The sequence below is a fragment of the Candidatus Paceibacterota bacterium genome, assembly GCA_035438625.1.
In the GTDB taxonomy this organism is placed as follows: domain Bacteria; phylum Patescibacteriota; class Minisyncoccia; order Phycocordibacterales; family DAORIS01; genus DAORIS01.
In genome coordinates this window covers 55,902-108,211 of the sequence record DAORIS010000003.1, presented here as the reverse complement: position 1 = coordinate 108,211, position 52,310 = coordinate 55,902, and the positions used below count along the sequence as shown (strand labels likewise).

49 protein-coding genes, 6 tRNA genes and 1 pseudogene are annotated in these 52,310 nt (G+C 41.9%); 32 read left to right on the top strand and 24 right to left on the bottom strand.

Going from position 1 to position 52,310, the window contains the following annotated elements:
* Window positions 1-72: 72 nt before the first annotated feature.
* The 6 genes from PLF31_02020 to PLF31_01995 form a co-directional block, all read right to left on the bottom strand.
* Window positions 73-525: a PrgI family protein gene (locus tag PLF31_02020; GenBank protein HRH26223.1), complete on the bottom strand. Its 453-nt coding sequence runs from the start codon at window positions 523-525 to the stop codon at window positions 73-75.
* A 20-nt stretch (window positions 526-545) separates the two neighbouring features.
* Window positions 546-1,079, bottom strand: a complete 534-nt coding sequence (locus PLF31_02015; GenBank protein ID HRH26222.1) for a hypothetical protein — start codon at window positions 1,077-1,079, stop codon at window positions 546-548.
* Window positions 1,080-1,083: 4 nt separating this feature from the next.
* Window positions 1,084-3,258 carry a hypothetical protein gene (locus tag PLF31_02010; GenBank protein ID HRH26221.1) on the bottom strand — a complete coding sequence of 725 codons (2,175 nt, stop codon included), beginning with the start codon at window positions 3,256-3,258 and terminating at the stop codon, window positions 1,084-1,086.
* Window positions 3,236-4,843 carry a hypothetical protein gene (locus tag PLF31_02005; GenBank protein ID HRH26220.1) on the bottom strand — a complete coding sequence of 536 codons (1,608 nt, stop codon included), beginning with the start codon at window positions 4,841-4,843 and terminating at the stop codon, window positions 3,236-3,238. The genes PLF31_02010 and PLF31_02005 overlap by 23 nt, the downstream gene beginning before the upstream one ends.
* Window positions 4,844-4,909: 66 nt before the next feature.
* A complete protein-coding gene (locus PLF31_02000) occupies window positions 4,910-5,869 on the bottom strand; it encodes a hypothetical protein (GenBank protein HRH26219.1) in 960 nt (319 codons plus the stop codon).
* Between the two features lie 18 nt (window positions 5,870-5,887).
* Entirely contained in the window at window positions 5,888-6,637 is a 750-nt protein-coding gene (locus PLF31_01995) for a hypothetical protein (GenBank protein HRH26218.1), read from the bottom strand.
* A 25-nt stretch (window positions 6,638-6,662) separates the two neighbouring features.
* On the opposite strand from PLF31_01995, the gene PLF31_01990 reads away from it, so the two are divergent.
* Complete coding sequence (locus PLF31_01990) at window positions 6,663-7,031, top strand: hypothetical protein (protein HRH26217.1); 369 nt, start codon at window positions 6,663-6,665, stop codon at window positions 7,029-7,031.
* 2 nt (window positions 7,032-7,033) lie between these two features.
* Here the strand turns inward: PLF31_01990 and rsmA are convergent, their stop codons facing one another.
* The 3 genes from rsmA to PLF31_01975 are packed head-to-tail and all read right to left on the bottom strand — an operon-like array spanning window position 7,034 to window position 12,502.
* Window positions 7,034-7,846, bottom strand: a complete 813-nt coding sequence (gene rsmA, locus PLF31_01985; GenBank protein ID HRH26216.1) for a 16S rRNA (adenine(1518)-N(6)/adenine(1519)-N(6))-dimethyltransferase RsmA — start codon at window positions 7,844-7,846, stop codon at window positions 7,034-7,036.
* A 22-nt stretch (window positions 7,847-7,868) separates the two neighbouring features.
* Window positions 7,869-9,818 carry a UvrD-helicase domain-containing protein gene (locus PLF31_01980; protein ID HRH26215.1) on the bottom strand — a complete coding sequence of 650 codons (1,950 nt, stop codon included), beginning with the start codon at window positions 9,816-9,818 and terminating at the stop codon, window positions 7,869-7,871.
* Between the two features lie 35 nt (window positions 9,819-9,853).
* Window positions 9,854-12,502, bottom strand: a complete 2,649-nt coding sequence (locus tag PLF31_01975; protein HRH26214.1) for a hypothetical protein — start codon at window positions 12,500-12,502, stop codon at window positions 9,854-9,856.
* A gap of 132 nt (window positions 12,503-12,634) precedes the next feature.
* Here PLF31_01975 and PLF31_01970 point away from each other — a divergent pair, with 132 nt between their 5' ends.
* A complete protein-coding gene (locus PLF31_01970; GenBank protein HRH26213.1) occupies window positions 12,635-13,693 on the top strand; it encodes a peptidoglycan DD-metalloendopeptidase family protein in 1,059 nt (352 codons plus the stop codon).
* A 67-nt stretch (window positions 13,694-13,760) separates the two neighbouring features.
* On the opposite strand, the gene PLF31_01965 is transcribed toward PLF31_01970, so the two are convergent.
* From PLF31_01965 to rpsO, 4 genes and pseudogenes are all read right to left on the bottom strand, one after another.
* Window positions 13,761-14,126 carry a hypothetical protein gene (locus PLF31_01965; GenBank protein HRH26212.1) on the bottom strand — a complete coding sequence of 122 codons (366 nt, stop codon included), beginning with the start codon at window positions 14,124-14,126 and terminating at the stop codon, window positions 13,761-13,763.
* Between the two features lie 52 nt (window positions 14,127-14,178).
* Window positions 14,179-15,273, bottom strand: a complete 1,095-nt coding sequence (locus PLF31_01960; protein ID HRH26211.1) for a hypothetical protein — start codon at window positions 15,271-15,273, stop codon at window positions 14,179-14,181.
* Window positions 15,274-15,445: 172 nt separating this feature from the next.
* Window positions 15,446-15,946, bottom strand: a pseudogene (locus PLF31_01955) (NYN domain-containing protein).
* 9 nt (window positions 15,947-15,955) lie between these two features.
* A complete protein-coding gene (gene rpsO / locus PLF31_01950; protein HRH26210.1) occupies window positions 15,956-16,231 on the bottom strand; it encodes a 30S ribosomal protein S15 in 276 nt (91 codons plus the stop codon).
* Between the two features lie 85 nt (window positions 16,232-16,316).
* On the opposite strand from rpsO, the gene PLF31_01945 reads away from it, so the two are divergent.
* Together PLF31_01945 and PLF31_01940 are read left to right on the top strand one after the other, a co-directional pair.
* Window positions 16,317-17,288 carry a tyrosine-type recombinase/integrase gene (locus tag PLF31_01945; protein HRH26209.1) on the top strand — a complete coding sequence of 324 codons (972 nt, stop codon included), beginning with the start codon at window positions 16,317-16,319 and terminating at the stop codon, window positions 17,286-17,288.
* A gap of 26 nt (window positions 17,289-17,314) precedes the next feature.
* The gene (locus PLF31_01940) at window positions 17,315-18,112 is read left to right on the top strand and encodes an exodeoxyribonuclease III (GenBank protein ID HRH26208.1); all 798 of its coding nucleotides are present in this window, start codon (window positions 17,315-17,317) and stop codon (window positions 18,110-18,112) included.
* Between the two features lie 14 nt (window positions 18,113-18,126).
* Here PLF31_01940 and PLF31_01935 read toward each other — a convergent pair whose 3' ends face one another.
* Window positions 18,127-19,593: an HD domain-containing protein gene (locus PLF31_01935; GenBank protein ID HRH26207.1), complete on the bottom strand. Its 1,467-nt coding sequence runs from the start codon at window positions 19,591-19,593 to the stop codon at window positions 18,127-18,129.
* A 57-nt stretch (window positions 19,594-19,650) separates the two neighbouring features.
* On the opposite strand from PLF31_01935, the gene PLF31_01930 reads away from it, so the two are divergent.
* The 5 genes from PLF31_01930 to PLF31_01910 all read left to right on the top strand — a co-directional run bounded on the left by PLF31_01930 (window position 19,651) and on the right by PLF31_01910 (window position 21,404).
* Window positions 19,651-19,726 (top strand) — tRNA-Arg (locus tag PLF31_01930).
* Window positions 19,727-19,785: 59 nt separating this feature from the next.
* Window positions 19,786-19,859, top strand: a tRNA-Gly gene (locus PLF31_01925).
* A gap of 925 nt (window positions 19,860-20,784) precedes the next feature.
* A tRNA-Pro gene (locus PLF31_01920) sits at window positions 20,785-20,857 on the top strand.
* A gap of 143 nt (window positions 20,858-21,000) precedes the next feature.
* Window positions 21,001-21,318: an RNHCP domain-containing protein gene (locus PLF31_01915; protein ID HRH26206.1), complete on the top strand. Its 318-nt coding sequence runs from the start codon at window positions 21,001-21,003 to the stop codon at window positions 21,316-21,318.
* 15 nt (window positions 21,319-21,333) lie between these two features.
* Window positions 21,334-21,404 (top strand) — tRNA-Gly (locus PLF31_01910).
* A gap of 63 nt (window positions 21,405-21,467) precedes the next feature.
* Here the strand turns inward: PLF31_01910 and PLF31_01905 are convergent.
* The 3 genes from PLF31_01905 to clpP form a co-directional block, all read right to left on the bottom strand.
* Window positions 21,468-21,740, bottom strand: coding sequence for an HU family DNA-binding protein (locus PLF31_01905; protein HRH26205.1), 273 nt, complete (start codon window positions 21,738-21,740; stop codon window positions 21,468-21,470).
* A gap of 108 nt (window positions 21,741-21,848) precedes the next feature.
* The gene (gene rny / locus PLF31_01900) at window positions 21,849-23,378 is read right to left on the bottom strand and encodes a ribonuclease Y (protein HRH26204.1); all 1,530 of its coding nucleotides are present in this window, start codon (window positions 23,376-23,378) and stop codon (window positions 21,849-21,851) included.
* A 2-nt stretch (window positions 23,379-23,380) separates the two neighbouring features.
* A complete protein-coding gene (gene clpP, locus PLF31_01895; GenBank protein HRH26203.1) occupies window positions 23,381-23,962 on the bottom strand; it encodes an ATP-dependent Clp endopeptidase proteolytic subunit ClpP in 582 nt (193 codons plus the stop codon).
* A 95-nt stretch (window positions 23,963-24,057) separates the two neighbouring features.
* On the opposite strand from clpP, the gene PLF31_01890 reads away from it, so the two are divergent.
* Together PLF31_01890 and PLF31_01885 are read left to right on the top strand one after the other, a co-directional pair.
* Entirely contained in the window at window positions 24,058-24,756 is a 699-nt protein-coding gene (locus PLF31_01890) for an RsmE family RNA methyltransferase (GenBank protein HRH26202.1), read from the top strand.
* 182 nt (window positions 24,757-24,938) lie between these two features.
* A complete protein-coding gene (locus PLF31_01885) occupies window positions 24,939-25,631 on the top strand; it encodes a hypothetical protein (protein HRH26201.1) in 693 nt (230 codons plus the stop codon).
* A 71-nt stretch (window positions 25,632-25,702) separates the two neighbouring features.
* On the opposite strand, the gene PLF31_01880 is transcribed toward PLF31_01885, so the two are convergent.
* The 5 genes from PLF31_01880 to nusA all read right to left on the bottom strand — a co-directional run bounded on the left by PLF31_01880 (window position 25,703) and on the right by nusA (window position 29,281).
* Window positions 25,703-26,734 carry a trigger factor gene (locus PLF31_01880; GenBank protein HRH26200.1) on the bottom strand — a complete coding sequence of 344 codons (1,032 nt, stop codon included), beginning with the start codon at window positions 26,732-26,734 and terminating at the stop codon, window positions 25,703-25,705.
* 81 nt (window positions 26,735-26,815) lie between these two features.
* Window positions 26,816-26,998, bottom strand: coding sequence for a hypothetical protein (locus PLF31_01875; GenBank protein HRH26199.1), 183 nt, complete (start codon window positions 26,996-26,998; stop codon window positions 26,816-26,818).
* Between the two features lie 9 nt (window positions 26,999-27,007).
* Window positions 27,008-27,463: a hypothetical protein gene (locus PLF31_01870; GenBank protein HRH26198.1), complete on the bottom strand. Its 456-nt coding sequence runs from the start codon at window positions 27,461-27,463 to the stop codon at window positions 27,008-27,010.
* 38 nt (window positions 27,464-27,501) lie between these two features.
* Window positions 27,502-28,053, bottom strand: coding sequence for an inorganic diphosphatase (locus tag PLF31_01865; protein HRH26197.1), 552 nt, complete (start codon window positions 28,051-28,053; stop codon window positions 27,502-27,504).
* Between the two features lie 19 nt (window positions 28,054-28,072).
* Window positions 28,073-29,281 carry a transcription termination factor NusA gene (gene nusA / locus PLF31_01860; protein HRH26196.1) on the bottom strand — a complete coding sequence of 403 codons (1,209 nt, stop codon included), beginning with the start codon at window positions 29,279-29,281 and terminating at the stop codon, window positions 28,073-28,075.
* Between the two features lie 433 nt (window positions 29,282-29,714).
* Between nusA and PLF31_01855 the strand changes: the two genes are divergently transcribed.
* From PLF31_01855 to PLF31_01845, 3 genes are all read left to right on the top strand, one after another.
* The gene (locus tag PLF31_01855) at window positions 29,715-30,227 is read left to right on the top strand and encodes a ribonuclease H (protein HRH26195.1); all 513 of its coding nucleotides are present in this window, start codon (window positions 29,715-29,717) and stop codon (window positions 30,225-30,227) included.
* Between the two features lie 34 nt (window positions 30,228-30,261).
* Window positions 30,262-30,855, top strand: a complete 594-nt coding sequence (locus tag PLF31_01850) for a hypothetical protein (protein ID HRH26194.1) — start codon at window positions 30,262-30,264, stop codon at window positions 30,853-30,855.
* A gap of 244 nt (window positions 30,856-31,099) precedes the next feature.
* The gene (locus PLF31_01845; protein ID HRH26193.1) at window positions 31,100-32,383 is read left to right on the top strand and encodes a ComEC/Rec2 family competence protein; all 1,284 of its coding nucleotides are present in this window, start codon (window positions 31,100-31,102) and stop codon (window positions 32,381-32,383) included.
* On the opposite strand, the gene PLF31_01840 is transcribed toward PLF31_01845, so the two are convergent.
* Both PLF31_01840 and PLF31_01835 read right to left on the bottom strand, forming a co-directional pair.
* Window positions 32,373-32,981: a Fe-Mn family superoxide dismutase gene (locus PLF31_01840; GenBank protein HRH26192.1), complete on the bottom strand. Its 609-nt coding sequence runs from the start codon at window positions 32,979-32,981 to the stop codon at window positions 32,373-32,375. The two genes, PLF31_01845 and PLF31_01840, sit on opposite strands and share 11 nt — an antisense overlap.
* Before the next feature lie 93 nt (window positions 32,982-33,074).
* Window positions 33,075-33,317 (bottom strand): bL28 family ribosomal protein, encoded by a 243-nt coding sequence (locus tag PLF31_01835; protein ID HRH26191.1) that lies wholly within the window; start codon window positions 33,315-33,317, stop codon window positions 33,075-33,077.
* Between the two features lie 90 nt (window positions 33,318-33,407).
* Here PLF31_01835 and PLF31_01830 point away from each other — a divergent pair, with 90 nt between their 5' ends.
* The 18 genes from PLF31_01830 (at window position 33,408) to PLF31_01745 (ending at window position 52,308) form a co-directional block, all read left to right on the top strand.
* Window positions 33,408-34,049 (top strand): site-2 protease family protein, encoded by a 642-nt coding sequence (locus tag PLF31_01830; GenBank protein HRH26190.1) that lies wholly within the window; start codon window positions 33,408-33,410, stop codon window positions 34,047-34,049.
* Window positions 34,050-34,351: 302 nt separating this feature from the next.
* On the top strand, window positions 34,352-34,978 hold the full coding sequence (locus PLF31_01825) for a S24 family peptidase (protein ID HRH26189.1): 627 nt from the start codon (window positions 34,352-34,354) through the stop codon (window positions 34,976-34,978).
* Window positions 34,979-35,017: 39 nt separating this feature from the next.
* Window positions 35,018-36,295 carry a DNA polymerase IV gene (locus tag PLF31_01820; GenBank protein HRH26188.1) on the top strand — a complete coding sequence of 426 codons (1,278 nt, stop codon included), beginning with the start codon at window positions 35,018-35,020 and terminating at the stop codon, window positions 36,293-36,295.
* A gap of 409 nt (window positions 36,296-36,704) precedes the next feature.
* A tRNA-Thr gene (locus tag PLF31_01815) sits at window positions 36,705-36,775 on the top strand.
* A 17-nt stretch (window positions 36,776-36,792) separates the two neighbouring features.
* Window positions 36,793-37,713 (top strand): PCRF domain-containing protein, encoded by a 921-nt coding sequence (locus PLF31_01810; protein HRH26187.1) that lies wholly within the window; start codon window positions 36,793-36,795, stop codon window positions 37,711-37,713.
* Between the two features lie 404 nt (window positions 37,714-38,117).
* Window positions 38,118-38,798, top strand: a complete 681-nt coding sequence (gene ftsE / locus PLF31_01805; protein HRH26186.1) for a cell division ATP-binding protein FtsE — start codon at window positions 38,118-38,120, stop codon at window positions 38,796-38,798.
* 12 nt (window positions 38,799-38,810) lie between these two features.
* Complete coding sequence (locus tag PLF31_01800; protein HRH26185.1) at window positions 38,811-39,731, top strand: permease-like cell division protein FtsX; 921 nt, start codon at window positions 38,811-38,813, stop codon at window positions 39,729-39,731.
* A gap of 49 nt (window positions 39,732-39,780) precedes the next feature.
* Window positions 39,781-41,463, top strand: coding sequence for a CTP synthase (locus PLF31_01795; protein ID HRH26184.1), 1,683 nt, complete (start codon window positions 39,781-39,783; stop codon window positions 41,461-41,463).
* Window positions 41,464-41,922: 459 nt separating this feature from the next.
* The gene (locus PLF31_01790) at window positions 41,923-43,857 is read left to right on the top strand and encodes a peptidoglycan-binding domain-containing protein (protein HRH26183.1); all 1,935 of its coding nucleotides are present in this window, start codon (window positions 41,923-41,925) and stop codon (window positions 43,855-43,857) included.
* Between the two features lie 92 nt (window positions 43,858-43,949).
* A tRNA-Gln gene (locus PLF31_01785) sits at window positions 43,950-44,020 on the top strand.
* Between the two features lie 69 nt (window positions 44,021-44,089).
* Complete coding sequence (gene rsgA, locus PLF31_01780; protein ID HRH26182.1) at window positions 44,090-45,208, top strand: ribosome small subunit-dependent GTPase A; 1,119 nt, start codon at window positions 44,090-44,092, stop codon at window positions 45,206-45,208.
* A gap of 120 nt (window positions 45,209-45,328) precedes the next feature.
* Window positions 45,329-45,805: a hypothetical protein gene (locus tag PLF31_01775; GenBank protein ID HRH26181.1), complete on the top strand. Its 477-nt coding sequence runs from the start codon at window positions 45,329-45,331 to the stop codon at window positions 45,803-45,805.
* Between the two features lie 234 nt (window positions 45,806-46,039).
* Complete coding sequence (locus PLF31_01770; protein ID HRH26180.1) at window positions 46,040-46,834, top strand: PEP-CTERM sorting domain-containing protein; 795 nt, start codon at window positions 46,040-46,042, stop codon at window positions 46,832-46,834.
* A gap of 96 nt (window positions 46,835-46,930) precedes the next feature.
* Complete coding sequence (locus tag PLF31_01765) at window positions 46,931-47,170, top strand: DUF1653 domain-containing protein (GenBank protein ID HRH26179.1); 240 nt, start codon at window positions 46,931-46,933, stop codon at window positions 47,168-47,170.
* 82 nt (window positions 47,171-47,252) lie between these two features.
* Window positions 47,253-47,837 carry a hypothetical protein gene (locus tag PLF31_01760; protein HRH26178.1) on the top strand — a complete coding sequence of 195 codons (585 nt, stop codon included), beginning with the start codon at window positions 47,253-47,255 and terminating at the stop codon, window positions 47,835-47,837.
* 77 nt (window positions 47,838-47,914) lie between these two features.
* Window positions 47,915-49,384 carry an ABC-F family ATP-binding cassette domain-containing protein gene (locus PLF31_01755; GenBank protein ID HRH26177.1) on the top strand — a complete coding sequence of 490 codons (1,470 nt, stop codon included), beginning with the start codon at window positions 47,915-47,917 and terminating at the stop codon, window positions 49,382-49,384.
* A 16-nt stretch (window positions 49,385-49,400) separates the two neighbouring features.
* Window positions 49,401-50,795 (top strand): hypothetical protein, encoded by a 1,395-nt coding sequence (locus PLF31_01750; protein ID HRH26176.1) that lies wholly within the window; start codon window positions 49,401-49,403, stop codon window positions 50,793-50,795.
* 205 nt (window positions 50,796-51,000) lie between these two features.
* Window positions 51,001-52,308 carry a DEAD/DEAH box helicase gene (locus PLF31_01745; protein HRH26175.1) on the top strand — a complete coding sequence of 436 codons (1,308 nt, stop codon included), beginning with the start codon at window positions 51,001-51,003 and terminating at the stop codon, window positions 52,306-52,308.
* Window positions 52,309-52,310 lie beyond the last annotated feature (2 nt).

Genomic DNA, 52,310 nt, shown 5'->3' with positions numbered 1-52,310 from the left:
CTTGCGTAGCTGATGCGCTGATTGCCATACTTTATATATTATACTCTCTTCCTTCCCCTACCCCTACAGAAACTACATCGTGTTTGTCCTGCCACTCTGTTGAGTGATTGGATTTGCCGATTCTTTAATATCCAAACTTGCTGCTAACTCTTTCAACTTCCCTGACGAGAGTGTCGGTACGCGAACTTTTGGAGTTGAGTTCGCTGTGCGTAAATTTGGTTGTACAGCAACTTGTTCCCTTGGTGAGGTGTCTTTTTTCCACACGTATAGGCGACTTTTTGTATAAAAAGAGAAAGAAGATTCAAGGAAATCCAAGAAAGGACGATTATTGTATTTATAAAATGCGAGTGACGCAGCGAGTCCAGCCACCCCAATCATTGGGATTATTCCTAGGAAGAACCCTAGAAAGCGGTAAATGAGGTAACAAAGCCCTGCCCCACCAGCAATGTATAAGAACTGCTTAATGGTAAGCGGTCCGAATACCTTATCTTCAACTTCGATGAACTGTGGAACTTGAAATTGCATGTGCAATTATTGTACCAGAACTATTCAATTGGTTCGCGATATGGGTCAGCAGTAGAAGAGTATGTTTTCTTTGGTTGAGCAGGAATTGTCTGTGTTTGTGCTGGTTGTATAGGAGTATTTGTTGGTCGTGGTTTACTTGGACCTTGAAATGCGTTTGGGTTACTTGTCATTGCTGGCATTTGAGCAATTGGTGGAGGTGGGGCTACTGGTACACGTTCCTCGATTACTGTCTGTCTCTGCAATGTTGTCTGAGGAGTGATAATTTTCTGAAGCATAGGTAGTGCATTTGAAGCAGGAGTTTGAGTTTTTTGAGGTAACGCAATGTTTGTGTTTTGTGACATTACTTCATTCTCAATTCTACGTACAACCTCCATACTCTCCTCTGAATCAAGAGCTAGTTCGTCAATTAACCACTGACTGAATTGTTCAATGGTAATTTCCCGGTTCATATATTCAGTACATTTACCAAAAAACCACACCTTTTCTTCGGGATCCAATTCGAAATCATCGGCGAGGAGGTCTATGAAAATGTCTACCCAGGCTTCTTTGTTCATATATTTAATTTAACCAGTCACTCTTATTGTTTGCTAGGTAATCTCGGATGTCTTTCCTGTTGAGGCCAGTAGGGCTTGCTGTCCACTCAAGCATTCTTCGTAGGTCTTGGCGTTGTGTGTCATCTAGCTCTGTGTCCTTAGAAATTTCTGCAAGGTGTGCCGGTGTAATAAATAGTACAAATGGTGAGACATTCGCTGGTAGATCTACTGTTAGTGCACCTGACGGGTCTCTAAAGTCGGTCATTACATTAGTACCAAATGTTTTAAGAAGGTTTTTAGGTGAAATGTTCTTCCAATCCTTAGGTTTAAGGGCATACTTCTTGATTGCATCCTTAAAGCCGGCGTAATCTTTATTATCAACAGCTAGGCTGAGGAGGTTTTCAACTGAAGCAACCTTATTTTTCTGCTGCTCGTCTTTGTTGTCAGAGTCAGATCTAAGAATTTGTTCGGCGGCAGCTCTCTTTGCCTTACTTGTCCAACGCTTCTTTGCAACCTTGGCTGCGATTGTACGCTTTGAAGCGTTTGTTTCCTTCTTGATTGCCTTCTCACTGATTTCCACGCGCTCTCTGTTTTTATTAACAGCTTGTTCTGCGGCATATAGCTCAGCCGGAGTCGCACGTTTAGATGCCTTGAGCTGCTCAAGTTTTATTAAGCTGTCTTTCCACATCTCCTTATTTTGCTTGTGTGCAAGAGCAGTTTTTTCAGTTGGAAGAGCTTTTTCTTCAATTGTAGTTTTAGCAGCAGCAATAGCTTCCTTTTGCTGCTTTTCAGCATCTTTTTTCTGAACGTTGAATGTCTCTTTAAAGCTTTTTGAAATTGAGGTGCCAGCTGTTTTATCAAAAGATTCGACGGCTCTATTAGTCACTGCTCCGCCTGCGCTTGCAATTCCAGTTTTTGTTCCTTTAATTGCTGCTCCTGCCACACCTCCAACAAGTGGGATCCTTCTTGTTGTATTCTCTGCCCAATCAACTGGCTTCCCCGCTGCTCGAGCAACATATCCAGCACCTCGAGCTGTTTTTCTTGCGGCCCAATCTCGTGCAGAATTTGTGGCACTAAAGATCGCTTTTTGTGTTGAATCTGCACCTCGTTGAGCCCAGTCTAGTGATACCTTTATTGATCCGATAAGGGCGGCGATAAGAATTGCGTATTGAATAAACTCACCAATGTTCATTCCTATCAAATCCTGGATTGAGTCTGCTCCAGAGTTTGGGCCAATAATGAAATTAAATCCAGGGTTTCTAATGAAAAACAAAATACCAATCATGAACATGAAAAAGATTGGTGGAAATAGACACTGTCCAATAAGGCTTTTTGGCCAATTTTTCCCAAACGGAAGACTTGGTAGGGCTAAACTCAAGAAGTATAAAGGAGAGATAATGAGCAGATAGAAAATTACCAAAAGTCTGTAGATTAATAGGAAAGAAAATACAAAGAAGGTGCAAGCTGTTACAAGAATAATAATTACACCTGCAATTGTCTTGATGATTACAGTTTGTATTTCTGCTAGAGCAGATACAACTGTAGTGTCATTAGCCGCATTATTAAAGCTATATACCTTAACAACCTTTAAGTTTTCAAAGAGTGTTGTTGAAAAACTTTGTCCCTCCGGATTAACTAATTTATAAAATTGTAATGTAAATAAATTAGAAACATCAATTGCTGCCTTGGTAAAGAATAGACTAAAGTTAATTAATAGTGCTGCGATAATCACCATTCCCACACGTTTCTGCACCTCCCCACTTTTATTAAGGATCAACTGAATACCGAGATAAATCAGTATAAAAATAAAAGTCAGGTTGGCAATATTTCTAAAAAACACCCACGCCTCCTCAAGTCCTGTGTTGTTAGAAATGTATTTATGACTATCTACAATAGTAAGTTTAATTACTACGTCCATCAAAATTCCTGCGAAATATACTAACCATGCAACACCTGCAAGTAAGCCGTTTGAAACTATTTTGGCAATTGCCAAGAATACATTGTCCATCCCCGCCTCTAACTGACAGGCAATGTTGTACCAGTTACAATTATCCACTTTGGTTGGCTCTGGAGCTGCGGGAGCCGCCGGACCACTTGGAGGATTTTGTGCAAATGCATTAATAGGTAACAGTAAAACAAATCCTGTCATAAGTACTGCTAGCGATAAGATAATTTTCTTAATCATTTTCTTCTGGTGCATTTACAAATACTTCGACTAACGCCAAGATTCGTTCATTTGTCTCTGTTCTCTGTATTCGAATGTACTTTGCTCTCTGATTAACAGGAATTGAAAGTGGTGGGTTTGAAATATTTCCGTTTATCTGAATTGCTCGTACCTCAGGATTGTTCAATATACTATTAAAATCACCTGTAAACGGTTCATCTGAAATAAATAGATATGCATTGCCAATAGGATCTCCCCTTTCTGGTGTTGGCCATATATCAATTGTTCCAATATCGAATGACTCCCTCATCTCAACTTGCCAATATGGACGCACCTGCCTACCGCTAATTGCGTTGCTGTAGTCATCTCTACTTCCTGTTCTGCCGTCTATTGCCGCCTCAGCATTATTTTGGCTGTCATCATACGTTGGCATGTATGCCCTTCCGCCTGTCGCTAGATTCTGTCCCGCAGCATTTGCTGTTGATGTTGGTGAGGTTACACCAAGTTGGCCAGTTGTTGTTGCAATGCCTCCTGCTTGTGCGTTGTAACAATCATCCTGGTTGTCACTGTGACAATTTTCTCCTTCATCACCAAGGTCATCTGCAAAACTCCTGCCTGACGAACCACTTCCTGATGAACTTAAACCTCCTATTCCCTTACTAATGACTTGGTTAATCAATTGACCCATAAGTGCACCTACGATTTCATTAAATTCATCAGCAAGCTCTAGTTGTCGGATTGGGCTACCAAGAGTATCTGCAAGTACGTTTTCAATTGCTTTTCCAGGCATAACAATTTGGTTTAAGCCGTCCGCAGCTTTTTTAGTGATTGAGTTAAATCCAGCACCCCAATCTGCAACGGTTTGTTCTTGTCCGATTGCACTAACAAGTTTCTTAAGGAATTGTGATTCAATTTCATACCCAAGTCCAAAGCCGTTGTTGCTTGGAGTTTGTGTTACCTCAATCCATCGGTCCCAACCTCCAGCGCCGGAGAAATTACCATCTACGAATTCGTCAACGCTTTTTGTTAGACCAGAGACATTGTCGATGATATCGGTTACGGTACATTCGGGCTTATACGCCTCTCTACCCTGGAATGAGTATCGTAAATAGAATTTAAGTTTAAGATCGAATGCAAGATTAGGAGAACAGAAGAAGTCTAGTATTCCGGCTGTGTTTGGAAATACTGTCTTCATGAAATCAACAAACTGTTCGTTCGCAATGTCAGCAAAGAACTGTCCTGGGTTACTGATGAATGAAGGAGATCCTTGGAAGCCACTATTGATCCAGTTCACAATAGACTGTGTCATGCTGCTGATGACGAGTTTCGCAATGATGTAGAAGATTGCGTCCATGCAACCTTCCTTGTATGTTGCGCTTGCGTTAGACGCTTCACTTCCCCCAACGTACTGACTTTGTACAATGTCAGTAACCATGACCGCGCCAGCTGCGGCGGTTGACGCTGCAGCAGCAGCCTCGGCTCTTCCCTCTGCGCGAATACCAAGAATTGAGGCACATGCTGCAGCAAAACTTTGAGCCTCAGCTTTTTTTGCTGGGTATGCAGAAAATAAGGTAACAAAAAGGAGGACTGAAAGTAATAATCCTACTCCAAAGCGCTTCATGTGCATCAAATTTTATCATGAGCACGTATAGAATCAGTGCGAATTGTACACAAGAGGAAAAACAAACTAGATCGAAGCTCCGTTTTCAGTTAACTTTTTCTTAATTTGTGATAAAGCAAGTGAAAAGTCACTCGCAGTTTGGTAGTAGTTGGTCATGTTTGTCATTGCAACCAATGGATCTGTAAACACATCTTTAAATGCATTGATGTGGACGGTGATCTTTTCGTATCCATTAACGAGGTCTAAATGAGCCTGGGCAATTCCGTTTGGAATTGGAAGTGCGAGCATTTCTTGAATAAGTACAGCGTAGCGCGCAAGCAAGGGGTCAATGTCACGAAGTGCAGCGCTGTCATTGTTCTTTAGGGCTCTTTCGAGTATCAAAAGTTCATTATTTGTAATGTTTTCTTCATATTGCGAGGTTGTTTGTACAAATATGTCTCTATAGCGACGGTAATTCTCCTGAGTGTCTGGTACGACAATTAATTCGTTAAATTTGTGCACAATAGCTGGTTTTTGAGCCGCTTCAGCACTAGTTAGGAGTTGTTCGATCAGGTTTTGCTGTTCGATTGTGTCTATTGAGTTGTCAGTTTTCTTATACGCAGCATACCGTGCAAAGATTTCCTTTGAAAACTCATCTGTAAGGTTTAGATCTGTAGAGATGTTTAGGCTCGACTCAGTGCCAATTGGCGCAACATCTGTGCTGTCTGTTGGTCCTGCAATAGCTGGGTTTCTGCCTGCGAGCACCTCGTCTCCATCTGGTGTTCCGTCTTTATCTGAGTCAGGAACTAATGAATCTGAGCCCCATAACTCCTCTTCCCAATCTTTTAAACCATCACTGTCTGTGTCAGCTGATGAAATTCGATTTGCGAGCACTTGCACAGAGCTTACTTGCGCAGCTGCTCCCCCGTTATTTCGGAATACTTCAGGCTCTTTAGCTTGTTTATAGAAATATGCACCTGATATTGCTGCACCAGAGAGTACAACTGCAAGTCCAATGCTGTAATAGTTCTTTGAAACTGATTTCACACTACGTATTAAAGCAGTTTATCCAGTGATTTCCAAGAAAATGAACCCCGGATCCCCAGGACTAAGCTTTGCTTGTACTTTTTTAAGTAAATTACCAACTTCTACGACAGCTCGAGCGTTTGCGAGCACTGAGTTGTTGTACTCTATGAGTGCGTTTTGATCGTATGTTCCATTTTCAGCCGCTTTGCTGATGAGGGTTATGTTCTTACTAATCTCAATAAATGTATTGAGGAGTGCTGTGTGGCTTTTTTGTATGTCCTGTGGGACTGAAGAGACGGATTTAATCATATTTGCAGCCGTAGAATAAGCAGAAGCGTATTTTTCGATAGCTTTTCCTGTTCCTGAGTCAGGTGTTGAGGTTGCTGCTTGAATTAAATCCTCTCCAAACCCTTGTATTTCCTTTGAAATGTAGATAATCGCCTCACCTGCTTCGTTGGCATAGTCGGCAAATGTAAATGCGTCTGTATTTGTGGTTACGGTTGTGTTTGTTTGGGTTGGAGTTTGTGAGGGTGTGGGCTTAGTTTGTGTAGGTACCACAGAGGAATTGGTTGTTTGTTGAGGGTTATTGATGGTTCCAACTACTTGGATTTGCTTTTGAGACAATGAGTCGTAAAAGGAATATGGGTTAGGCTGGTTGCCGCTGTTTACTATTGTCTCGGTAACTGGTGGAGGAAGTGTGGTTGTGTTTTTTTGTTTAAACCAAAAGAAACCAAAGGCAAAAACTGCAAATGTAAGTGCTGCTAGGAATAGTAATAAGGCTTTTTTCACGATCTCATTATATTATGTACTGTATATGATGCCGACATGGCTTAAGTGTATCGCGATTCCCCTCTTACTCATTGCTCTTATTGGTGTGGGAATTGTTTTTGCTCCTGGCACCGCACACGCAATCTACCCATTTGATTTTGGCGGAAGAGTGGTGTGGGTATATTACTGCGTAAACGGTCTCTGGACAGCAGTCAGCGTCCCAACCCCTGGATTATTCTTTTATATTTGGGGTTTTAGTGGAATGAAAGCAGTTGGTCCACCGACACATGCGGGTCAGCAAGTACTTGGAAAATCCTACGGAGTAATGGTATGTCTAGTTCCGTGTGTTATTGGAGTGTGTCCAATCGGATATGGGTGGCTTGTCAGTCCTAACGCTGGTTCAAGCCCTTCGTAAACTTAGAATAATTTTTTAGTAATCGCAATCCAATCAGATACGTGCAGCTCCTCTGCCCTACTGTTTGTTGATATTCCTAGGTCTGTAAATATCTGCTCCACTTTTTCTTTTGGAGCAATGGAAGAAAGATTTGATGCGAGCTTTTTTCTTTTGTGTGCAAAACCTGCGGAGACTACGGTAAAGAAATTCACATCTTCCACATTCGCGTCATTGAAGTATGTTTTTGATATACCAGAAATTTCAATGATCGCTGAGTTAATATTTGGCGGAGGAACAAAAGCGCCAGGTGGAACTCTCCCAACTTTTTTTGGTTTTCCATACGCATGAACAGAGAGTGAAAGAATGCTGTGTTTAGAATCAATGAGACAAATTCGATCAGCAACTTCTTCTTGTACCAACATCAACATGTAATTTGGTTGGTTGGTTGATTCTAAAAATTGTTGGAAAATTGCGCCGGTGATGTAGTACGGGATGTTTGCAATCAGTGCGTACGGTTCTTTTGGTAACGTGCTTGAATTTTGTTCAAGTACATCTCCTTCTGTAATTGTTAGAAGTCCTGAAGCAATTTCTTTTTCAAAGCGTGTCTGAAGTGGAATGATGGCACGTGCATCCTTTTCAATTGCAAGCACTTTGATAGATTTCTTCTCTGCAATTCTAAGGAGACGCTCGGTTAAAACGCCTTCACCTGGCCCTATTTCCAGTATCACACGAGTGTTTTCGGGAAGCATGAGGGCAATCCTCTCTTCCATCTTGTAGAGCACACTTTCAGAGCGGAGGAAGTGCTGGCCGAGAGACTTTTTTGCAAATAGTTTCACGTTTGTCAGTTAAGCAGATCGCTTAATCAAAGTAAATGACACGCTCTCTTTTTCCTCCAGGATTTTTTCGTTCTTCGTATGTAATTAATGAATCATGAATGTCTGCCAAAAATGTTGATGGAACATTCACTTCTGTTTTTCCAAATATTGTTCGAACGCTTGTGTAAGAAAGATATAATTTTATGCGAGCACGAGTAAGTGCAACATAAAAGAGTCGGCGTTCTTCCTCTGCACGATCTTCTTGCACACTTCCTTCTTCACTTTTTTTAACTTGAGGAAACAATCCATCTTCAAGACCTGTCACAAACACAAATTGAAACTCCAGACCTTTTGATGCGTGTACTGTCATTAAACGAACACCTTCCTTTTTTTCTTGAAGCGCGTCTTGGTCAGAAAGAAGACTAGTATCTTCAAGAAATTTAATGATTCCTTCAGGACCGTGTTCGTCATATCGTGCACCAAGAGATACAAGTTCTTTGAGGTTTTGGATTTTCTCTTCGTTCTCGTCAGTTTTCTCTGCTTGGTATTCACCCAAAATACCGGAACGTGTAAGTGTGTATCCGACGAGCTCTCCAGGAAGCATGGTTATACTTTTTTCTTGGATGTCAGTGAGTATTTGAAAGAACGGTTCTGCTTTTTTAAATGTCGCAGGATCGAGTGATTCTCTTGGGGTGCTTAATATCTTTAACATCGTTACTTTTCCAATTCCACGTGCGGGTGAATTGATTACTCGCTTAATGTCGCTTATGCAGTCTGGATTTAATGCTGCTCGGATATACGCAAGAATGTCTTTAACTTCTTTTCGGTCATAAAATCGTGTTCCAAGAACAAAATGCGGCACGCTGTGTGCAAGAAATGCTTCTTCAAGTATTCGAGATTGGAAGTTTGCACGGTACAAGACAGCAATTTCAGATTCTTGAACACCTGATGTGATCAATTCCTTTGCCTTTAAAGCGATGAAATTAGCTTCGTCTGCTTCGTCGTATGCTCCATAGAGTGAAAGTAAGTCACCAGGTGCATTTTCAGTGAATAGGACCTTTTTACGGCGCTTCTTGTTCTTATCAATGACAGCGTTTGCTGCTTTAAGGATGTTTCCAGTGGATCGATAGTTCTGTTCGAGGAGAACTACGCGTGCTTCAGGGTAATCTCGTTCAAAATTAAGGATATTCGAGATATCTGCCCCTCTCCAGGTGTAGATTGTCTGGTCAGCGTCCCCCACTACACAGATGTTTCTGCTCTTTTCAGAGAGTAGTCGTCCGATTTTGTACTGTACTCGGTTAGTATCCTGGTACTCGTCAATATGAATATACTTATACTTCTCCTGGTATTTTGCTCGAATTTCTTCGTCTTCGAGTAACTTAGATGCTTTTAAGAGAAGATCGTCAAAATCCAGTGACTTTTCCTTAGCTAGAATGCCTTCGTATGCTTCCCACACCTTACCCACGATAGAAGAAATGAATTCACGAGGTCGGCTATCAAGAAAATATCGCACGGTTACGCCATTTCCCTTCTCTCTTGAGATCATTGAGAGCACTTTTGATGGTTCAAACTCTTTGGGGTTTATATTAACCAGCTCCATGGCCTGCTTAACAGCATTTTTAGAGTCACTTCTGTCAAAAATTGTGAAGTTTTTACTTGTACCGGCTTTTTCTGCGTTTTCACGAAGGAGTGTGGCGCCAAATACGTGGAATGTGCTTACAAACGGCTTTTCCATGAAAGAAATCGGCATATTTAACGCACGATCTTTTTCTAGAAGCGCTGTAATTCGCTCACGCATTTCTTGCGCGGCCTTGTTGGTGAATGTAATTGCAAGGATTGAACGAGGGTCAATTCCTTTTCTAATTAAATGGAGAATTCGGTATGTAAGCGTTTTTGTCTTCCCTGCTCCAGCTCCAGCAAGGATTAGTAACGGCCCACCAGCATGCTCTACCGCTTCGCGCTGTCGATCATTTAAATCAGAGAGATATTCCACCGAATGAATATATCATATCGGTGTCACGATTCAGTTTAAAAGAAAGGAATCGAAAGTGCTTGTTGCAAGATGAATTTACTTCTTTCTTTCGGAGGTAATTTTTTAGTACGTATTAGTTCGTGTATGTCTATTTGGTGAGCAAGTAATTCGTCTAGTCCGCTTAATTTAATAAATACTTGTTTTTCCTCATCAGTTAGCCGGGGGTTGCTAAGGGGATTTTTAAGTGTAGCGGGAAAATATTGTCTACCCATATATGACAAAGCATATTTTTTCCCAACCTCCCTTGCGAGTACCTCTCTTTTTGAGTACAGTTCCGAGTATTCTTTTAGTGCTTCAGAATACATGTCAGATCTTGTAACTTTAAGGGAATTAATCTCTGTTTGAAGTTTATTGATTCCTCCACTGAACGAATCAATATAATCTTTTGGATCAAAGGCCTTCTTGTTTCCAAGCTCACCCTTCTCCAGACTCAATTTTTTGTACTCCTTGTAGCTACTCGTCTTAAAAATTTTATGTAGAGTTGGAAAACCAAAAATCATCCGCGTATCCATACCTAATATACTTTCTTTGTTGAATGTAAAAAGTTTTTTAAGTGAAAAACCCATCGGGTTATACCAGCTATATCTGTGTTGGTACACACGATCGTACGGTTCCCTACCTCGCAACAGACCAATTTTGTGAGATTCTAGTGATATCGCCTTATCGATTTTTTCGGCGTTTGTTTGTGGGTTTGATGCAAGTTTTTCTTTTTCAGATTTAAACGTTGTGTCGGCAGCAGGTGTTGTCTTTTCCGTCTCTGAATTATTTTCCTTGTTGGGAGGGACTTGTTCTTTTGTTGTTTTACCCTCAGCCGTCTCTTTTGTTGATTCGACGTGTTCAGGTTCTAGTTCTCTGAATTCGCGCTCGCCTTCTTCGTTAATACCAATCTCCATATTTCCAAAGCCGCTTCCTCCTATAACAACGTCCGGCCTGTTCTCAACCTTCCCTGTCATTTGAACTGTTTTTTGTTCAACCTTCTTCTCGACTTTCGCTTCTTTTAGTGGAGTGCTTACAACGTTTTTGTTTTCAAATCCAGCACCGCCAAAAACTGATCCAAATATAGGAGTTGCGTCCTTTGGTGTTTTCTTTTCCTCACTCAATTTATTTCCTTGAATTTTCCTGAAAGCCTCGATGTTTTTTTTGTTGCCGTCAATATTTGCAGTGTTCTTATTGTTGTTCGTTTCTTCCGCCTTCTTATTGTCGGTACGTGATGCTTTTGATTTTCTAAAGGACTCAATGTTTTTCTTTGTGCCCTCACTTTGATCTATTGTTTGTGTAGTAGTGGTTTCTTTTACAATGCCAACCTCTTCCTTCTTTATTTTTTGAGCATCTAATTCTTCTTCTGAAAGTACAACTTGGTCATATTGTGCAAAACCATAGTCAGGTTCACCCGGCTTACTCATATTTACCCGTGATGAACGAGAACCTGATGCTCTTGAGCGTGCAGGAGTTCTTGGTGTCTTTTCAAGTCTCTTTTCCTTACTTTGTTCTGATTGTGTGCGATTGATCAATTCTTCTCTTGCAAGTGTGCTCGCTAGTTCTGAAGCATTATATTCTTCGTTTGTTACTCGGCTGAATGGGACAAGTATATTTTTACTATCTATTGGGGCGTTTTTAATTCCCTCTTTATTCTGTGCAACCTTAGTTCGCTTTGCTTCGTAGCTAGCAGCTAGCTGTGCGATTTGAGATGTTGTTTTCTTTGTCTTTTTTGGTTTTTCGGGTGTAGGTCCGGACTTTTTTTCTGGAGTTGTTTTTTTAATTTCAAGATCGGGGATTGTTTGTTCGGGCACAGCCTCAAGAGTTGGTTCAATTACTGCGTGAATGGTTGAGTTTAGTGCACGAGATTTTTTTACCTTCTTTGAAGTATTTGGTAATTCAGTGCCAGGAATTTTTTCTACAGGAACATCTTCGAGTGCTGTTTTATTTTTGGCTTCTGACTCTGATTCCTCACGTTTTATTTTTCTTGCGTGTCGCTTTGTTGATTTTGATTCATCGAAAATGTCATTGATTCCAGTATCAAGGCTTTGGTCTTTGTATGATGCTCTAAAATTTACTCCTGAAACCACTGCGTCGCCACGCGTAGTAAGTGCGTTTTCAAGTTCGTTGATAGCGTCTTGTTGTTGTTTCTCTGTTTCTAAATCTTTAGCCACAACTTCTTCGACAACACTGTCGTTTTCTTTATCTCTTTTTGCAATCTCATCTGCTTTATTTGGAGCTGGCTCAAAAACACCAGATGTTCCGCGAGAGCCACTTGCACGCTTTGCTCTACGATCACCACGAGCAGATTTTGTGAGTGATTCTGTGTAGGCAAGATTTTTTACCACTTCTTCAGCTTCGTTTTCCTCTCTTGTCACTTCCACACGTTCATTCATAAACTTCCGTCGAGTTTGTTGTAGATTTTCTTTTGCTTCTGCGATGTCACTTGCTGGAGCTGTATTTCCTCGTCCATCATGTATATTCTGTCTTCGAACAATTGTCTCAATATCGTCTTCTGTAAGGTTGTCCACTGGATGTGTATCGGCTTCTTGAGACTCAATATGAGCTATTTTTGCTTCCTTAACTCGTACTTTATGGGCAATTTCACTAATAGGCACCTCGTTTTTATCAGTTACAGCTGGTTCAGCCGGAGGTATTTCATGCTTCATGAAGTCTAATTGTCCAATCACATGTCCACAACGTCAAGTTGACTGAGGGGATAGCTCCGCTATGATTATCAGGACGGCACGCGTGAGTCCGGACAGTATCCACGGAAATACCGCTCAGCAAGGCCGTTTCTTTTGAAACGAACTGACTCTCAATACACCAATAAGTCTATCCTTAAGGAAGACGCACCCCCGCCCGCCAGATTGGCCCGCCGGGGTAATTTTTATGTAAAGCCACTTGCAATTATTGTGGTGGTCTTTGGTCTAATTCTTTTTGCTGAACAAGCTGACGCTTCCCTCTTCTCTACCATCTCAGGATTTTTTAATAGAACCCCGGCACAGGCCAAGCAAGACCCAGTTACCTCACAAAACATCGATCTTTTGGATCCTTCAACAAGTGAATTGGCATATGCTTCACCAGGTCAGATTGAAGAAAATGCTCTTGTTGCCTCGCCATTTACTCCTGAAAGTCAGTCTGCGGCGGCAATTGATACATATATAGTTAAAGAGGGTGACTCAATCTCTCAGATCGCGGCTAAATATAACGTTTCAGTTAACACCATTCTTTGGGCAAACAACCTAAACCGCTCTTCTGCCATTAAGGCTGGTCAAGAATTGGTTATTCTCCCAATCAACGGTATTACTCATATTGTTAAGAAGGGTGAAACGCTTGAGCAGATTGTTAAGAAGCATAAGGGTGATATCGCTGAGGTAATGCGATATAACGGCCTTTCATTCGACAGTATCCTTAAGGCTGGTGACACTGTTCTTATCCCTGATGGAGAACCAGAAGTGGTAAATACTCCAAAATCAACTCCCTCAAAGGTGGTATCAACTCTTAAGGACACTGCTGCATATTTCATGCGACCGCTTTCAGGTGGAACTCGAACTCGTGGAATACACGGAAATAACGGAGTGGACATTGGTGCTCCTGCGGGAACTCCGGTATACGCTGCTGCAGCCGGCTCTGTGGTTGTCAGTCGTGGTGATGGCTCATGGAATGGAGGATATGGAAACTATGTGGTTATTACACATAAGAACGGTACACAGACTCTCTATGCTCACCTTTCACGAACAGCGGTCTCGTCTGGATCGGTGGATAAGGGTGAAGTCATTGGATACGTTGGAAATACAGGTAAGTCTACCGGTAACCACTTACACTTTGAGGTTCGAGGAGGTAAAAATCCATTCTAAATTAAATAGTTGGCACAATAAAACCCGGCAATCGCCGGGTTTTATGTTTGGTTTTACTATTAAAACCTTAGTTATCCATGTGTTCCATGCAGGTATTAGCTGCTGGGTTTGCTTCGAGACGTTCCGATTCGATTGTTTTTCCGTCCATCTTACATACTCCGTAGGTGTTATTTTCAATACGATCAAGAGCTGCTGTAACTTCCTTGTACCGCTTCTCAATGTTTCCTAAAATTGCTTGGTTGTCCTGAAATGCTTCCATTTCATCAGCAACTTCGTTTTCGTCTGCTGCCATAACTTCCGTATCGGTATTTTTTGCGACCCAGTCTCCTGGGTGCTCAGCGTCTTGTTGACCAAGACGATCTAGTTGCTCTTTGAGGAGTTCTTGCTCCTTCACAAGGGCATTCTTAAACTTTTGTATATCGTGTTGGTTCATGTATCGATTGTATCATTTTTAACGATGATGCAAGCGGCATTGGCACATGAAATTACCTCGACAGCTTATCGGTCTTGATCAAGTTCAGGATGTCGCTAAAGGCCGATTCGTTTGTGGTGATAATGAGTGTTTGTTCATCGTAGAATGAATATAATACCTTTGAGTTTCCTTCTACATCTCGAATTAGGCGAACATCGCGGTTTTTAACCAAGGCATCTCTAAATTCTTTTGTAAGGGTTGGTGGAAGAATACTTTGTATTACTGGTGTTGATGCTGTTGAAGTTCCCATTGTTGTTGTGCCAACAGGTTCTACTGGAATTGAAGTTGTGGTGCCTTTTGAAATGATACCGTCAAAAATGTTTGCGAGTGATGGCTCGAATGTGAGCATGTTAGAGAATGCATTCTCGTAGAGTTCGATATTAAATATGATGAACGGCTCCTTTCGTTCGTGTTGAACAGTTCCGACCATGTACGAGTCTTTAATTAACGAGCGAAGTAGTGCAGGAGGGACATCCTCTGCAATTTCAAGGAGTAATTCATCTGCATCAATGATCTCTCCACTTCCCTTTTCTGTAATCTTAATATGTTCGATCGATCCAACTTCATGTTGTGCACCAAGTACTACGCCTGCAATTTTTTCTCGGAGCACACCTTTTTTCTCGCTTGTATCTTCAATTACCGTTTCATATTGACTCGCGTAGAGAGATTCAATTTGTGATGGCGGTAAGAAGTTCGCTTGTTTGTCTTTCAGTATAAGGAAGTATAGAACTGAACCAGTTCCAATTAATATAAAAAGTGCTGATAGTAAAAGCAGTAGGCTATTTTTTGAACCTGAGTCACGGAATACTTGTTTACGCTCCTCTACCTTTGCCCCAACTACAGTAGTTGCAGTTGCTGCCCTTCTTTTTTCTTCTGCTTGTTGTATTGAAAATGTTGATTGTTTTTGTCGCTCAATCAATTCCGCTGTATCTGACTCAAATGTGCGAAGTGTCTGCAAACTGTTTGCAGTAGCTTTGTGAAGTATTGCAGCTGAGTCAACAGCGGTTCCTTCAGGAGATTGTGGAATTACGTTATTAGAATCTAGTGCCTTAAGAGTATTTTTTGTGTACTCAATTCGGTCAATTCTTTTTCGTTCTTCTTCTGCCATACTCCATGTATGGTACCAGTAAATATGGCTACGGGAAATAGCGCGTTACAGTTTAGTATGAGAACTAGTTAGGATATTCTTCTCGAGACTCCTGACTTTCTCGTGGTGCCACTTCTGTTTCGTTTCTGTTTGGGCGTTGTGTTCCACGTCGTCCGCGTCCTCCACCAGCCCTGATGAGATATTTCTGAGGAGTTTCACAGAGATCGATAAAGTCATCAGCTGCTTCAATTAAACGTGCTGAAGATGATTTACCAAACGCTACTACTTCAACCTGACATCCTTCGTGGAGCTGTAGGTATTCCACAAGTGGTACGAAATCTCCATCTCCTGAGATGAGGATGATCGCATCCATCTTAGGTGCGAGTGCAATTGCATCAACTGCAAGTCCTACATCCCAATCTCCCTTCTTTGCACCTCCCATAAATATCTGGAGGTCTTTGGTCTTTGTTTCAATGCCGGTTTTGCTGAGTGCGTCAAAGAATGCACGTTCCTCACCTCCTTCTGTTGCAATTACATATGCAATAGCACGAATGAGCGCACGGTCTTGGACCGCTTCTTTTAATACTGCACCGAAATTTACCTTTGAGCGGTATAAGTTCTTCGCACTGTGATACAGATTCTGCGCATCGATGAAGACACCGACACGTTGTTCTTTATGTTTTATGATTGCCACCTGTATATCTTACGCGGTCTTCTTCTTGAGGCCAAGCTTTTTTGTCAACGCGTTGTAACGCTTTGTGCTTGTCTTCAAAAGATAATTGAGATGTGTTTGCCTATCAGCAACCATCTGCAAGAGTCCTCTTCGTGAGTGGACATCCTTCTTATTTTTCTTTAGGTGGGCAGTAAGCTCGTCAATCCGCTTAGAGATAAGACTTACTTGTACTTCTGGAGAGCCAGTATCCTTATCGTGGATGGCTGTTTCCTTGATCACCCTGTTTTTCTGGGTCTTTGTTAACATGTGGATAGTATAGCACAAATATGGTTATTTTGCAAGCTAATTCCTAGTACCCTCTCTTTATAGCCTAACTTGCTATACTTTATCTATGAAAAATGGCCAGAAATCGCCAATACACGAGCATTTTCAAGCCTTTTTAGCTTATTTGGAGATTGAAAAGGGCCGAAGCCTCCTTACGGTCAGGAACTATAAGCAGTATTTGACTGTTTTTATCGCTCAAACAAACATTACTGACCCAAAACACATTACTGAGCCTGTAATTCGGGAGTTTCGCATGTGGCTTAACCGACAACCTATACGTGAGGGTGCCACTCAGACGTTAAAACGTAAGACACAGAACCATTATTTGATCGCCATCAGGTCTTTTTTGAAATATTTAACAAAAAACCAGGTTGAAACGCTTCCGGCGGATAAAATTGAGTTAGCAAAAATCCCAGAGCGCACCATCGACATGATTTCTGGACAGGAACTCTATCGATTACTCGCTGCCCCACTTGAAGTGCTCAAAAAGAGCAAAGATAAGAACACAGAGGTTAAGGCACTTCGTGATCATGCTATTTTGCAATTATTCTTCTCTACCGGTCTTCGATTGTCAGAACTAACATCACTTAACCGCGACTTAGATATCTCCCGAGATGAGTTTTCTATTCGGGGAAAGGGTGAAAAGGTACGTGTTGTGTTCCTTTCTGAAGAGGCACGACAGGCAATTAAGGCGTATTTAGCTAAGCGAGCAGACATTGATGACGCGTTATTTGTGCAAATCGGCATGAATCGTAAGGAAACAGAGAGAAAACAGAAGGGATTGCGCATTACCCCTCGCTCAATTGAGCGTCTTGTGAAAGAATATGCAATCCGTGCTGGAATATCGAAAAAAGTGACACCGCACGTTATTCGACACAGTTTTGCCACTGACCTATTGCAAAATGGAGCTGACTTACGTTCAGTACAGATGTTACTCGGTCACGCTAACATCGCTACTACGCAAATTTACACACATATTACTGATAAACATTTGCGTGAGGTGCATAAACGTTTCCACAACAAACAATCAAATTCTTAATTACTAGTTTATTTTGTATTTAACCCATGCCTGCGAAGCGTCCGTTTTCAATTGTCACTTGGAATGTTAATGGTATTCGTGCAATGCACAAAAAAGGTGCGCTTACATGGTTATTTGCACAAGCACCTGATGTAATTTGTTTCCAGGAAGTAAAGGCAACTGCTGAGCAGATTCCGGAGGAGATAAAAATAGTGCCTGGATACCATGCATATTTCGCCTCTCCAACCCTAAAGAAGGGATACAGTGGTGTTGCGATTTATACAAAGCAGAAACCACTGAGTGTTCAGTATGGACTTGGTGTAGAAGAATTTGATGCAGAAGGACGACTCATTCAAGTTGAATTTGAGAATGCATATGTACTTAATGTGTACTTCCCTAACGGTGGCGGTGGGCCAGCACGTTTGCAATATAAGTTGGACTTTTATGATGCATTTCTTGCACACATCCAAAAATTAAAAAAGAAAAAGCATGTTGTCTTTTGTGGAGATGTAAACACAGCTCACACTGAAATTGATCTAGCTCGTCCAACACAGAACGAAGAAAACACTGGGTTCCTCCCTGTTGAACGTGCGTGGATAGATGAAGTTATTGATAGCGGATTTGTAGATGTGTTTCGTGATCGCTATCCTCGTGCAATTGGTACGTATACATACTGGGATCAGAAGAGTGCAGCACGAGTGCGGAATGTTGGATGGCGTATCGACTATTTCTTTTGTGATAAGGCGTTCATGCCGCAAATAAAAGACTGTCAGATTCTTGATGGAGTCGTTGGATCAGACCACTGCCCTGTCGAGCTTATCCTTGTCTGTGACAAGTCACTATAATTTCCTAACGTAAATTATTCAACGTGATACTTGTCTCTAATTTCTGAGACAGCTTCTTCCTCTTCTTGTTCACGTTTTCTCTTTCCTGCTAAACCTCTATTGCGAAGTTCTTCATCAGAGAGTGCAAGTAACTCTCGAGATTTTTCGAGAAGTATTTCCTTTGTATTTAATTTTGGATCTTCCAGTACTTCTTCCATAAGTGCATTCAGTATGAATCCAATCTTGGGTCCTGGAGCCACTGTAAGCTCGCTGATGAGGTCTTTACCATCAACTGCGAGCATTCCCACACTAATAGGATCTCGAAGTGCTTCTTCGATCATTGCTTCGTACTTACGAAGTCTGTACGGATTCTCTTTTGGTCTGCCAGTTCCAATGCGATCACACATGCGTACATTAACAAGATCCCAAATATGGTCCTTTCCTACATTTGCAACCATTCTTCGAACTGCTGAAAGTGTAATTTGTTCTGTATCAGAAAAGAACATGTGCCAACGAATAAGTTTAACTACTAGATCAACGGTGTCTTGAGGATACTTTAAACGAGTTAGAATCTTCTTTGTAATTTTTGCTCCTACTACTTCATGACCATAAAATGTCCACGTGTTCTTTGAGGTATCTCTTCGCCTTGTGGCAGGTTTACCAATGTCATGGAATAGTGCTGCTAATCGCACTTCCAAAACCAGCTCTTTATCAGCTGAGTGTTGCACTGTTTTTATCAAATGAGTCCACACATCATATGCATGTGCCTGTGTCTGCTCTACCCCGACTGACTCCAAGAGCTCAGGGACAACATACGACAAAACCTCTGTCCTTAACATTAAAGACAAGCCGTATTCAGGTTTAAAGGACATTAGTATCTTAGAAAACTCGTCTCTTACTCGCTCTGCTGAGATGGCCGATAGGAGATCTTTCTGCTCATTTATTGCCAATAGTGTCTCTTTCTCAATATCGAAATCTAGCTCTGCCGCAAAGCGTATTGCTCGTAGGATTCTAAGTGCATCCTCTCCAAACCTGTCGGTAGCACTTCCTACCGCCCGCACTGTCTTTGACTTAATGTCCTTAAGGCCATCGTGTGGATCGGTAAGAGTGTCTTTTATAGGATTCCATGCGATGGCGTTTATGGTGAAGTCACGTCTCTTAAGATCTTCTTCAAGGGACACGCCAAAGAATACTTCTGAAGGACGTCGTCCGTCTTTGTACTCACCTTCTCCACGGTACGGTGTGATTTGAATTATTTTTAGTGTCGAATCTTCTGACTCGGTTTTTACACTTACTGTTCCAAAGTTGTTGTCGTAAAAAGATTCTGGAAACAACGCTTGTATTTGTTCTGGAAGTGCATTTGTTGCAATATCCCAATCTTTAGGTGTTCTATTGATATGTAGATCACGAACACAACCTCCAACAAGAAAAGCCTCATGCCCCGCTTTCATGAGTATATAGAGCTTTTCTATGACTATTTGTGGTACGTCCGTAGAATTCATAGCTTTATTTATGCATATTTTTTGATTTTTCTCTAATTTGGTGTATATTTCCGCTATGCGCCTGTAGCTCAATGGATAGAGCACTTGGCTTCGGACCAAGGGGTTGTGGGTTCGAGTCCTGCCAGGCGCACCACCTTTTAGATTATGATAGCAGTACTCCCTATAGCTGGTGAGTGCATAAAAGGTATGTACGCGGGTATGGTTTAGTGGTAGAACACGTCCTTGCCAAGGACGAGACGCGAGTTCGATTCTCGCTACCCGCACCAACGGAAAGAAAAGAGGGTTAACTACCCTCTTTTCTTTTGGGACACATATTTCAGCACGTCTTTTACGGATTTTGGAGAACTATTGTCTGGTTAGCTTTATTTGTCCACGTTTTTATCCAAAACTGTGGATAACTCTGGGGATAAGTGTATAAAGGACATGTCCTAAATATGGCCTATCTGGCTGTCCCCTTATTATAGGCCATATTTTAAGGACACCGACAATTTGACTTATACAAATATGTTTCACGTGAAACATATTATTTACCCTAAAACAGGTTATTTTAGGTTGTTTTTAGTGTTATTCATGAAACATTTGAATTGGTTTCATGGGAAACAGGGTACAGATAGTATGGGGTGGTGTGTACATGCTCATACTCTGGGAGTGCCTAGCTCTACAAAATCACTGGCCCTAGAATGTACAATCCGGGTCTGAGTAATGTAGAGCAGTACATTCTTCGCCCTTGGCTTTCTTATTGTTATTCATGAAACACCCGCGTAGTCCTGTTTTACAGGGAATATTGTGCGCGGTATTGTGTATAAGTTGCAGTCTACCGAGACAGCACCAAAGCCCACCCTGGAACGAACGTCGTCCCAGGGTTTTTATTTGAATGGTTGTTATTCGTGAAACGTGTTGACAGGGAATAGGGGAGGAGCTAAGCTACAGTAGCTGTAAGCTGTTTATCCGAGAGAGAACAGTCACGGCAACTTCCCCGAGTCCAGAGTAAGCTATGAAGCGCTCTGGACTCTTTTTTATTTCCCGTATCGGTCACTTGGGGTCTGAATTGTAGGGACAGTGGTTCTTTTGTCTTTTTCATTCACCCTTGTTTATAGGACGTTTTAGGTCAAAGCGACAGTAGTTACAAGGGAGAGACAGGTTGTGAAAGGTATATCCTAAATAAATCTGCTGTGTTAGTATGTCGATACACGGAGTGTGGTGTAACGGCTAACATACCTGTTTTGGGAACAGGTGACTCCGGGTTCGAATCCCGGCACTCCGACACGTTACGTTTCATATGAAACTTCTTTCTCGGAAGAAGGAAGTAAAGATAGATGAAAATCCTTTCAAATTAAGTTAAGAGGGCTATAAATATAAGTATTGCGGTGTTTAAAGGGTTTTGTGTAACGTTATTCGTGAAACAACATGTCAAAAAAATTTCAAAAAAGAGTAGAAGACTTCAATTGTGAGCGATGTAATACATCAGTAAAGGGAAATGGGTTTACAAATCACTGCCCAAACTGTCTGTGGTCAAAGCATGTAGATATCAATCCAGGAGATAGGGCAGCAGATTGTGGAGGGATGATGGAGCCTGTTTCAATTATAAGCAGGAAAGGTGTGTATATGGCTACACATAGGTGTGTTAAGTGTCGTACAGAGAAGAATAACCGTCTTGAAACACACGATAATTTTGATGCTGCAGCAAAGATTGTGAAGGATATAGCAGCAAAAACAAAGATCTGATAGTATAAGCCCGTTGCGGGATTAGTTTAATGGTAGAATAGCGGTTTTCCAAACCGCGGGCAGGAGTTCGATTCTCCTATCCCGCACATAATACAAAAGGAAAACGGCCAATATTGGCCGTTTTTCTTTTGATCGTATGAAAAATACGATTACTTAACTGCGTCCTTAAGAGCCTTTGCTGCTCTAAACTTAGGAACGTTCATAGCTTGAACCTGCACCATTTCACCTGTGCGAGGGTTACGAGCTGATCGGGCTGCACGCCTTTTAACTGAGAAGATGCCGAGTCCTGAAATAGAGACCTCTTCACCTTTCTTAAGTGTGCCAACGATCGATTCAAGGATCGTTTCCACTGCGAGCTCAGCCTGAGCCTTAGTGCCTTCAAGCTTTGCTTGAACTGCGTCCACAATTGCTGCCTTATTCATAATTATTATGTAATAATTCTGCGACCGTTTGAAGTATTCCTTCAAAAGTCATTATATTATAAGCCGTTTTTTGTGCAATGACGTAAAAACGACTAGTGGGGAAGGGTACTACCGAGCAAATTCTGTAACTCGTGTTTCACGAATAACTGTTACTTTGATTTCTCCTGGATACTTAAGTTCATTTTCAATCGCAACCGCAATCTCTCGCGCTACACGCTTTGATTCGATATCTGAGATTTCTTCTGGTTTGATGAATACACGAATCTCACGACCTGCTGAGAGAACGTAACTCTTTTCTACTCCTGGAATCTTGTTAGCGATGTTCTCAAGATCTTCTAGACGTTGTAGATATATTTCTACAGAATCTTTTCGTGCACCGGGACGGCTTCCTGAAATTGCGTCAGCTGTTTGAACAATGATTGATTCAAGTGTCTCGTATGGGTACTCACCATGATGCGCTTGCATTGCCTTAATGATTTCTTCAGAGACTCCAAACTTCTGTAAGATGCGTCGTCCAATCTCAACATGTGTTCCTTGAACCTCATGATCAAGCGCTTTACCAATGTCATGAAGAAGTCCGCCTGCTTTTGCGATGTGTACGTTTGCACCAACTTCTTGTGCAATCATTCCTGCAATGTGTGCAACTTCAATGGAATGCTGCAATACATTTTGTCCGTAGCTTGTTCGGAAGTGGAGACGACCGATGATTGAAGTTAAGCGTGGATCAAGATTGAACACTCCACACTCGTACACCGCTTGTTCACCACGCTCCTTAATTGCTTTGTTAACTTCTTCTTTTGCTTTTGTATACAACTCTTCAATCTTTGCTGGCTGAATGCGTCCGTCAGCAATGAGCATATCGAGCGCTGTCTTTGCCGCTTGTCTTCGAAGGGGATTGAATGAAGAAATAGTGATTGCGTTAGGTGTGTCATCAACAATGACCTCAACACCGGTAATGCGCTCAAAAGCCTTGATATTACGTCCTTCTTTACCGATTATCTTACCCTTCATCTCTTCAGATGGAATGGCAACCGAGGTAGACATAACGTCAGAGTATACAGATGTTGCGAGGCGTTGAATTGCACTGGTAAGAATTGTTTTTGCACGGCACTCAAGCTTCTCTTCACTTGCATGTTCAAGCTTTTGCATTCGTACAAGCAAGTCTTCTTCATTTTTAATTTCAGTTTCCTTGAGCAACTCATTTTTTGCTTCTTCTGCTGAAAATCCTGCTGTTTTTTCTAATACTTCTGTTCGTTCTTTGAGGAGTACGTCAGCATTCTCTTTGAGTATATTTATTTCAGCAACCTTGTCTTTAAGAGAAATTACTTCACGCTCAAATTCAGCTTGTCTTTTTTCTAGTTGCTCATCCTTTTTAATGAGACGTTCTTCAAGGCTACGGCTTTTTTCATCGCGGTCTTTAATTTCTTTTAGTTGCTCTGCAGTTAGTTCGTCAGCTTCTTCCTTTGCTTCTTCAACAATGCGCTTTGCTTCTTCTCTTGCGTTAAGGAGAATTTCTTTAATACGAAGTTCCGCAGAACCTTTGCGGCTCATTGCAATCAACACTCGTAAGAAATATCCAAGGAGTACACCTAAGATGCCGGCGCAAACCAGATATGTGAGGAGTAATGTTGTAATCATGGCTATTCGTTCTTAGTGAGCACTTTGTCGATGATTCCGTATTTCTTTGCTTCTTCAGCGTTCATGAAATAGTCGCGATCAACATCCTTTTCAATCTGGGCAACACTTTTACCTGTTGCTTCGGCCATTATTTTATTTAAACGTTCACGAGTCTTTAAGATTTGCTTTGCAGTGATTTCAATATCGGCTGCGCGTCCTTCAGCGCCACCCCAAGGCTGGTGGATCATGATCTCAGAGTTGGGTAAAGCAAAGCGCTTACCTTTCTTTCCGCCTGCAAGCATAACTGCACCACCGGAAGCTGCGATACCAACACAGATTGTTGAAACATCTGGTTTGATGTGGGTCATGGTGTCTAGCATGGCAAGGGTAGAGGTGACTGAGCCTCCTGGGGAGTTGATATAGAGGGAAATATCCTTCTTTGGGTCCTCGCTCTCAAGGAAGAGGAGCTGGGCAATGACAATATTGGCTACATTGTCATCAATGGGGCCACCAAGGAAGATAATTCGGTCTCGAAGCAGGCGAGAGTAGATATCGTATGCTCGCTCTCCAAACTGAGACTTCTCGATAACTGTTGGGATTAACATATATTATGTAAAGGGTTATGGGTTAACGCCCATGCTAACAGAAACTAGCAGAAAATCACGTTGCCTGGCAGAATAGCATGAACTAACACCATTATATGAAAATTCACAGATTTTTGCTTGCCCAAAGCGATTTAGTCAAAAGTGACGATCTTTTTGAAGTTGTAGAACCAAAGACGGTTCATCAAATGGTACATGTCCTCCGACTTGAAGAAGGTGAACGTGTTGAGGTCTTCGGAAATGATAAAGCGGCTCTGTATAGCATCGAAACTATTGTTAAGGCCAAGAAAGATCCAAAGGTATTTTTGAAATACAAATCGGACATCGCGCTTCGAATCCCTGAGAAACACATTGGAGTGGCATTTGGTATCTCAAAGAAGGACACTGCAGAGTGGATTGTGCAGAAGTGTACAGAACTCGGTGTTTCTGATTTTTACCCTCTAATCACTGATCGCACAGAGAAAAAGAATGTTCCAGAGGAACGACTCCAAATTATTATCAAGGAAGCAGTGGAACAGTCTGGGTGGCATACAGTACCCACACTTCACCCAGTACAAGCGTTTGAAGAGTTTATGGGGTCTCGGAAAGGGGATATCTGGCTACTCGATGGCGCTGGGAGTGAGACGATACAAAGTGGAGTTGATAATGTCACTATTGTTATTGGTCCAGAGGGTGGATTTACTGAAAGAGAGGTGGCAAAAACAAAAGAAGCAGGGTGGAGTCTAAAAAAGCTTGGAAATTCAACTCTTAGAGCAGAAACCGCTGCAGTTTCTGCGGCCGCACTATTACTTCTATAGACGGTATTTACCCGGGTAGATGCATTGACAGGAGGGTATATATTATGCTATAATATACTACAGCTAGTACTTACATCCGTACTAGGCATTCATAGTGTTTCCGCAGTGATTGAGATGGTATCTCAATCGCGGAAGGGTTGGTAGCCCCTATGAGTGAAATGTAAGATGTCTAGGAGTTTTTCATGTTCCTTTCCAATCAGTCGTCGTTTTCTTCAACGCCTATTGCGTTTATGTTTCGCAGGATTTTGCTAGTGACAGTACTTGTCGCCGCAATTCTGTTCGACATCGTGTTCTTGGGGTTTTGTATCACTTCTTTCACACTCACTTCCCAGGAAATCCTGTTGCGGTATGGTGTTTTCTTTTTCGGTGGTGCTTTTACCCTCATTCCACTGACAATCATTCTTTGTGAGAATGAGTTTGTCAGTGGTGGTTGGAAAGCATCACGTGCACGGGCTCGAATCAATTGGGCAATGTGTTACAAAGCTGTTGAAGTGTGGAAATCTGAACGAGAGGTTTTTGAAGATTATCTTCGAGAGCTTGCTGCGACAAAGCATGCAAATAGTGGTGTGTCTTCCCTCCAGTCAAAAAAGCTTGCAGCAGAATCCCACAAACAATTCTTGCAATTGTTTGAGGATGGTAAGCTGACTGGACTTTTAGATCACAAAGCTAAGCATGCTCAGTTCTTTCCGAAATCGGAACGTCAATCCAAGGTGATGGGTCAACCCCATGCTTATTATCAGCAAGAGTCCGGTCTACTCGATTTGAGTCGAGACCGTGATGACACTTCGCTTGTTGAAGATCCAGATTGCCTGGTCTCAAACTCGATGGGTCCTAACCGAAGCAGTGAAAGTGCTGTTCGGCACGCGACTAAGTAGAAGAACGACCTGAAAACAAAAAGCCCTGCGCACATAGTGCGCAGGGCTTTTCTTTTTGTTGCTATATATTCCTATTTCTTCACCAGTCCTTCGAGATACTCGAGTACTGCGTCGTTTGTCATCATGTGACTGACGTATTCACGAACACGGTCTTTATCTAATGTCTTGTCGTGATGGAGTACATGTGAAACCTCGTGATCAAGCTTGCTCTCTTCGGGCGCGATTGATTCTTGCTTTGAAATTTCAGTTAAGACAATCTCAATACGAACACGTTCGATTGCTTGTGGTCTCCATTCAGTTCGAACCTCAGCTTCTGTTTTCTTGATACGCTCGAAATATTCTTTTGGAGTTACATTTAACTTAGCAATATCTGCGTATAGTTCTCGAACCATACGATCGAGTTCACTTTCGATAAATACAGTTGGAAGTTCGATAGTAAATTGTCTGTCGATTGCTTCTAGGATTGAAAGACGGCGCTTTTCTTTTCCTTTACGCTCTTTATCCTTCTCAATTGACTCTTTGATCTTATCTTTGAAATCCTGGACTGAAGTAAAGTGACCAAACTTTCCAATGAATGCTTCGTCGATTTTTTCAACATCAAACGTCTCCATGTCAAAGTTCTTGTCACCTGACGCGCCTCGAGCAAGTTCCTTAATTGTGTTTGCAACTTCAGTGTCTGTTGCTGTTGGAGATTCTTCTTCGAGTTTTAAATCTTTGAGAATTTTTTTGTAGTCAGGAAGTTTAATGTCAGGAATGACTGGAACAGTAATTTCAAAACAGATTGGATTATCTTCTGCAATTTTTGTAAGTGTAATCTCAGGTCGGTCGATAGGGAAGATATTGAGTTGTTTTACGATTTCTTCGTATTCATCTTTGAAGAAGATATCCATTGCTTCGGTGATAACAGCAACGTTTGAGATGTGTTGCTTGATCATTGCATCAGGAACATGTCCAGCGCGAAATCCTGGGAGTTCAAAGTTCTTCTTAATATCTTTAAGGGCACGCTCCTTATACGGTGCAATGTGTTTAAAAGGTACCTCCGCAATGAGTTTTACCTCTGAGTTAGGGAGTTTTTCGAGTGTTATGTGTTTTTTGTAATCCATGGTGACAGTCTAATCGGATACGTTAATAATGCAAATGGCCGCAGATGCGGCCGTGTTGCAAGGTGTCAATTTCTATAAATTCTATTGTGTAACTTCTACAGATACAGTAGTTGTTGCGTTTTGTGTTTCTTCTCCAAAGAATGAGTTTCCTAATTTATATAATCCAACAAATAGTGCTCCTAGCAAGATCAAGATGACGATTATTGCTGCAATGACTTTAAGACGCCGTGTTTTAAGTGGTGGTGTAAGTTCTAATGGATCCATGCAAGATAATTATTGTGAAATAAACAGTTTATTTGTCTCTATGATAGCTCCTTTCATTGCTTGGTACGCTGATGAGAGCGCGGTTCGTGCTCGAAGTCGCTTTTCAGTGAAGTTTTTTCCTTTGGACTCAGATAGTTCACGCACTGCTGTTTCAGCTTCAAGTATTGCTAGGTGAAGTTGTTCTTGGGATGTCTGAATTGAATCATCAAGAGTCACTCCGTCTTTCTTTGCAAGTTCAATCGCTGTGTCGAGTCGGGTAGATAGACCAATAAGTGCCTCAAGGAACTGTTGTAGTCGAAGTGTTGTTCGTGTCTCTGTAAAGAGTTCTGGTCGAGTGGAATCAATTGTTCGTGGTTGAGCTCCCAAAATTGAAGTTGCAACTACCGTGCTTGTTCCAGAGCCAAGGGAAACTGATGGAATCGTTAACGCAAGTCCCATAAGGGCTGTGATATATAACTTTGCCATATAGTTAGTATACAACTATCAAGAACTAAACAAAGAGACTATTTAGCGGCGCTAAACTTGTCGCTGTAGAGTTTCATTGCCTTCTCAACTGCTTCGACAGCTGCTTTCTTTTCGTACACACCCTTAATTTCAACTGTCGCTTTTACATCACCTTTAAGTGCCTTGTATGTCTCAAAGAAGTGAATATATTCCTTGATTGTGTGTTTGTTGAGATCAGCTAGATCGTGAATCTCAGCGAAACGTTTGTCATCAACTGGAACACCAATGATCTTGTAGTCTGATTCACCAGCATCAACCATATCAATAACAGCAACTGGGCGAACTTTTACAAGAATGCCTGGCATAAGTGGGTATGTTGAAAGAAGTACAACGTCTAGTGGGTCATGGTCTTCCCAGAGTGTCTGTGGAACAAATCCATAATCAAATGGATACGGTGCAGAAGAATAGTTCGCACGATCAAGTGCAATCAATCCACTTTCTTTGTCAATCTCATATTTATTGTGAGAACCCTTTGGAATTTCAATGATGACATTAAATTCTTCCGGAACTTTTTTTCCAATAGAAACATCGTGCCATAGGTTCATTTTCATGGTGAAAGTGTATTAACTATTATTCTTGGATGCTATTTCCGTGGATGTCTTTCTGTACGCTTTCTCCCGGAGAGAATGTTGGAGCTGCAGCTTCCTTTGTAGTTTCTTTGTCTGCTGAATCAACTACTTCACCACCAACTGAACGAATATCAATTTTCCAACCAGTGAGTTTTGCTGCGAGTCGAACATTTTGTCCGCCGCGTCCAATTGCAAGAGACTGCTGGTCTTCTGAAACATCAACAGTTGCTCCCTTTGTGACTTCATCAAGAGTTACCTCTACAACACGTGCAGGAGAGAGTGCGTCCTCAATGAACTTCTTAGGATCTTCTGACCATTCGATGATGTCGATCTTTTCTCCACCAAGTTCACTCATAACAGTAGATACTCGGACACCACGCTGGCCTACCATTGCTCCTACTGGATCAATGTGTGAATCCTTTGAGTGAACTGCGATCTTTGAACGTGAGCCAGCTTCGCGAGCTACAGCCTTGATTTCAACTGCACCACTTGCAACTTCAGGTGCTTCAGTTTCGAAGAGTTTCTCGAGGAATTGTGGATGTGCGCGTGATAGGCGAAGGAATACTCCACGAGGAGTGTCTTCTACCTTATATAGATATGCGCGGATCTTTTCACCTTGGCGGTATCTTTCACCACGGATTTGTTCTTCAAATGGCATAACACCAAGTGCACGTCCCATTTCAATGAACATTTGTCCTCGATCGATACGTTGAACAAGACCAGAGACAATTTCTCCTTCTTTCTTTCCATATTCACCAAATACAGTCACCTTTTCAGCCTCGCGGATTTTCTGGATGATGACTTGCTTTGCGGTTTGAGATGCGATGCGACCAAAATCGTCTTGGTGCTCAAGAGGGAAGATGATCTCGTCACCTTCTTTTGCGTCCTTCTTGATACGCTGTGCATCAGCGATGAGCATGTTCTGCTCTGGGTTCCATACAGTGAAACCTTCAGGGAGTTCTTCGTTTGCTCGAGGGTCGTCTTCGTAGATGACGTGTTCTGGCGCAACAACTACCTTTACTTGCATGAATTCCACCTTTCCTGAGTTCATATCAAACTGCGCTCGGACGAGTTGTCCTCGCTTTCCGAACTCCTTTCGGTATGCAGTAGCCAAAGCAGACTCGATAGCTTCGAGGATCTTCTCCTTGGGGATTCCACGCTCTTCCTTAAGTTGGTCGAGCACAGAGTGGATGGTTTTTAGGTCAAACATATGTGGTTTGTTGATTTTTGATAAAAAAATAATCCGCCGCGAGGCGAATAACATATATAGTATTACTCATCTGGGGAGATTTGTCAAACTATCTATTTTATTGCGTAACTATGTGGTTGTGGATAACTTTAGGAGTATGTGGTTGACCTCCTAGACAGGAGGGGTTATATTAAGTGAGTAAGAGTTCTTTCAAAGAGGAAATCAGAGTGTCGAAGAAGCTTGCTTCTAAGACCACACCGATAACCGACCGCGAGAGAACTCTGACAGTTCCTTTTCCCAAAAAAATAGCTCACTTCACCGAACTAAAAGTCCTGGCTTAGCCGGACAGACACTAGGTGGTGGGTTTTTTTGTTTATCAAAATTTCCTTGATTCTGGCCCTCTACATGGGCTTTTTTCATACTTTTAACTTTGTGCGCTAGTATTCTCTACATAATGAATGTAATTGAGGCATATATTGACGGCTCGTGCCGAGGAAACCCAGGCCCAGGGGGCTATGGTGCTGTGTTTATCATAAAAAGCGAGGTTCATGGCCATATAAATCCCAAAATCCATGAAATTGGGGGTCACAAGGAGCATACAACTAACAACCAGATGGAACTTCAGGCAGTTATTGCTGCAATAAAGGAGGTAAGTGGCTTTTTAGAGGCTGATTCTGGCCATATTTTAGAACTTAAGTCAGATTCTGCGTACGTTGTGAAGGGAATGACTGAGTGGATCGCTGGGTGGAAGAGAAAGGGTTGGGTAACTGCAGGGAAGTCACCAGTGCTTAATAGAGAGCTTTGGGAGCAAATTGATGCATTAATGGAGCAGTATGGCCGTCAAATCAAGATTTCTAAGGTGGCAGGACACGCTGGAGTGTTACATAACGAGCGGGCAGATGAGATTGCTACTGCGTTTGCTGATAAGGAGGATATTGGGTTGAGTAGAGCAAGTACTCTTTTTTAAGGTAATTAATCTTGTAATTTTTGTAAAATTTATAATGACGGGTAAAGATGCTGAGATAATTAATAGATATAGAAAATACGTTAGTAACCTAAATGAGCGTTTTATTTTGTTCTGCTATTCGTTCTGGCTTTTTGAAGCAATAGAAGAAAAAAGGGCACCAAATGTAGTAGGAGAAGGAGAGTCTGATTTAAATGTAAGGGCTTTTAATAATTACAAACCCTTTTTTACAATGAGTAGACACTCATTGAACTATTACTTTCTTAGCGAGTTAGCGAAATTATTTGATAGAGACTCGCAATCACTAAGTTTTAAAAAGATTATAAATTTTTGCAATGCAAATCGTAAAGTTCTTAATGTATTATGTCCGAGCACATCCTTAATAGAGTTAGAAATTAAAAAGATACAACCCGATATCGATGTTTTAATTGGCTATAGAGACAAGTATTTGGCCCACGATGATCTTAAAAAGAAAGATTTCGATATTAATAGAGATGGTGTCTTAAAAGTAATTTCCTCTTCGGAGAAATTTTTTAAAACACTTGGTTGTACAACAGATTACCTAGAAATAAAAGAGGAATCACAAAACAGTTTATATAAACTAACTGAGTTAATGAGGTCATCAATTTAGTTATTTTTGAATTAATTTATTAAAATTTGAATCGAGAAATTGCATAATTAAAATGTGTATCGATTTTTAGGTTGGTATATCCTCTACGCACTTTCGTTTGGGTGGTGTGCGGGAATTATTCTCCATGCAAGTGAAATCCATCTAATAAATATTTGGTGGATCATTTGTTTGCTATTGATTGCAGCAACTTTCCACGTAAAAAGTACGATACTAGTAACTGTTACATTGGTTGCGGGATATAGCCATGCATATCTATACCATCACATCGTTTTTGATCCGGACGAGCATGACGCTCGTGCGTATGTGTTTGATACTCAGAGAGAATATACGAAGTGTTCGTGGTGTTATTGTTTCAAAACCTTTAATCTCAGGGGTGTCGCATGAGTTTCATGTTGAAGAAAAGGGAACTCAAAGAAAAATGGTTGTACGGATGGGAGTTAAGAAATGCGATTGTGATCCAGAGTATGGAGATATTGTAGAAGTAAAGGGAACGGCAAACTATGGTGCAGAAAAGTATTTTAAGAAAGGGATATTTATCGAACTTCGTGCGCAAACATATAAAGAAGTAGGAGTAGAGAAGGGTTTCTGGGTACGGCTAGTGCGAACACTCTATAGAATGCGAGTGGAAATAGTAGAGAGGGTAGATACGTTATATACAGAGCCAAGAAGTAACCTATTGTCAGGGCTAATCATTGAGGGCGGCGCGAGTATGCCGGCTGACTTAAAGAAGCAATTTAGTATCGCCGGTCTTTCTCACATTGTTGCACTTTCAGGATTTAATGTGGCAATTGTCATCGAAGCGGTGTTCTTTGTACTTGCCATGGCGAAGCGTAAAACAAGAATATTTGTAGGGATGGGATTCATTGTTGTATTCGGTATCATGACTGGTCTTTCTTCTCCGATTATCCGCGCCTCAATCATGTCGGTCATTAAAGTGGTGGGGCAGTTACTGTATAAGCGATATCATGCACTCCGTGCTCTCATTGTTTCTGGAATGGTAATGGTGTGGTGGAATCCACTATATTTAACTGAAGATATTTCTTTTCAACTAAGTATTGCAGCAACACTTGGGTTGATCGCAGGGAATGAAATTATTTCTTCATGGTTAGAAAAATTACCCCACTGGATGTACATCGGTCAGGGAAGGATAGGTGAAACATTATCAACAACGCTTTCAGCGCAGATATTTGTTACACCGCTCATTGCTGCATACATGGGAACGTTTTCAGTTATCGCTCCACTATCAAATACGTTGGTGTTACCTGCGGTTCCATTTGCTATGTTGTTTGGATTTATTTCAATATGTATCTCATACATCCCTGGAATAGGGATGATCATGTCAGGGCTAGTGATCTTTTTTGCTGATTTGTTACTTCGATATTTACTCCTTGTTGCAAAGTTCACCTCTTTATTACCATTTGCCTCAATACGAATACAGCTATCGCTTAGTATTGCGATAGCTGTAATGTGTCTAACTGGAGTATTTGTTATATATCTCCACGAACGAAGACGACGTTCTATGAGCTGAGTGCCATGCTGGTTGAGCTTGCTTCTGTAAACCATACTTCTGCAGGAGTCCAGTTAGTGTTTTCTAGAAATGCATCAACGTACTTCTTTTTCTCTGATGGAGCATAGTCGAGCATGTATGAGTGCTCCCACATGTCGATTCCAAAGATGAATTGAGCACTATTAAGTTGTCCCAAGTGCTGTTCGTCGATCCATGCGTTAACTAACTGCTTGCTGTCTTTGTCATAGTAGAGGATTGCCCAACCGATTCCACGAGTCATGGCAACTGTTTTGAAACGTGCAAGCCATGCATCGTATGATCCCCATTGTGTTTCGATTGCCTTTCTAAGAGCAGAACTGTCTCCAAGAGCTTTTGGTCCGTTTTCAAGGAGTTTGAAATAGTACTCGTGGTTCTTAATACCGTTGAATTCAAATCCAAATCGTCGCTGCATTTCAGAGACTGCATATGCAAGCTTCTCATCTGTGCCTAATTCAGCAATCTTTTCAAGTATGAGATTAGCGTGCTTAACGTATCCAGCGTAGAGCTTGAGGTGTTCATCGACTGTTTTCTTTGAAATACCGTTAAGGTCTGGGATGGCGAACTTCTGTTCGGTGAACATAGTTATGTATTTAGGTGAGTAATATACCTATTGTACAGAATATATAACAAAAAATCCCCATTTATGGGGATTTTTGTTTAGAGTATCTAGAAACTAGATGAGCCCTGCTTTCTTGAGTGTTGCGAATGGTCCGTTCTTCTGGACTGTCTTGATTCCTCGAGCTGAGAGAGTTACTCGTACTGACTTATTAAGTTCAGGAATAAAAATCTTCTTTGTCTGAAGGTTTGCGTACTTTCGCTTTGCGCCAATAGGGTTAAATTGGGTAGCACGGGTACGGTTTGAGTAGCCTCCAACCATGAGAGAGCTCTTTTTTGTGACTGCGCATACTTTTGCCATAGTGAAGAGCATCCTACCATCTGGGAAGATCTTTGGCAATCCTTTTTGGTCGTTTATGCATATATAATAGTATCCATACATATATAGAGTATGGAACTAGAAGCCACAACAATCATATTTTACGTAGCAATATTGGTTTTTTCAGTCATTTTGCACGAATTAGCCCACGGATACGCTGCACTATGGAGGGGAGATCCAACAGCGAAGTATGCTGGACGCTTAACCCTTAACCCAGCAAGTCACCTTGATCCAATTGGGTCCTTTGTCGTACCTCTCATTGGGTACGTGCTCGGAGGCTTCATAATCGGTTGGGCAAAGCCTGTTCCATATAACCCATACAACTTACGTAAACCACGATTAGACGAGTTCTTGATCGCTGTAGCGGGTCCTGTGACCAATTTAGTCATCGCCATTGTCTCAACAGTACTTTTGGCACTTGTGGTTCAGGTAGAAGCGTCTCTGGGCGGTTTTGTAAAGCCAATGGCTGAATTTTTGCTCATCTCACTTTCACTAAACATTTCTCTTGCAGTGTTCAACCTCATTCCAATTCCACCACTTGATGGATCAAAAATCCTTTTCTCTATTCTCCCACCAGCGGTCTCGTATAAAGTGAGGGGAGTCTTGGAGCAGTATGGATTCATGCTTGTTCTTATCCTCATCTTCTTGTTTTCATCAGTTATTGGGCTAGTTGCCTCGACACTAATTCGTTTTCTCCTTTCGTTTGTTGCATAAAGAAACACCGGCAGGGTATGCCGGTGTTTTTTGTATTGTTGTCATCTTCCCAACTTGACCTTTCTTGGATGTCGTTTGCCGCATTCGCATGTGTCACGTGCCGCCCGGGTGATCATTGAAGTGATCTTGTTGGTCGCGCGTAACTGAAATGGAATGAAGCAACGGTTTGGATCGATCTTCCTTCTGTACATGTGCTCTCCGTGTTGAGGAAAGGTACCAGGAAAAAGAGTACTGGAATTGTGCGGAGAGTGCAATAGAAGGAAGGGGGTTGCTATATAGAACAATTGTTCTATACTGGGTACATGCCCAAGAAAAAGCCATTATCACTGATCTCTGCTTCACAGAAAATCACTGACTTTTTTCAGAAGTCAGGACGGATGCCAGGAGTTACCGACATCATGAAAATATTTAAATATAAATCTCGAAACTCTGCCTTCTATCTTTTAGAAAAATTAATTGATGCTCGACTTATGTCAAAAGACAAGCAAGGCAGATTGCTTGTCCCTGACAATGAGGTGAAAACATTACTCGATCAACTACCACTTATTTCTGGAATGATTCCAGCTGGATTTGCTGCGCCAATCGAAGGTGAACTTTCAGACATGTTATCGATCAGTGATTACTTAATTCGTAATCGAGAAGCAAGTTACATTCTTCGTGTGAAAGGGGATTCAATGCGTGACGCGGGAATTGAAGAAGGTGACATGGTTGTGTTTGAACGGACACCTGATGCCAAGCCGGGTGACATTGTTGTAGCACTAACCGATGATGGATACACGTTGAAATATTTACGAAAAGAAGCAGCGTCAAAACAATATCCGAAGAGTAGATATTTTCTTGAACCAGCAAATTCAGACTATCCAAAAATATATCCCAAAGAGGGACAGGTGGTTGGTGTTGTTGTTTCCACCTTTAGAAAATATAAATGATTCGGTATGAAGAAAAAATAAAATATAAATAAAATATTTATGAACAATCCGCTTTCCATTCGATCGTTCCCAAAAGCGATTGTTCATTTCGATGGCGACGCATTCTTTGCGTCAGTTGAACAAGCGCGTAATTGGAAGTTGCGTGGAAAGCCGGTTGCAACTGGTGGAGAAAGAAACATCATTGCATCAATGAGTTATGAAGCGAAGCGTCGTGGAGTTACACGTGCCATGACCATAAAGGACGCAAAAGCAGTCTGTCCTGATTTGGTGATGCTTCGATCGGATTATGAATTGTACTCACTATACGCACGTCGTATGTATACGATTGTCCGTAGATTCACTTCGGCAGTTGAGGAGTATAGTATCGACGAATGTTTTGCTGACATCACTGGTCTTCGCGCGTACCACCACATGTCGTATGAAAAGATTACTGCACTCATTAAGGACACACTCGAGCAGGAGTTAAACGTGACCTTTGGAGCTGGGCTTGGACCAAATAAATCAATTGCAAAGATTGCCTCTAAATGGCAAAAGCCAGCAGGTCTAACGGTCATACCAGGAAGAAAGATTCATGAGTATCTAGGACAAATTCCAATTGGAAAAATTTGGGGTATTGGTTTCTCAACTGCAGAAATGTTACGTAAGAGAGGAGTACAAACGGCACTAGACTTCGCACTTAAAAGTGAAGCGTGGCTCGATGAATACCGCATTGCAAAACCATATAAAGAGATCTGGCACGAGTTTCACGGAAGGTTTGCCAAAGAAATCAATGCAGACCCTCATAGTGACATTGCCTCGGTAGTTGTTTCACGGACATTTACACCACCGTCAAAAGACCGCAGTTTCATTCTGTCGGAGCTCTCAAAAAACATTGAGGGTGCTTGTCATAAATTAAGGTTTCATGGGATGCGTTCAGACTCTATGTTGTTCAAATTGAAGACTCAAAACTTCACATATGTTTCACATAGTGTTTCACTCGCTGTTCCAACCTCTACACCTGGGGATTTTATCAATCTCATGCAGAGAGTATTCGATAAAATTTTTGATCCTGGAGCTGAATATCGTGCTTCAGGTGTGTCGTTTCACCACCTCTCTCCTGAAGATGGGTCACAACTTTCGCTGTTCGACAGTGATTCAGAGGAACATATGAAGTCGCGTGAATCAGTGTTTACCACAATTGACACCATTAATCACAAACTTGGAACTCAAGCAATTTATCTTGCATCAAGTGCGAAGTCGTTAGAGTTTCGGAAAAGTAGAAAGGAAAGCGGACAACCTCGAATGCTCGAACTTCCATTTTTAGGGAACACTATATGAGACGCCAGTACGGTTGACCGTACTGAGATTAAAGACATGTCTTTTTGTAATTGAAAAAGTGAAGTAAGTGTAATACGATGCATGAGTCCTTAATGAGGTAAGGATTACATGCCAATGTAGCTCAAATGGTAGAGCACCCCCATGGTAATTGATTTGCCCTTACATGTAGTAATGCATGTTCGAATCCCGAATAACGGTTAAAGACCAAACTACAGGTTGAGACCGTAGCGTTACAAACGCTCGAACGACTGACAAGGGAATCATAAAATTTTTGTGGTTAAGATACAGTCTAGCCCTCATCAATAGTAGGAAATAAAAATGAGGTAGTAGTGAAGGGGGAGGTAGCCGGTTCAATCCCGGCCATTGGCTCACGCGATTGAAAAAGTTTTTTCGCGAGATTTGTTTTCAAGCCAAATTAGTTCAGTGGTAGAACATTACTTTCGTAAAGTAGGAACATGGGTTCGATTCCCATATTTGGCTCCTGATATTCTATATATATGAACCCAGACAACGAAAAAAAAGAAGTAACAGCAAACTCAGCTATTGGTGCAATCGATATTCGCATACAAGAAATTGAGGCGCTAATGCAAAGCGCTGACTTTTGGCAAGACAAAGAAAAAGCACAGACGGCAGTTCGAGAACTCCAAGAACTAAAAGCAAAAAAAGAAGGACATGGAGTATTTGATCGAGGTGGCGCGGTTGTGAATATTTTTTCTGGAGCGGGAGGTGATGATGCAGAAGATTTTTCTGCAATGTTATTTGATATGTATAGAAAGTATGCGAGCAACATGGGTTGGTCAGCGTCACTTATTCATGAACACGCAAATGATCACGGAGGATATAGAAATGTCACATTTGAACTTGATGGAAAAAATGTCTACGGAACTTTAAAAGGAGAGTCAGGTGTACATCGCTTGGTTCGCGTCTCACCATTTAATTCTAAAGACCAACGACATACATCGTTTTCAATGGTTGAAGTATTACCAAAATTTGAAAAGGTAACTGACTTTACAGTTCCTGAAAGTGAAATCAGAATTGAACTTTCAAAAGCAGGTGGTCCCGGTGGACAAAATGTAAACAAACGAGAAACAGCAGTTCGTGCAATTCACATTCCAACAAATATTGCAGTGCATGTAACATCGGAACGGTCACAAGCGCAGAACAAAGAAAAAGCATTACAGTTCTTGCGAGGAAAATTATATAAACGAGCTGAGGAAGAACGTATTGCAAAAGAGCGTGGTCTCTCGATTAGTAAAACAACAGATATCGAATGGGGAAACCAAATTCGATCGTATGTTCTTCATCCATACAAGATGGTAAAAGATCATCGAACTGATGTTGAGGTGCACGATCCAGAAAAAGTATTCAATGGAGATCTTGAAAAGTTTATAGAAGCAGAGAAGAATTTGGGAATATAAAAACACCTGGCGAAAAGTTTGGAGCTTCGCCAGGTGTCGGTGTCGTCTTCAGGAACCAGAAACCAATCTCATAATCAAACAGAACCTCCTTTCGTAAGTTTACTGTATCTTTCGATAAGAATACATCTGCTTAAAAAAAGTGCAAATTTGAGAAACAAAAAACCCAACGTAGCGTGCCGATAAAAAACTACGTTGGGTTTACCAAGTGATATTCCATGACTATGGTGCTTAATCCGCGGCACTGTAACTAATGCGATGTGCACCTCCCAGTAAAAGAGATTGTTCAAAACGAGCCTACTCTATATATAGTACGCTTGGCTAAAAAATGACAATGTCTATTGTTTATAGCTCTAAAAATCTGTGGGTATTGCATCTCTCTTAAATCGTGTACAATAGTCGAAGCGATGATTTATTTTGACCGTGTTTCTAAAGTATATGGGACTGATTCTGTAGCGCTTGATAATGTAACTTTTACTGTCGAGCCTAAAGAATTCGTAACTATCGTAGGTCACTCAGGCGCCGGCAAGACGACCATGCTTAAAATGGTCCTTGCAGAGGATAAGCCAACATCAGGTGGGGTGTTTTTCCACTCAAGTAACATCCACTCTCTTAAAAAGAAGGAAATTAACCTCCTTAGACGTAAAATTGGTACCGTTTTCCAGGATTTTAGGCTTCTCCCAAAGAAAACAGCCTTTGAAAACATTGCATTTGCCATGGAAGTGGCAGGAAGGAGTGACAGCGAGATTGCAGGAGACGTCCCACACGTCCTTGAACTCGTTGGTTTGAGCCATAAATCAGGTAGTTTCCCTCATGAACTCTCAGGAGGAGAAAAACAGCGTGTTGCCATTGCCCGAGCTATTGTTAACCAGCCTGATTTGATCATTGCTGATGAGCCAACTGGTAACCTCGACCCAATCAGTACGTATGAAATTGTGCAGATCTTGAGGAAAATCAACGAACTCGATACGACAGTAGTACTTACAACCCACAACAAGGGTGTAGTTGATGCGGTTGGAGGCAGAGTTATTACTATGGAGCGTGGAAGAATTGTCCGCGATGATAGAGAAGGAAGGTACGTACTGTAAAATAGCAATATTATGTGGACAAACATTAAAAGAATCTTACGAAGCGGTTTTATCCAATTTTGGAGGAGTAGCTTCGTGTCTATCTCATCTATTTTTGTAATGGTAATTACACTTGCTGTAATTACTTCAAGTATTTTTGTAAATGCTATCCTCGAGCGAACGCTCTCTGAGATCCGTGGGCAGGTTGATGTAAATGTATATTTTGCTCCACAAGCTGAAGAGGCAAGTGTATTTGATATTAGAGAAGAATTAGAGAGTCTTCCTGAAGTTGCTGAGGTTACCTATGTCTCTCGAGACCAGGCACTTGCAGATTTTCGCCTCCGACATCAAAACGACAGCACAATCATTCAGTCACTTGAAGAAATCGGTGATAACCCACTCGGCGCAATCCTTAATGTGCGAGCTGTACAGCCTGATCAGTATGAATCTATTGCAGCGTACCTTAATGACAACGGCACACTAACAAACGAAGGGCTTCCAATCATTGAGCGAGTAAGTTATGAGGATAGCAAGACTGCAATTGATCGTTTGTCTCGCATTATCGATGCGGCTGAGCAATTCGGTGTAGGAATCTTGGCAGTACTCGTGACACTTTCTATCATCATCACGTTTAACACGATCCGTTTGGCAATCTATATTTCACGAGAGGAAATTTCAGTAATGCGTCTCGTTGGGGCAAGTAACAAGTACATCCGTGGTCCGTTTGTTGTTACTGGTGTCATCTGTGGAGTTGTGGCTTCTGCAATTACCCTCGTACTGTTTTATCCAATCGCATACTGGATAGGTGGCCAAACAGCAGGATTCTTCTCAGGGTTTAACATCTTTGAATACTATATTTCTCGTTTCGGCTTTATTTTCATAGTGGTGCTCACATCAGCAATCTGCATGGGTGCAATATCAAGTTGGCTCGCAGTACGTAAATATCTCAGATAGCCATGACTAGTTCTCTTCTCCAGACCATTCAGATAACAAACAAGAGAACATGAAAAAAACGCCCCGCAAGATTTCGCACGATCATCGATACGTATTTGTTTTTGGTGGAGTAATGTCAGGTGTAGGAAAGGGAATTGCAACAGCATCCCTTGGGTTATTGTTCCAAGCTCGTGGATACAAGGTTCGACCAATCAAAATTGATCCATACCTGAATGTTGACGCGGGAACTATGAATCCCACAGAGCACGGGGAAGTGTTTGTCCTTGATTCTGGCCTTGAGACTGACCAAGACATGGGAAATTACGAGCGATTCCTCAATCGTGATTTATCTTCCGAAGACTATATGACCAGTGGAATGGTGTATAAGCATGTCATTGATAAAGAGCGTAATTTGGGGTTCAACGGAAAGACTGTAGAAGCAATTCCACACATCCGTGATGAGATCATGAGTCGTATCGAGTATCATCCTGAAAACAGAGCTTCAAATGGATTTGATATCACACTCGTTGAAGTTGGAGGCACGGTAGGTGACTATCAGAACTCATTATTTATTGAAGCGGCACGTGTTATGCGTTTGAAATATCCACGCAATGTTCAGTTTGTACTCGTGAGCTACTTACCAGTACCAGGATCAATTGGTGAGATGAAGACTCGTCCAACACAGCATGCAGTACGACAACTTAACTCATACGGAATTCAGCCTGACGTAGTCATTGCTCGTGCCGCTATTCCACTTGATGATCGTCGCAAGGAAAAGATCGCAGTCTCGTCAAACGTACCTGTTGAAGCAGTGATCTCAGCGCCAGACATTAAAAGTATCTATGATGTACCGGCTAACTTTGAAAAAGACGGACTTGCGGAGTTGTTGATTGATAATTTGGGACTAAAGCGAAAGCCAAAAGAAAGAACTACAGGACTTCAACCATGGAAGACATTTGTACGTAACCTTTCGCACCCAAAGAAGGATTTAAACATTGGAGTGATTGGTAAATATTTTGATACAGGAGATTTTGTACTTTCAGACTCATACGTATCAGTCATTGAAGCGGTGAGGTTCTCTGCTGCAGCACTTGGGGTTCGCGCAAACTTGATTTGGATAAACAGTAAACGGTTTGAAACAGGGGAGATGAAGCCAGAAGAACTTTCACGGTTCGACGGAATCGTTGTTCCAGGTGGATTTGGAAAAAGCGGTATCGAAGGAAAGATTATTGCTATTAAATATGCACGAGAGAATAAAATTCCATACCTCGGACTTTGTTACGGCATGCAGCTAATGGTCATTGAGTATGCAAGGCACGTTGCGGGTATGAAGGATGCCAATACTACAGAGATTGATCCAAAATCACCATTTCCAGTTATCGATATTTTGCCTGAGCAGAAGATTAACCTCGAACAAAAGCGATATGGTGGTTCAATGCGACTTGGAGCGTTTGAAGCAAAGATCATTGAAGGTACTCAGGCACACCATGCATATAAAAAGGATACTGTACTCGAGCGCCACAGGCACAGATATGAGGTGAACCCAGAGTTTATTGCCCAAATTGAGGCTGCAGGACTAGTGTTTTCAGGAAAATCACCTAATGGAGTGCTTATGGAAGTTGCTGAGTTACCTAAAAAGGTGCATCCTTTCTTTGTTGGATCACAGTTCCACCCAGAATTTAAAGCACGACCACTCTCACCACACCCTCTCTTTAGTGCATTTCTCAAAGCAGCACTTGAAGGGAAAAAATAGGGCAAAATATAGCCATTTTATATAAAGTAGGTAGGTTGAAATGTAAAGATGCTTGACAAAAACTGTAGTTGTGCTACACTATACACAGATTGACTGAAGGCAAGCGATGTTCGCAAGCCTTGAACGGGTAGTGTTTCATGAAAGGAGACTTATGTCTCGCAACATCCGTGACGGTCCCTGTCGTTCCAACAATTCTCAAAATTCGATTAACAACGCGATCGGCGCCGCCCGCGCGTCCTGATCTGCCATCGCCGGCACCAAGCACAGCTGGAAGGAGCTCGCATGTACAATATGCACCGGAACCTTCACTACGGTTAGCTTCGGCTAACTAAAGTCACGCCCTCTTCGAAAGAAGGGGGTGATTTTTTGTTTGGGGTTATACACATAGGTATAAAAACCCCTTGCAGAGCATGATTTAATTACTACATCGGTTTGTAGTATTAGTAATTTAATTAATTAATGAAAAAAATCTTTGCTTGGGCGCTTGCGCTGCTTGCGCTTCCGCTTATTTCTTTTGCTCAAGTGCCAAGTACTTGTAGCTTTACAACACCTCTTGCACTTGGAAGCAGAGGAGAAGAAGTTGTGCGAATGCAGAATGTTTTAATTGCAAAAGGACTTCTTGCGTCTGATAGTAACACTGGATATTACGGTCTAATGACCATGGCGGCAATCAAGCAACTCCAGCTATCAAATAACCTTGAGGGGGTGGGTGCGGTTGGTCCACTTACACGACAGTTGATCATTAAGCTTTGTGAAGCTCCAACAGTTATACCTACAACTCCTACAACACCAACGACTCCAACAACGCCAGTTACAACAACTCCTAAGGCGCCAAAGACAACAAAAACTACAACCACACAACCTCCATACACAACAGTTGTAGCACCTGATGCTGACATACAAACAAAAGTTGCAGCCTTTGATTATTCTGAAGATGCAACACGTAGAACAATCAATAAAAAAATTGCATCACACGGAGATGATTTTGTACCACTAAACCCTCGAGGCACAGACGATACTGCACTTTTTGAGGTAGCAGAAGCACTGGAATATGCTGATGAATATAATGTTGGTATTACAGAAGACGGTGCACCACTTGCTGCACAAGCATGTACAAACGAAGCGCTTCGAGCAGACTTTAATAATGACCAGAAGGTAGATCTCACAGATCTCTTGTTGCTCGGACAAGGATATAACCAACCATTCCCAAGTGAGTATGGAGGTGGTGATTTAGGTGGTGACGACATAATGGGATTTGATGAATTACTTGCAATTGCTCAAGATTACGGAAAATCAATTTGTCAGCTATCTGTTCCTGGAACATTTAAGTTGTATGACACCTTGGGTGGGTTCATTGGTAAGCCAGTTCCAGCACTACCTGTAATGGAAGCTGCAACGGTTGGATGGTATGGATTCTTCTTTGCAGGAAATTATCCAAACTACGATACTCGAAGAGGAGATAAGACCGCGACACAAAACTACGCTCGAACTATTACTACAAAGAAACTAGTTATCGACATTGAACTTAACAGTTGGCACCACGATACAAATGTTCCTGGTGTAACTACACAAAAGGTACAAGAAACGGTTGATAAGTTTATTGAAATTATTGATTGGATTAAGGAGGTACGTCCTGACCTTGAAGTTGGTGTCTACTCAATTCTTCCTGTAAGTGACTACTGGAGAACTCATGACTACGAGCTTGGACTTGATGCAATGAACCGGTTGAATGCAGGTGAGACTTATACTGATTTCCTTGCGTGGGCACGAAGTGGAGTTGCAAAACCATCAAACCCAAACAACTGGGGAGAGCAGTGGGTAATTGACCCTAATGCTCGTTGGACAAAGGAGTATATTAAGTGGCAAGCAAACAATGACTTGATGCGCCCACTTGCTGCAAAGGTGGATTTCATTGCTCCGCAACTATATACACCGGCACCAGGACAAGATGGATTAGAAGGATGGAAGCGAATGGCAAAGCACAATATTGCTGAAGCAAAGCGATATGGAAAACCAGTGTATACATTTATTTGGCCTCGATACTTCTATAGACCAAACGCATTTATTCCAAAGAGTTATTTTCGACAGCAGCTTGATTTGATCAAACAGGAAGGTGCAAATGGTGTAATGATCTGGGATGATGGAGCAGGAACAGTTACCTGGTCAAGTCCTGCGTGGACTGAAGCAGTTCGAGAGTTTGCACGAGACAATAACATTGGAGACACTAACTCAGCATCAGCATATGCAGCAGCAGAGAGGGCAGAGGTTCTTCCAATGCTACGAGTGTACGCTGCAATAGTTGCAATCTTGATCTTCTACATCCTTACTCGCGCTCTATATTGGCAAACACGATGTAAGTGTAAGAAGGAGACTCCCTCACAGCCGATTATCTAGCAAGAAATACTAGCTATAAAAAACCCGCAAAGTGCGGGTTTTTTGTTATACTATTTGCTCACAACAGTGCTTCTTGTTACTGTTACAGATATTGGGGGATCGTCTAACGGTAGGACAGAGGCCTTTGAAGCCTTTAATCGGGGTTCGATTCCCTGTCCCCCAGCAAATTTAGGTAATTGAGGTTGATGATTTAAGTCTTAGGCTCGGTGTCAGAATGAGTATAATGAAATCTATGAAAGAGCATTTTGCAGGAATGCATACCTTAACCAGTCTAGGGTACAACTCATTTTTTGAAACAAGGATACAAGAGATCAACTCTGAAGGTACTTTTCCCGCACGAGTAATTTCTGAAAACAAGGGTGTGTACAATGTAAAAAATATACACGGAGAGTTTTTGGCGAAAGTTACAGGGAAACGCATGTTCGAAGCCCAAGGTAGGGAAGACTACCCAGCAGTTGGTGATTGGGTTTTGATCACTGAGTTAGACAGTGAACAGGCAATTATCGAACATATTGTACCTAGGCAAACGATAATAAAAAGAAGGTTTGGTGACAAAAACAAATCTGGAGAAAATAACGACATTCAGATCATTGCAACAAATATCGATGTTGCGTTTGTTATTGAATCTGTTGATCGAGATTACAGTCTTAATCGTTTCGAGAGATATTTTGCAATTCTTGAAGATGGCGGTGTACAAGGAGCGATTATTTTAAACAAAATAGACCTTCTGTCAGATGAAGAGAGGGAGAACAAGTTTAAAGAGCTTAAGGACAGATTTCCTCACATAGATATTATTATGACGAGCACGGTTAATGATAATGGTCTTCAGGAATTAAAGAGTTACATAAAGGACGGTAGAACATATTGCTTTTTGGGATCGTCAGGTGTTGGTAAGTCATCGCTAATTAATAAGTTGATTGGTGAAGATGTGATTAGAACCAGTGACGTTAGTGCTTCATCAAAAAGAGGTAAACACACGACAACAAGAAGACAGATGTATTTTTTAAATAGTGGTGGAATTGTAGTAGATAACCCAGGAATTCGTGAGGTTGGCCTTATTGATACAGTTGAGGGTGTTGATGCGTTCTTTGAAGAGATCGCTCTTTTGGGGAAGGAATGTAAGTACGTAGATTGCACGCATACACATGAACCAGGCTGTGCGGTTACGCACGCAATTGAATCTGGAAAGATTGACAGGGAGAAATATGAAAATTACATTACCCTAAAAAAAGAAGCAGCGTATGGTGGTATGAGTGATAGTCAAAAAAGACAGAAAAATAAAGACTTTGGAAAGTTTATTAAAAAGGCAAAAGAAGAATTAAAGGATTTTGGGTACGACAACTATCAGTAGGCTGTATTACTACCGTTAGTAGTACGTAAATTATGAATAAACTTATCGCTGGTATTCAGAAATAAGTTGCTGTAATTCCTATTCGGTTTACTTCATCAATATAATTGTTATAAATCATATATGAATACATTCGTAGCAAAAAAGATTGGAGAAGTGTTGGCATTTGCGCGAGTAGGTAAAGACACATCAAAAAAAGGAGAGAAAGGATTTGTAGAAGTACTTGGAGAAGAATGCCATAAGGACACAATTAAACAGTTTGGAGAGTTAGAGAAAAGGATTGTTGCGATTTCTGAAGAGCACGGTGTAACATCTGTTGTTGAAGAAAAGGCCAAGAAGACGACGGAAAAAGTAACGGCAATGCGAGATGTGTATGTTGGAGATAAGTGGGATGATGCAGGTGAGTTACTCGAGTGGAGTGGATTTTATGTAGGAGCAGCAATTGTTCATTGGAAATTAGTACACGGAGCTGCAAAAGCACTTACATTTGAAGATCTAGAGCGACTTTCAAAACAATCAATTGATTTTTATACATCCATGCTTGATTCAGTTGGGAAGATGTTAGAGAAGATCGGGGGTGAAGGTGCGAAATCGAAGTAATGCAAGTTGCAGTCGGTATATATTACGCAACATATTATTTGCTTACTTTCAATATTTAATGTATAATCCCCCTCTACGTTCTTTACAAGGGGCTCTCAAATTTGAAAGGAGAGATTGCACCAGAAACGCTTACTGAGCCTTTGTGTGGCAATGTTTGTCGCATACTCTAGTAAGCAAGTGAATTTGTTTCCCAACACTCACAACTTAGTTCTAAGTTGTGGCGGAGAAATTTCCATGCGTAAGATTTTCAAATCTGCCGTTCTCGTTGCTGCTCTTCTCGTTTCTTCGAATGTCAACGCTGCTCCAGCTGGCTGGGACGCGTTTGTCATTCGTAACGCCAATTCAGGCGGCACTCCACCCACAATTGTCGAAAACTATGGCGGTGATCCAAACGCTGTCCAGGTGATCGAGAATCTTGTCGGTCAGAAGGCTGCCTTGGGTACTAATTTGATCAGTGGTTCGACCATTGGTCAGATTGATACGTTGAGCATTGTACGAAACGACGATTACTCCCGCTTTACAGCGGGCAGCGGTCCGAATGTCGCGCCGTACATGAACTTCTGGGTGAAAGATCTACTCGGCAACTACGCCGTGCTCGCCAACGAGCCGTCGAATCCCGAGTGGGCAGGTCCGCAAAAGTGGAATACCACTGGAGCGAACTTGGCTTCGAAGACCGTTAAGGTTTTCGAAAAACACCCATTGTTCGTAATGCCTCCTGGCATTACACTCGGCGCAGGCGGCCTCACGAATGGTACGTTTGCCGATTTCGCAGGATATACGATCGAAGCACCAAGTGCTGTATACCTGGCTGCAGGTAATGGTACGGGCTCGGGTGCTCCTGATGAGCTCGGCACGAACCTGGCGTATGGGTTCAATTGGGTCCTTGGTGACACCGGCGGGAATTACCTGTCAGACACCAATGGTTTCATTCTTTCGAATCCAGTCGCTTCGGTTGTTCCGGAGCCAGCTACGCTATCCTTGATCGGTAGCGCAAGTTTGCTCCTGACTCGCCGTCGTCGCGCGGCCTGATCCTCGACATCGCTGAAAAGTATTAACCCTTTACTTCCGCGTCTTCCCAGAGACGCGGATTTTTTTTACCCTAAAATCCAGCTGTATAATCAGCGTATGGAAATACAACGGGGAGGGATCTATCAACATTTTAAAGACTTTACTGCAAAGAATGACAAAAAGTATGAAGTCATTGGCATTGCTAATCATTCAGAACACGAAGGCGAGCAATTAGTCATATACCGTGCCTTTTATGGAGAAAAGAAGTTGTGGGTACGACCAGTAGAAATGTTTCTGCAAGAAGTTGATAGGCCAGAATTAGGGTACAAGGGCCCAAGATTTGTGTTGGCTTCATGATATTTGACGAAGCTTGCTGGTTGCGGTACATATAGTGGGGTTGTACGAGATACACAAACACTTTTTTGAAAGGAAGGGTTAGATGAAGAATATCTATTGGACTTCGGTAGAAGAGGAGGCAGTAGAGAGTGCAAAGAGCATGAATGAACTTGCCGACATCGCACTCGGAGTTCTGGAAAGTATGGCGGCGCAGAAAAAGCCGATTGTTGAAATATGTGGCGCCATGTCGACTGGTGGTTTTGAAAACGACATAAAGCAGAACATGGCTTTGTTTGAGGCCATGATCGATGCGGCAACCGAGAAAGGTCACATCGTCTTTAATCAACTGGTTTTTCAAAGGGCAATGGATAGGTTTCGGCCGGATCCTTCGGTAAAACACTATGCCTGGGAAATTCTGGATGTGTTTTATGGAAAGGTTTTTGCCTCTGGCTACATTGGTCAACTTTTTTTCTCACCAAACTGGTTTACTTCAGTGGGTGCCTCGTGGGAACTTTTGGAATCGTTTAAGTTGCGTATGAATCGAGGGGATTATCCAATCAACTGGCTTCCCGATCCGTGGCAGCAAAAACTTTTTCCTTTTCAAGCAAATCGATTTCATTCGGTCATTCTGCCAACTGAAGCAGAATTGCGCGAGTACTGCAATTCAAAGCTTAAAGAAGCTGCATGATTTTCGGCCGTGTACAGGTATCCTGTACACGGCCTTTAGTTTTATGTTTTTATATTTTGATGGTAAGGTAGCTATTCATGGCAAAAGACGAGGGAGTATTACGGTTCGAAGAGGTGTCGTACGAGTACGGTATAAACAAGCCCATCTTAGATGAGGTTAGTTTTTCGTTGCGTCGAGGATCGAAGACTACAATCATGGGACAAAACGGTGCCGGAAAGAGTACAACCTTCCAACTAATGGCTGGAATACTTAAGCCTGACAAAGGCGCAATCCATCGTGCGCAACGTGCAACCATTGCAACATCGAGACAAGTCATTCCTCGCGATGAGCTCGATTTAACGGTCCGAGACTTCTTTGCAAAAGCACTTGAATCAAATGGTCGTGGCAAGGTGTATGACATTGATCCTCGAATAGACGAGGTCTTGGAAGTGGTTAACCTCCACGCTCCACACGATCGAATTGTACGAACGTTTTCAGGAGGACAGCAGGCGAGAATGCTTTTGGCTTCTGCGCTCATCCAAGATCCAGACATTTTGCTTCTCGATGAGCCGACAAACAACCTCGACAAGGCTGGAGTAGAACACTTAACTGCATTCCTTCGAGCATATACAAAGACAGTAGTAGTTATTTCCCACGATGCAGAATTCCTAAACTCGTTTACTGACGGAATTTTATATCTCGATATCTACACAAGAAAAGTGGAGCAGTACGTTGGTAATTATCACGACCTTCAGGAAGAAATCTTGGCTCGAATTGAGAAAGAGAATCGTAAGAACGCACAACTGGCAAAGCAGATCCAGGAAAACAAAGACAAAGCTAACTTCTTCGCAAACAAGGGAGGTCAGATGCGTCTCGTTGCACGTCGTATGAGAGACAAAGCTGAAGAACTTGAGGAAGAGATGGTGGATGTGCGAAAGGAAGACAAGACAATACGACAATTCAGGATTCCATTTCAAGGAGACACGATTGGTGAAATTTTGACCATCTCTTCATTTACAACAATGAACCCAAAAACTCACCAGCCAGTGGTTCGAAAGGCAAGTATTGCCTTGAAACGTAACAAACACCTCCTTCTTTCAGGACCAAACGGTATTGGAAAAACTACCCTCCTCGAGTCAATTGCAAATGGAACAGCAGAAGGTGCAAAGATCCAACCTGGAATCCGAGTAGGATACTACCGCCAGGACTTTTCTACGCTTAATTTCGAAGACACGGTGTACCAATCTCTCATGAGTATTATGGAAAAGCAGATCGAACAAGACATGCGCGCAACAGCTGCTGCGTTTCTCATCACTGGTGAAATGGTCCACACAAAAATTGGTAGTCTCTCAGAAGGGCAGAAGGGACTGGTTGCGTTTGCACGTTTGGTTCTTCAAAAACCAGGACTTCTCATTCTAGATGAGCCTACAAACCACATTAACTTCAGACATTTACCTGTCATTGCAAAAGCGCTCTCAGACTACGAAGGTGCAATGGTACTTGTCAGTCACGTACCAGAATTCGTTGCTCAAATCAGAATCGACGAGACGCTTGACCTCACGAAGTAGCTGATAGAATGCAGGGATGGAACCAACACTCCCTGAAGAAGTGGTAATCGTACAAAAAGGTGCAAGGTATGTAGTAATACTTTCTATCGTACCCCTACTTATAATTGCCGCAGGAGTAATTTCGGTGTGGGTCCGTCTTTCTCCAGAAAAAACACCATTTATACAAAAGCCCACTGAGACCAAGTCTCAATTTGTAGAGCCAACTGATTCAACCCCAGAATTTTTTGAAGGAAATTTTACATACAGCCTCCAGCCAGTGCTGGGGTGGGAGAGAATTGATGTTTCCACTGTGCAGTTACCACAAGCTGTAACTAAAGCGTACTTTGGTTTTAGAAGAAGTGATGGAGTGTGCTCGATAATCTACGCTGGGGTAGATATGGATATGTTTCAATCAGAGTATCAACAGGTTTCTTTTGGAAATCGAATTGTTACAACTGAACATCAGTTTGATCCATCGTGGTATGCGCCAAAAAATTCTCTGCCGGCTGGATTTGCTTTTAGCGGAGAAATACGAAGGGTTCTTCCTGGTGAAATACTTCCCGCATACTATCCGCTTGAAGTTTTAACTCAATCAAATAACTTACATCACTTTGTGTTATTTAATGAAAGCGGTAACTCTATCGGAGATTCAATGTGCGCAGATACTTTTTATGAATTTATCCAGTCAGTTGTCACAAGTTACACTCAAGCAACGCTTACACCCGAATCAGATGGCTTAGTGTATTTTGGTATCAAGCCACGGTTAAGTGGAAATAGAGAAATGCATATTATGTTTACAGAATCCGGACAGGTATTTCCAAAAGAAATTATGCCGACCGCACTCGGGTTTGATCCTTCTCCAGCAGTATATCGAGGGAAGTTATATGTAGCTGACAAGTACACGCTCTCAGAAGTGGATCTTTTGAAGAAAACAACCACCTCAATACCAAACCTAAATATCAAAGAGGGTGAAGTTATTAATGACTTTTATTTCCACGACGGATCCTTGTTTGCACTCGTCGGAAAGAGTTGCACTGAGTACAGATCTAATTGTTCAAATAGATTGATTGAAAAGAAGTTAGATTCCACAACCCCAGTCATTACACTCGCCACTGATCTATCAGCAAGAGATATTGTTGGATACGACACAGAGGCAAGAAAGTTATATATGGTCTATGTAGATGGGGACGCAGGAGTGGTATGGGGAGAAGAATATGCATATAGCGTTAACGCTGGGGTTATTGAAAAGGGAAGGAATCTAAACGCAGACCCTGGTTTTCCAGAAGAACAAGGGATAGCAGCTGGTGCATTAAATCGTTTTCCACAGCAGCATAAAAAAGGAAGTGTTTTCGAAGTTAAGGATGGAGTACTTGTTGGTGTTAAATATGTAGAAGCTAGCTTTGCATTCCCTGTACGCCTCGTCGTAGATTGACAAGACACTGTTTATAGTCTATACTAATAGTAAGCAAATCTCATTAGTTTTTGTTTCTGGCCCTTTGAAGACCATTTATGGCTCAACAGGCGCATATATCAGCCGGAAATATGAGGGCACTACGCTCCATTAGAAAACTCCGAGGCTCGCTGATATAAGCATGCTTTCGGTCTCATAACCGTAAGCTAACAAACAATAGAAATATATGATTAGAAATTCATACGGACCTCGGTCCGGCGGTTCGTCATTCACTGGCGGATCCCGTTCCCATGGCCCAGCCCGGCCAAGCTCTACACGTCCAAGTGGTAGTCGCTTTGGTGGCACACCTCGACCAGGAGGATTTAGTAGGCCAGCAGGCAGTCGTTTCGGTGGCCGACGCCCTCAAAAGCGTGGTGGTAACTTCCGTGACCAACACATCGATGTCTCACGATTTATTAACAAAGCAATCATCACTGAAGAGGTAGATGTGTTCAAGCCAGAACACCAGTTCGCGGACTTTAGAATCGACGAACACCTCAAGTCAAACATCATTGGAAAAGGATACGTCCTTCCAACACCGATTCAAGACCGTGCAATTCCGCATGTATTGAATGGTGAAGATGTTGTTGGTATTGCAAACACAGGAACAGGAAAGACAGCAGCTTTCCTCATTCCTCTTATCGACAAGGTACTTAAGGATCCAAAACAAATGGTTCTTATCATGGTCCCTACTCGTGAACTTGCTATCCAAATTGATGACGAGCTTCGCGCCTTCACACCAAAAATGAGTCTATACTCAGTATGTTGTGTTGGAGGAGCTCCAATTGGAAAGCAGATTGCGCTTCTTCGCCGAGTCCACAATTTCGTCATTGGAACACCAGGACGACTTAAGGATCTTGTTGAACGTCGCATGATTGAACTTCCTGAATTTAATACAGTAGTCCTCGACGAGGCTGACCGTATGCTTGATATGGGATTCATTGCAGACATGAAATGGATGATGTCTCGTATGCCAGCGGAGCGTCACACACTCTTCTTCTCAGCGACTATGTCACGAGATATTGAAGTGTTGATTAAGGATTTCCTCAAGAATCCAGTAAGTATTTCAGTTAAAACAGGGGATACTGCTAAGTCAGTTGACCAGGACGTTATCCGCGTACCAAGTGGAAAAACAAAGATTGATGTACTAGGTGATCTTCTTAAAAAGCCTGAGTTTAGCCGAGTACTTGTATTCGGACGAACAAAACACGGTGTTGAGAAGCTCGGAAATATTCTTCTTGAACGAGGAATCAAGGCGGAATCTATCCACGGAGACAAAAACCATGGACGACGCCAGCGAGCACTTACTATGTTTAAGGAAGGACGTGTACAAGTCCTTGTTGCAACCGACGTTGCAGCACGAGGAATTGATGTAAGTAACGTTTCACACGTTATCAACTTCGATATCCCAGCTACATACGAAGACTATGTTCACCGAATTGGCCGAACTGGCCGTGGAGGAAAGAAAGGACAGGCACTTACATTCATTGAGTAAAC

Bases quoted from the DNA above. Each gene is read 5' to 3' on its own strand.
- PLF31_02020 (HRH26223.1), bottom strand. From the start codon at position 525: ATGCAATTTCAAGTTCCACAGTTCATCGAAGTTGAAGATAAGGTATTC.
- PLF31_02015 (HRH26222.1), bottom strand. From the start codon at position 1,079: ATGAACAAAGAAGCCTGGGTAGACATTTTCATAGACCTCCTCGCCGAT.
- PLF31_02010 (HRH26221.1), bottom strand. From the start codon at position 3,258: ATGCACCAGAAGAAAATGATTAAGAAAATTATCTTATCGCTAGCAGTA.
- PLF31_02005 (HRH26220.1), bottom strand. From the start codon at position 4,843: ATGAAGCGCTTTGGAGTAGGATTATTACTTTCAGTCCTCCTTTTTGTT.
- PLF31_01990 (HRH26217.1), top strand. From the start codon at position 6,663: ATGATGCCGACATGGCTTAAGTGTATCGCGATTCCCCTCTTACTCATT.
- PLF31_01975 (HRH26214.1), bottom strand. From the start codon at position 12,502: ATGAAGCATGAAATACCTCCGGCTGAACCAGCTGTAACTGATAAAAAC.
- PLF31_01965 (HRH26212.1), bottom strand. From the start codon at position 14,126: ATGAACCAACACGATATACAAAAGTTTAAGAATGCCCTTGTGAAGGAG.
- PLF31_01960 (HRH26211.1), bottom strand. From the start codon at position 15,273: ATGGCAGAAGAAGAACGAAAAAGAATTGACCGAATTGAGTACACAAAA.
- rpsO (HRH26210.1), bottom strand. From the start codon at position 16,231: ATGTTAACAAAGACCCAGAAAAACAGGGTGATCAAGGAAACAGCCATC.
- PLF31_01945 (HRH26209.1), top strand. From the start codon at position 16,317: ATGAAAAATGGCCAGAAATCGCCAATACACGAGCATTTTCAAGCCTTT.
- PLF31_01940 (HRH26208.1), top strand. From the start codon at position 17,315: ATGCCTGCGAAGCGTCCGTTTTCAATTGTCACTTGGAATGTTAATGGT.
- PLF31_01935 (HRH26207.1), bottom strand. From the start codon at position 19,593: ATGAATTCTACGGACGTACCACAAATAGTCATAGAAAAGCTCTATATA.
- PLF31_01915 (HRH26206.1), top strand. From the start codon at position 21,001: ATGTCAAAAAAATTTCAAAAAAGAGTAGAAGACTTCAATTGTGAGCGA.
- PLF31_01905 (HRH26205.1), bottom strand. From the start codon at position 21,740: ATGAATAAGGCAGCAATTGTGGACGCAGTTCAAGCAAAGCTTGAAGGC.
- rny (HRH26204.1), bottom strand. From the start codon at position 23,378: ATGATTACAACATTACTCCTCACATATCTGGTTTGCGCCGGCATCTTA.
- clpP (HRH26203.1), bottom strand. From the start codon at position 23,962: ATGTTAATCCCAACAGTTATCGAGAAGTCTCAGTTTGGAGAGCGAGCA.
- PLF31_01890 (HRH26202.1), top strand. From the start codon at position 24,058: ATGAAAATTCACAGATTTTTGCTTGCCCAAAGCGATTTAGTCAAAAGT.
- PLF31_01885 (HRH26201.1), top strand. From the start codon at position 24,939: ATGTTCCTTTCCAATCAGTCGTCGTTTTCTTCAACGCCTATTGCGTTT.
- PLF31_01880 (HRH26200.1), bottom strand. From the start codon at position 26,734: ATGGATTACAAAAAACACATAACACTCGAAAAACTCCCTAACTCAGAG.
- PLF31_01875 (HRH26199.1), bottom strand. From the start codon at position 26,998: ATGGATCCATTAGAACTTACACCACCACTTAAAACACGGCGTCTTAAA.
- PLF31_01870 (HRH26198.1), bottom strand. From the start codon at position 27,463: ATGGCAAAGTTATATATCACAGCCCTTATGGGACTTGCGTTAACGATT.
- PLF31_01865 (HRH26197.1), bottom strand. From the start codon at position 28,053: ATGAAAATGAACCTATGGCACGATGTTTCTATTGGAAAAAAAGTTCCG.
- nusA (HRH26196.1), bottom strand. From the start codon at position 29,281: ATGTTTGACCTAAAAACCATCCACTCTGTGCTCGACCAACTTAAGGAA.
- PLF31_01855 (HRH26195.1), top strand. From the start codon at position 29,715: ATGAATGTAATTGAGGCATATATTGACGGCTCGTGCCGAGGAAACCCA.
- PLF31_01850 (HRH26194.1), top strand. From the start codon at position 30,262: ATGACGGGTAAAGATGCTGAGATAATTAATAGATATAGAAAATACGTT.
- PLF31_01845 (HRH26193.1), top strand. From the start codon at position 31,100: ATGCATATCTATACCATCACATCGTTTTTGATCCGGACGAGCATGACG.
- PLF31_01840 (HRH26192.1), bottom strand. From the start codon at position 32,981: ATGTTCACCGAACAGAAGTTCGCCATCCCAGACCTTAACGGTATTTCA.
- PLF31_01835 (HRH26191.1), bottom strand. From the start codon at position 33,317: ATGGCAAAAGTATGCGCAGTCACAAAAAAGAGCTCTCTCATGGTTGGA.
- PLF31_01830 (HRH26190.1), top strand. From the start codon at position 33,408: ATGGAACTAGAAGCCACAACAATCATATTTTACGTAGCAATATTGGTT.
- PLF31_01825 (HRH26189.1), top strand. From the start codon at position 34,352: ATGCCCAAGAAAAAGCCATTATCACTGATCTCTGCTTCACAGAAAATC.
- PLF31_01820 (HRH26188.1), top strand. From the start codon at position 35,018: ATGAACAATCCGCTTTCCATTCGATCGTTCCCAAAAGCGATTGTTCAT.
- PLF31_01810 (HRH26187.1), top strand. From the start codon at position 36,793: ATGAACCCAGACAACGAAAAAAAAGAAGTAACAGCAAACTCAGCTATT.
- ftsE (HRH26186.1), top strand. From the start codon at position 38,118: ATGATTTATTTTGACCGTGTTTCTAAAGTATATGGGACTGATTCTGTA.
- PLF31_01800 (HRH26185.1), top strand. From the start codon at position 38,811: ATGTGGACAAACATTAAAAGAATCTTACGAAGCGGTTTTATCCAATTT.
- PLF31_01795 (HRH26184.1), top strand. From the start codon at position 39,781: ATGAAAAAAACGCCCCGCAAGATTTCGCACGATCATCGATACGTATTT.
- PLF31_01790 (HRH26183.1), top strand. From the start codon at position 41,923: ATGAAAAAAATCTTTGCTTGGGCGCTTGCGCTGCTTGCGCTTCCGCTT.
- rsgA (HRH26182.1), top strand. From the start codon at position 44,090: ATGAAAGAGCATTTTGCAGGAATGCATACCTTAACCAGTCTAGGGTAC.
- PLF31_01775 (HRH26181.1), top strand. From the start codon at position 45,329: ATGAATACATTCGTAGCAAAAAAGATTGGAGAAGTGTTGGCATTTGCG.
- PLF31_01770 (HRH26180.1), top strand. From the start codon at position 46,040: ATGCGTAAGATTTTCAAATCTGCCGTTCTCGTTGCTGCTCTTCTCGTT.
- PLF31_01765 (HRH26179.1), top strand. From the start codon at position 46,931: ATGGAAATACAACGGGGAGGGATCTATCAACATTTTAAAGACTTTACT.
- PLF31_01760 (HRH26178.1), top strand. From the start codon at position 47,253: ATGAAGAATATCTATTGGACTTCGGTAGAAGAGGAGGCAGTAGAGAGT.
- PLF31_01755 (HRH26177.1), top strand. From the start codon at position 47,915: ATGGCAAAAGACGAGGGAGTATTACGGTTCGAAGAGGTGTCGTACGAG.
- PLF31_01750 (HRH26176.1), top strand. From the start codon at position 49,401: ATGGAACCAACACTCCCTGAAGAAGTGGTAATCGTACAAAAAGGTGCA.
- PLF31_01745 (HRH26175.1), top strand. From the start codon at position 51,001: ATGATTAGAAATTCATACGGACCTCGGTCCGGCGGTTCGTCATTCACT.